Genomic DNA, 53,924 nt, shown 5'->3' with positions numbered 1-53,924 from the left:
CCATCCTGCTGACCCCGCCGTCGGGCGACTTCTTCCTGCCGCAGGCGCAAGAGCGGCCGGTGGTCCTGCTGTCGGGCGGGGTGGGGCTGACGCCGATGGTCAGCATGCTGGAGACCATCGCCGACAAGCATCCAGAGCTGGAGACCGCCTTCGTGCACGGCGCGCTGGACGGCGCCAGCCACGCCATGGACGGCCGCGTCCGGGCCCTGGCCAAGGCGCATGGCAAGACCACGGTGGCGACCTTCTACGCCCAGCCGGCGGCCAATGACGAAGCCGGCCGCACCCATGACCACGACGGCCTGATCACCGTCGACTGGCTGAAGGCCAACACCCCGTTCGAGGCGGCGGACTTCTTCCTGTGCGGACCGCGTCCCTTCCTGAAGGCCTTCGTCGGCGGGCTGTCGCGGGCCGGGGTGGCGTCCGAGCGGATCCATTTCGAGTTCTTCGGCCCGGCCGACGAGGCCCTGGCCGTCTGAGTGCGCGTGCTCGTCCTCCCCTGAACCCGGCCGCAGAGCGGCCGAAGGAGCCTGTCATGGACTATGTCTCCACCACCACGCCGCTGACCTACGCCTTCTATGAAGGCCCGTCCTGGGAACCGCCCGCGCCTCGCGAGTGGACGGCCCCGGCGGTGGTCGAACCGGTGCTCGATGCGCCCCAGGCGCCCGAGCCTTCGACGCCCGACCTGCCCAAGGCGGTGGGCTGGATGATCGTCGGCGCCTATGGTGCGATCCTCGGGACGTTCGCATTGTCCTTCCTGGGCGACGCCGAGGTCGGCCTGATGCTGGGGGTCTGCGCGGTCTACCTGGCGGTCTATCTCGGCGTGCCCGCGGTGATCCTGCGCATGGAGCCGAAGGTCGAAACGCGACCCGACCTCGCCGATTTCCTGCGCGAGGGCTTGTCGACCTGGACGGGCCGGGTGAGCGCCGGCTCGGCCCTGGCCCAGATCCTGACCATCCCGGTCGCCCTGGCGGTCGCGGCCGCGGGGCTGGGCGTCATCGTCAGGCTCAGCGCCTGAGGTCTTGGCGACGATTGGACGGAACGGCGGAGCTTTTCGTCCAATCGTCGTCGCGCCGGGCCGCCTAGGCTGGCCGGATCCTGAACGTGAGTGACGTCCAATGGCCGCCTGGCTTCCCAGCCTGATCACCGCCACGCCCGAGGAGGGCTATGACCTCGCCATCAAGCTCTCTCGGATGGCGGTCAAGAAGACCCAACCCTCCGACGAGGTGCGCGCGCGGTTGCGGGCGATCTACGAGAACGACGCCCAGGCCCTGACGGCCGTCTCGCACGTGGTGGCGGTGAACTTCGCCACCGTGGCGGCGGCCAACGGCTACTGGCGCTAGGCGGACAGACGCCCCACCACTGCCCCCAAACCCGTTCTTCCCCGCGAAGGTGTTGTGTCCCGATTGCTATGCCTCGATCACAAGGCTCCCGCCGAACTCCTCGCCAAGCTCTCGGGACACAACACCTTCGCGGGGAACCTCGGTAGAAAATTGTCGGAATTTCTGAAGGTCGGTCCGACTTAGACCGTCTCGCCGACGATCCTGCGCACCAGGTCGAGGTCGGCGGGCTTGTCGACGTCCACTGCCGCCAGGCCGTCCTGGGCGCGCACCGCCGCCGCCTTGACGCCCGCCAGCAGGCCCAGGCGCGCGATGGCTTCGTCCAGGGTCAGAAGGCCCAGCAGGTAGCGGACCAGCAGGCCCGGGCCGAGCATGGCGGCGATCTTCCAGGGCTGCTTGCGGTTCTGCTCGACCCGCCGCCACAGGGCGATGACCGGCAGGGCGGCCGCGCTACGGAACAGGAAGAGGTTGCAGCCCGAGAAACGGCCGTCGCGGAATTTCAGATAGGTGCGCTTGGTGTCGGGAGCGGCGGCGCGCACACGCGCCTCCGGGGCCAGCATCAGGCAGACGTCGGCGTCGGCCGGCGCGTCGGCCAGGAACTGGGTGATCCACTCGGGTTTCAGCAGCGCATGGTCGACGGTGGTAATCAGCAGCGGAAAGCCCAGGGCCTGTGCGCCCTCGCGTACGCTCTGGCTGGGGCCTTCGGTCGAGGCGGCGATGGCCGCGACGCCTTCCGGCAAGGCCGAGACGATGGCCGCGTCGGAGGTAGAGACCCCGATCCCTTCCGCGCCCGCCGTCTGCACGGCGTCGAGCACGCGGTCGAGCAGCGTGCGGCCTTCCAGCGTGATCAGGCCCTTGTGCGAGACGCCGGCATAGGCCGCGGCGCTGTCGATCTCGCCCGGCCGCGAGCCGGCCAGGACCAGGGCCTTGAAGCTCTGGGTCACAGCGCCTTCTCGTAGATCCGGTAGGTCTTGTAGATCTGCGCGCCAAGGGACTCGGCGATGCGGCGCATGGGCATGTTCTCTTCCAGCACCCACGAGATCTCGAACCGCTCGTAGCCGAGCGCGATGGCCGAGGTGCGGCCGGCGTGCATCATCTGGAAAGGCAGCATGCGGCCGCGGATGCTCTCGGAGAACTTGCGCTTGACCCCCATCAGCGGGATGCGGGCCGACTTCACGCGCTTAACCTTCAGTCGCCACAGGAGCTTGGCCCAGCCGAACGGCAGCAGCTTGCCGCCAAGATCGCGGATCGCCTCGTTGACGTTGGGCAGGAACACCAGGAAGCCGGCCGCCTCGCCGTCGATCTCGGCGAACCAGGTCAGGCGCTTGTCGATCACGGCCTTGAGGGCCTTGGCTAGCTGGGCGGTCTCGGCCTCGGTGGTGGGGGTGAAGCCCCAGTTGTCCTTCCAGGCGTCGTTGAGGATCTCGGTCAGGGTGACCACTTCCTCGTCGTAGCGGCTCATGTCGAGCTGGCGCAGCACCACGCCCTCGGCCGGCGGACGCTCGGCGCGGCGGCGCACGGCGGGCGGCAGGTCGGCCTGCATGGGGGCGTAGTAGGCGTAGATGTCCTTGGCCTTGTCGTAGCCCTGCGCCTCGATGCGGCCGCCGGCATAAGCCGGATCGTGGCCCATCATCACCATCGGCGGGGTGTCGAAGCCGTCGACCAGCAGGCCGACCTCCTCGTTGATCGACAGGTTGAACGGACCCATCACGTGGGTGCGGCCGCGTTCGCGCAGCCAGGCCTCGGCCGCACGCAGCAGGGCGGCGAAGACCTCGGCGTCGTCCTCGGCGGCGATCAGGCCGAAGTGGCCGTCCAGGCGACCTGGGGTCTTCTGCGGGGTGAGCTCGTCGATCTGGGCGCTGATCCGGCCGACGTCGCGGCCGCCGCGCACGGCCAGGAACAGCTGCACCTCGGCGTGCTGGAAGAACGGGTTGGTCTTGTGCGACAGAGCCTCGGTCCGTTCCAGGAACAGCGGGGTGATCCAGCTTCGATCCTTGGCGTTCAGGCGCGCGGGCAGGGCGATGAAGCGCTTGAGCTCTTCAGGCGTGCGGACGGGCAGGACCGAGATGGCCTCGGCCGCGGAATCGAAAGGCATCATCCCTCCAGGGATACGAAGGCGCGCACGGCAAGGGCGGCGAAGACGACGGGGGCGGCCCAGGCGGCCAGGATCGGCGACAGGGCGCCGGATTCGCCCAGGGCCGACAGCAGGCCGTCGGCGACCAGGAAGACGAGCCCGGCGGCCAGGCCCGAGGTCAGCAGCACCGCGCCCTGGCCGCTGCGGAAGTTGGCCCAGGCCACGGGGGCGCTGAGCAGCAGCATGACCAGCGCCGCGATCGGCCCCGAGAAGGCCGTCTGCAGGCGGGTGGCGTAGAAGCTCTGCGGACGGTCCGAGCCGCCGTTCTCCAGCGCCCGGCGGGCCGAGGCGGCGGACGGGGCCGGGGCGTCGGCGAACAGGGCCTGCACGTCGGCGGGACGCAAGGCGGTGGGCCAGGTGGCCGAGGCGGCGGTCATCGGCTCGACGCGGTCGCCCAGATAGCGGGTGGTCACCGGCGATTGCAGGCGCCAGGCGCCGGCCTGGAACTGCGCCGACGGGGCGACGACGCGCTCGGTCAGGGCGCCGGATTTGTCGCGGCGATAAATGGTCAGCTCGGTCAGGCGCGCGCCGTTGGCGCTGGCTTCCTTGGCGGTGACCAGGTCCTCCCCCGCCCGGAAGGTGCGCGAGGCGGGGGCCTTGCGATCGGCGGCCGGCGTGGTTGCGGCCCACCAGGCGCTGAGCGTCGGGTCGGTGCGCGGCGACACGACCTGGGCGCACAGGGCGTCGAGCGCCAGCACGGCGATCGCCACGGGCACGGCCATGGCGACGATGCGGTAGCCCGAGATGCCGGCGGCGCGCATGGCCACGACCGCGTTCTCGCGGGCCAGCTGCGAGAAGGCGAACAGGCCGCCGGCCAGCACGGCCAGCGGGGCGACCTGCTGGAACAGGGCCGGGGCGCGCAGGGCGGCGTAGTAGAACACCCCGCCGACGCCGAGGCCCCGGTCGAGGATGTCGGTGGTGACTTCCAGCAGGTCGAGGATCTGCAGGATGGCCATCAGGATCAGGACGGCGCCGAGCACGCGCGTGGCGACCGTGCGCAGGACGTAGAGCTGCAGCTTCATGCGGCGCGCTCCTTGCGCTGGAACGGCTTGAGGGCGCGGCGGAACTGGGCGCTCATGGCCAGGACGAGGCGCGAGATCGGGGTGTCGCCGGGCCGCGTGCGGCTGCCGACGAACAGCCAGACCGCCAGGCCCGTGAAGATCAGGAACGGCAGGCCGACGGCCGGCAGCGAAGCGATGCGGCCGGATTCGGCCAGGCTCTGGCCCAGCAGCAGGCTGTGCTGGAAGGCCAGCAGCAGCACCCCGGCCAGCAGCAGGCCGGGCGCGCGGTTGCCGCGCTTGGCGGCCAGACCCAGCGGGAAGGCCAGCAGCGGCAGGAACGGCAGGAAGGCCGCGCGGGCGATGCGCCCGTAGAACTCGGCCATCAGGGTGGCCTTGGGCACGACCGGGTTGGGCGACCTGGCCTGGCGCAGCAGCTCGCCCAGGGTCAGCTCGCGCTCGTCGCCGCCGCGGGCGCGCAGCAGGCTGGCGGCGGCCTTGAGCGGCGCCTCGGTGGTCAGGTCGTCGAAGGCCAGGCTGCGATAGTTGCCCCGCGCATCGCTGCCGATGCGGCGGCCCGACTTCAGGCGCATCGTCACCGTCTTGCCGTCGGCCGAGACCTGCAAGGTGGCGCTGGCGGCGGTGATCAGCTCTTCGTGGCCGGCGGCGTCGGGACGGCGGATGAAGACGCGGGTCAGGCTCTGGCCCGCCAGGTCTGCGGCGTCGGCGGTCATCAGCGAGCCGTCGTCGTCGATGAACGCCCCGCCGGACAGGCGGCCGTTCCAGCCGGCGTTGACCGCCGCGTGCATCACGGCGCGATAGGCGTAGCGGCTGTAGGGCTGGACATAGCCGAACACCGCGATGCTGAAGATGCTGAGCGCCAGGCCCACGCAGACGAAGGGCGCGGCGATCCGTTCCAGCGACTGGCCGCCGGCCAGCAGGGCGTCGATCTCCGAGCCGTCCGACAGTTTGCTGATGACGATGAACAGGGCGACGAAGAACGCCACCGGCAGGGCCAGGCCCAGGTAGTGGGGCAGGAGGTTCAGCGCCAGCTGGGTGACGTAGTCGAAGCGCGCGGCGCTCTGCGACAGCAAGTCGAGCAGGCGCAGCACCCGCTCGAGCAGCAGGGCGACGACGGTCAGGCCCAGGCATCCGGCCAGCGGCCAGCCGAGCAGGCGCAGCAGGTAGCGGTCGATCAGGCCCATGGCCGTGATGCGCCGCACGTCGAACTTCTTCTTCAGCCTGCTCACGCGGCGGCCCACGCGGCTGCGAAGTCCTGGGCCAGGCGCTCGACCGCGGCGTCGTCCAGCGCCACGGTCGAACCGAGGGCCGGGGCGGCGGGCCAACCGGTGTCAGGGAAGCTGGTTCCCTCGTGTTCGCGTGCGCCCTCGTAGCGGGGCAGGACGTGGAAATGCACGTCGCGATCGACCATCATCAGCATCAGGTAGTTGATCTTTTCGTAGGCGACCTTGGCCTTCAGGACACGCTCGATCCCGGCCACGGCGACCTGCATGTCGGCGAAGGCGGCGGGGCTCAGATCGGAGAATGCCTGCACGGGTTCCTTGCATACCAGGACGAGAGACCCGAAAGTCGGCTGCTTGGGACGTACAAGCACCAACCAGTGGTCGGTCTCGGCCACTTTCGAGCGTGGGAAGCCGAATGCGAGGGCTGTGGGATTGGGCATGCGGCAACCGATACTTCAGGCGAGTCTGCGGGCGCTGATCGCGTCGGGGCGACAATAGGGACACGGCCTTTTACATGGAAGCACGAACCGTTCTTCCAGGCCTTGCGGCGCTAGGGACGCTGCTGGGCCTGCTGGGGATGGCGACGCCGGCGGCGGCCAGGCAGGATTGCGTGGGTCGCGACACCGGCGTGCGGCTGACCGTCGAGGTCGGCCGCCTGAAGTCGGAGACCGGCGAGGTGACGGTCACGATCTATCCGTCTGATCCCAGTCGTTTCCTGGCGCCGCGCGGCAAGCTGCTGCGCCTGCGGGTGCCGGCCAGCGCGCCGACCACTGAGGCCTGCTTCAACCTGCCCAAGGCCGACATCTACGCCGTGGCGGTCTATCACGACGCCAACGGCAACCACGACTTCGACCGCAACGCCGTGGGCCTGCCGACGGAGGGCTATGGCTTCTCCAACGACGCGCCGTCGCGGTTCGGCGTGCCGTCCTTCGATTCGGCGCGGATCAGCGTGAAGTCGGGGGAGAACACGATCCGGGTGCGGATGCGCTACGGGAAGTAGGGGGGAGGGTCTAGATCAGCGAATAGCGGCCCAGCTCCCTGATCCCGCCCGTGGCCGGATCGAGCCCGCGCGCGATGACCCGCAGCGAAAAGCCGCCATTCTCACGCTGCTCGATCTCCAGCGCGTGCCAGCGGGCCGGCGAATGGCCGCCGACCCAGGCCGAGGCCGAGGGCACGCCCAGCACGGGGATCGACCGGCCGCCCGGGCCGGGAATGGTCGCGGTCAGCGATTCGTGGGCGTGCCCGTGCAGCACCAGGTCGGCGCCGCGGCGGGCGAGGACGTCGCGCAGGGGGGCCTGATCGTCCAGCGACTTGCGGCCCGAGACCGCGCCGGCGATCGGCGGATGGTGCAGCATCACGACCTTGAACCTGTCGGCGAAGGCGGGGTCGGCCAGCAGGGCGTCGAGCTTGTCGAGCTGCTCGACGCCGAGGCGTCCGGTGGCCAGATGCAGGGCGGTGGGCAAGGCCGAACACAGGTTGAAGAGCGCCACGGGGCCGCGCAACCGCACCTGCGGGAAGGCGGCCTGCTCGTCGTCGCCCAGCCAGGCGGTCCAGGGGGCGAAGCGGGCCTGGGCGGTCTCGCCGACCAGGGCGTCGTGGTTGCCGGGGCTGACGGTGATCGTCTCGGCGGGGCCCAAGCTTTGCAACCAGCGCGTGGCCGCCGCGATCTCGACGGGCGAGGCGAAGTTGGTGAGATCGCCGGTGATCGCCACATGGTCTGGAGCGTGGGCCTTCAGGTCGGCGACCAGGGCGTCGAGGACTTCGGGACGGTGGATCTTGTGCTTTCGACGCCAGGCGATGCGGCTCAGCAGCCGCTTGGACGCGAGGTCACGCCAGCCGAACGCGCCCGGCGGCGGCGGCAGGTGAGGGTCCGACAGATGGGCGAGGCGGAATATCGACAAGAGGGACCGGCGCGATTGTGGCGAATTTCGGCGAAGCTGCTTATCAATCGCCTCGGCTTTCAAGGGGTTTAAGTACCGGTGACCGGCGAAATCAATCCAGTCGCTTCGCGCGCCGTGACGGTGGGCGACAGCGAGGCGCGGATCTGGGGCATGACCTCGGGCGAGCGGCTGTCGCGCATCTATCGCCGGATCGGCGTCTCTGAAGGCGCTGGGCTGGGCGGCGACGCGATCGCCGTGCACGCCGGCTGGGTGTTCGACGAGTCGCTGATCAAGGCCCTGGTTGGCCGCCCGTGGGCGGTTCTGGTCGACGACGCCGGCGCCCCGACAGCGGTGAACGCCCCGGCCGAGGTCGCCGAAGCCGCGATCGCGGCCCTGGCGGCGGGACAGGATCCTTCGGCCGTCGATGCGCGCTTTGTGCGCCTGACAGCGCTGGAGCTGGGCTCGGCCTACAACAGCGCCCTGCGCAAGCGCGAGCCGCCGGTTCTGGAGCGCCTGACCAAGGACAGCGTGCGGGCCGTCGAGAAGCGCCTGTTCCAGGGCTCGTACAAGGGCGTCACCGACCTCGTCACCAAGTACGTCTGGCCGACCCCGGCGCGGATCGTCACCCGCTGGTGCGCTCTCGCGAAGATGACGCCCAACCAGGTGACCTTCATCGGCTTCCTGCTGACCATCGCCGCCTTCGTGCTGTTCTGGCGCGGCCAGTTCGGCTGGGGCCTGGCCTGCGCCTGGATCATGACCTTCCTCGACACCGTCGACGGCAAGCTGGCTCGGGTGACCCTGACCTCGTCCAAGTGGGGCAATGTCTTCGACCACGGCATCGACCTGGTGCACCCGCCGTTCTGGTGGTGGGCCTGGTATGTCGGCGTGTTCGCCGTCGGCCTGTCGATGCCCTATGCGCCGTGGCTGCTGGCCATCGTGGTCGGCGGCTATGTGGCCCAGCGGGTCGAGGAGGGCATATTCCTGGCCCTCTTCAAGCTTGAGATGCACGCCTGGCGGCCGTTCGACAGCTTCTTCCGGCTGATCACGGCCCGTCGCAACCCGAACCTGATCCTGCTGACCGGCAGCGTGCTGGTCGGCCGCCCGGACATCGGCTTCGTGCTGGTGGCGGTCTGGACGGCGATCTGCTTCCTCGTCCACGCCCTTCAGATCGTGCAGGGCGCCCTGGCCCCCAAGGGCTCGATCCAGTCCTGGCTGTCGCGGTGATGCGCGTCGGCGTCGTCCGTAACCCGCGCAGTCACGCCAACCAGGGCCGGGTGCATGCGCCGACCCCCGAGGGCGTGCGCGTGGTCGAGCCGGCGACGCGCGAGGCGCTGGGCGAGGAACTGGCCCGCTTTGCAGAGGACAGGATCGACCTGCTGGTCATCGACGGCGGCGACGGCACGGTGCGCGACGTGCTGGGCCTGACGCCGTCGACCTTCGGCGACGACATGCCGATGCTGGCGATCCTGCCGTCGGGCAAGACCAACGTGCTGGCCATCGACCTGGGCGCGCCGCGCGACTGGCGGCTGGAGGAGGCCCTGGCCGCCGCGGCCCAGGCCGAACCGCGCATCAAGATCCGAGCCCCGCTGGAGGTGCGTTTCGCCGACGGCCGTCCGCCGCTGCGGGGCTTCTTCTTCGGCCTGGGGGCCTTGGTGCGGGCCACGGCGCTGTCCAAGCGCGTCAACCGCATGGGCGTGTTCCAGAGCCTGTCGGTGGCCGTGACCCTGGCCGGCGCCACGCTGGGCGCGCTGTTCGGCGGCGCGCGCGACCAGTGGCGCCAGGGCGTAGCCGTGAAGGTGGCCATGGACGGCGAGGTCCAGCCCGAAGGCGAGCGCTTCGTGCTGCTGGCTACCGCCCTCAAGCGCCTGCCGTTCAATCTCAAGCCGTTCGGTCCGCCGCGCGAGGGGCTGAAGGTGCTCGACGTCGACGCCCCGCCCAAGCGGCTGCTGCGCATGGTGCCCACGGTGCTGTCGGGCAAGGACAAGCCGATCCTCGAGGCGCGCGGCTATCGCCGACGCGACCCGGCGGCGCTCTACGCCTCCGGCCAGTTCGATTTCGTGCTCGACGGCGAGGTGTTCGAGGGCGGCAAGCTGGCCCTGGCCCTGGGCGCGCCGTTGCGGTTCGTGGTCGGATGAGCGCGGTCCGGCCGCTGGTCGAGGCCGAGCTGGCGCAGTCGATCCCGGCGCCGATCTGCGCCTTCGCCGAACACCTGACGGGCCTGTTTCCGACCGCCCAGGCGGTGCTGTTCTACGGCTCGATCCTGCGCACCGGCGACCTGTCGGGCGTGCTGGACTTCTACGTGCTCACCGAGCGGCCGCCGCGCGGCCTGCGCGGCGTGGCCACCCGCATCCTGTGGCCCGACGTCAGCTATCACGAACTGGAGCACGAGGGGGGGACCCTGCGGGCCAAGGTCGCCTCCATGACCCTGTCGCGCTTCTCACAGGCGGTGAAGGGCAGGGGGATCGACACCACCCTGTGGACCCGTTTCGTACAGCCCTCGGGCCTGGTCTGGGCCGCCGACGAGGTCGCGCGCGAGGCGGTGGTCGAGGCCGTGCGCCGCGCCGCCCGCACCGCCGCCCGTTTCGCCACCGCCCTGGGGCCCGAGGACGGGCCGCCCGAGGCCTATTGGACGGCGCTGTTCCAGGAGACCTACGCCGCCGAGTTCCGGGTCGAGAAGGCTGGGCGCGAGGCCTCGATCCTGGCCTTTGATCCCGCGCACTACCAGCGCCTGCTGCCGGCCTGCTGGGCCGACGACGGCCGCTTAGACGGCGAGGGGCGGCCTGCGCCGCAGATGTCGGCGATCGAGCGCAAGCGCCTGAAAGCCGCCTGGCGGCTGCGGCGCAACCTCGGCAAGTCGCTGAACGTGGCCCGCCTGATCAAGGCCGCCTTCACCTTCCAGGGCGCGGCCCGCTACGCCGCCTGGAAGATCGAGCGCCACACCGGCTTCAAGGTCGAACTGACCCCCTGGCGCGAGCGCCATCCGGTCCTGGCCGCGCCGGGCATCCTGCTGGGCCTGTGGAAATGGCGCAGGGCGAGAGAGCGCTGAGCAAAGAAAAAGCCCCGGACCTTACGGCCGGGGCTTTGTTCTTCCAGCGGTGCGCCTGCCTTTAAGCGAAGGCGCGCTGCTGGCCGTCGATGACGCCAAGCGCCGTGCCGACCTCGGCGAACATCTTGAGGACCTGGTCGATCTGCTCGTGGGTGTGGGCGGCGCTGATGCTGGCGCGCAGCAGCGGGCGGCTGTCGGGCGTGGCCGGCGGCAGGGCGAGGTTCAGGTAGACGCCCGATTGCAGCAGGCCGTTCCACATGGCGATGGCGCGCTCGACGTCGGGCATGGTGGCCGCGACGATCGGGCTGGCGGCCGGGCCGGTGACGAAGCCAAGCGCGGTCAGGCCGTCGTACAGGCGGCAGGCGTTGCTGTTGAGCTGTTCGCGCAGCTGCGGCTTGGCGATCATCTGCTCCAGCGCCACCAAGGTCGAGGCGACCACGGCCGGCGGCAGCGAGGCGGTGAACATGTACGGACGGCAGATCACGCGCATGACGTCGAAGTCGTCGAGGTTCGACACGCAGAAGCCGCCGATGGCGCCCAGGCTCTTGGAGAAGGTGCCGACGATGAAGTCGACGTCGTCTTCCACGCCCGCGGCTTCGGCCAGGCCGCGGCCGGTGGCGCCGAGCACGCCCATCGAGTGGGCTTCGTCGACCAGCAGGTAGCCGCCCATCTCGCGCTTTACGGCGGCGATTTCCTTGAGCGGCGCGGTATCGCCGATCATCGAATAGATGCCTTCGACGACGATCAGGCGCTCGCCCGGGACGTCCTTGAGGCGACGCAGGCGCTTGGCCAGGTCTTCAGGGTCGTTGTGGCGGAAGCGGATGACCTCGGCGTGGCCCAGGCGCGAGCCGTCGTAGATCGAGGCGTGGCTGTCGGCGTCGAGGATCAGGTGGTCGCCGCGGCCGACCAGGGTCGACAGCACGCCGAGATTGGCCTGGTAGCCGGTGGTGAACACCATGGCGTGCTTGCGGCCGTAGAACTCGGCCAGCGCTGTCTCCAGGGCCACGTGGGCCTCGAAGCTGCCGTTAGCGATGCGGGAACCGGTGGTGCCGGTGCCACGTTCCTGGACGGCCTTGACCGAGGCGGCGATCGCCTTCTCGTCAAAGGTCAGGCCCAGATAGTTGTTGGTGCCCAGCAGGATCGTGGGACGCCCCTCGACAACGCCCTCGGTCGGCGAGACCACGGCGTCGAAACGGACGGTGAACGGGTCGGCGCCCGCTTGCTGGATGGCCTTGTACGCGTCGCGATAGGCCAGGTGCTTGTCGAACAGACCCATCGGTCAAGCCTTGGTTCGGAGATCGTTGATCAGTTTGGAGAGGTCGCCGGCGGTTTCCACCGCGGCGAGGCGATCGAGCGGGATGGAGATGTCGAAGGAATCTTCGAGCTCCATCACGATGTTCATCAGGGCGAGGGAATCCACTGCCAGGTCGCGGCCGATGTGGGTGTCGTTCGTCACCTCGACCGTGCGGCCGAGCACCTTGCTCGTCGCCAGCCCGATCTCACGCAAACTTAGATCTGTCACTGTATCCATGCCAAACGCCAGACGCCCCCGTCAAAGCACTGTGACCGCACCGTAACAGTGTCTCTGTCAGATATCTGCCACAATTGAACTAGTCGCTGTATTTTTTCGACAACCACCCGGCCGACCGATACCAGTCGACGGTTTCGCCGAAGCCGCGGGCAACATCGTGACGACTCGGCGACGACGCAAGGGACCGATCAGCCAAAAACGCCCAATCTGCATGCGACAGTTCGCGCGCTTTGCCCGATCCGAACACCGATGGTTGTCCTGAGATTTTACTCGCCACTTCGGCGACGCCTCCGGCCAGTCGGATCAGGCCTTCGGGCACGCGCAGCAGGCGAGGCGGCGGCGCGCCGACAGCCGTCGCGGCGGCGGTCATGATCTCGCTCCAGGCATAGCCGTCGGGTCGGGCGTCGCAGATCGAGGCCAGGCCCGCGCGGCCGCTCGCGACCAGGTCGAGGATCTGGGCGGCGGCGTCGCGCACCTCGATCATCGCCACGCGTGAGGCGGGCGACAGCACCGGCAGGACGCGGCTGGCCTGGGCGGCGGAAAACAGGCCGACGGTCTCGCGGTCGCCAGGGCCGTAGATGGCCGGCGGGCGGATGACCAGCGCCTCGGGCGCGATCGCCAGTACGGCTTCCTCGCCGGCGCGCTTGCTGGCGGCGTAGTCGGAAAGCTGGGGTTCGCGGGCGGCGAGGCTGGAGACCAGCACGAAGCGGGCGCCGGCTTTGGCCGCGGCCTGCGCCACGGCTCGCGCGCCGTCGACGTTGACCTTGTCGAAGGCGGCGCGGTCGGCGGCCTTGATCAGGCCGGCCAGGTGGATGACGACGTCGGCGCCGTCGCACAGGCGGGCCAGCGCCTCGGGGCGGGCGAGGTCGCCCAGCACCACCTGCGGCTCGATCCCGCGCCAGAACGGCGAGACCGGATCGCGGCGCGACAGGATGCGGGGGACAAGGCCCCGTTCGGCGATGGCGCGGACGAGGTGCTGGCCCAGGAAGCCGGTCGCGCCGGTGACGGCGACGACGCTGGGTCCCGGACCTTCCACGTCCGTCCTGGCCACCTCAGGCGCGCTCGTAGGCGCCGGCCAGATAGGCGGCCTTGGCCTTGGAGCGGCTGAGCTTGCCCGACGAGGTCTGGGGCAGGGCGTGGGCGCCGACCAGCTTGACCTGGGTCTCGACGCCGTGGCGCGAACGCAGCACGCCGGCCACCGTGTCGACCAAAGCCGCGCGGCTGTCGGCGTCGCCGCCGCGGGCCTGGACCAGGATGGTGACGATCTCTTCTTCCGCCGCGTCTCCGGGAACGGAGAAGGCGGCCACGTCGCCGCTGCGCAGGCCGGGGACCTCGCGCTCGGCGGTCCATTCCAGGTCCTGCGGCCAGATGTTGCGGCCGTTGAGGATGATCAGGTCCTTGGCGCGGCCGGTGATGACGATCTCGCCCTCGACTAGGAAGCCGAGGTCGCCGGTGTCGAGCCAGCCGTCGGCGTCGAGCACGCGGGCGGTCTCCTCCGGCTGCTCGAAATAGCCGCCCATCAGGCTGGGGCCCTTGGCGAAGATGCGGCCGACATGGCGCTCGGCCACCGGCTTGCCGCCGGCGTCGCGCACTTCGAGCTGGTGGTGGGGCAGGGCCGGACCGCAGCGGGCGAAGGCCCGGGCGCGGGGCGCGTCGGCGCCGACCGTGACGGCCAGGTCGTCGCGCTCCAGGCGTTCGATGTCGAGGATCTCGACGCGCAGGCCCTTGCCCAGCGGGGCCATGGAGAGGGCCAGGGTCGCCTCGGCCATGCCGTAGCTGGCCACATAGGCCTTTTCCGAGAAGCCGACGGCGGCGAACCGTTCCGCAAAGGCCTCGACGGGCGCGGTGCGGATCATGTCGCCGCCAAGGCCCGCGCTGCGCCAGCGCGACAGGTCCAGGTGGTCGATCGAAGCGGCCTCGGCGCGGCGGGCGCACAGCTCGTAGCCGAAGGTCGGGCTGTAGGCGATCGTGCCGCCGTTGCGGCTGATCAGGTCGAGCCACAGCAGCGGCCGGCGCACGAAGGCGCCGGTGGGCAGCAGGTCAACGCTCATCTGGCTGGTCAGCGGGCTCAGCAGGAAGCCGATCAGGCCCATGTCGTGATAGAGCGGCAGCCACGAGACCGCGCGGTCTTCCGGCTTCACCTGCAGGCCGTCGCGGGTGATGGCCACGGCGTTGGCCATCAGGGCCTTGTGCGTCACCAGCACGCCGGTCGGGAAGCGGGTGCTGCCCGACGAGAACTGAAGATAGCAGGGATGCTCGGGCGTGATTTCGGGCAGGGCCGCGCCGGCGTCTTCCGGCAGCTCAGACAGCGGGGCGGCGAAGTCGAGGCCGGCGGCGTCGCCGATCTGCTTCAGCCACTCGGCCATGCCGGACGGGCCGATCAGGATCCTGGCGTGAGCCGAGGCGCACATGCGGCCGATCTGCTCGATATAGGCCTCGCGACCGCCCAGCGGGGCGGGCAGGGGCAGGGGGGCGGGCACCAGGCCGGCGTACTGGCAGGCGAAGAAGGCGCGCACGAAGTCGCCGTCGGTCTCGGCGATCAGGGCGACGCTGTCGCCCACCTTGGAGCCGGCGGCCAGCAGGCGGCGGGCCAGGCCCTGGGCCTGCTCGCGCAGGGCGGCGTAGCTGAGGGCCTCGACCAGTTCGCCGCGCAGCGAATGCAGGTTGATCCCGGTCTCGCCGGTCGCGGCGAAGTCCAGGGCGGCGGTCAGGGTCGGGAAGTCGGCGAGACGGACGGTCCTGCCGGAAGCGGTGGGCGTATTCATTGCGGATCGCCTTTGCGCTCGTTCAGGGGTTCCGCGCAAGTCTGTTCAAGCATGACGGCGCTTTTGTCCTCGCGCTCGGCGGCGGCTTCCGCGGCGAGACGCGACCGGAGGGTGATGAACATGCCGATCGCCATGCAGGTCGAGGCCAGGACCAGGGCCGCGCCGGCGCCGGTCAGGTCGAAGATCTGCAGCAGCGGCACGAGGGCGGCGAAGTAGATGGCGATGACGACGATGCGCACGCGCAGGGCGGCGCCCGCCGCATGCATCGAGACCAGCATAGGCTCGATCGGAAGGGCCATGATGCTGATCGCGGCGGCGGCGACCTGCCAGCTCATGATGCCGGCGGCCGAGGCGTATTCCGCGCCCATGATCACGGTCAGCAGCCAGGGACCGGCCAGCAGGCAGACCAGCAGCAGCACGCCGGCGACGCCGCCGCCGATCAGGGCGATCTGGCGGGCCAGGCGCAGCATGGCCGCGTCGTCCTTCTGGGCGCGCAGGCGGGCGAACTCGGGATGCAGGGCGGGCAGCATCAGGCGCGCGGGCTTGGCCATGCCGTCGGCCACCTGCCGGCCGACCCGCCACATGGCGGCGGGCGCCGGGCCGACCAGCGCGCCGATGGCCAGGGTCAGGACGTGGGTGAAGCCGACCTCGATGGTGCTGCTGAAATTGGTCGCCCAGGCGAAGCGCCAGACGCCCGGCAGGCCGACGCCGAGCGGGCCAAAGAGGCTGAAGCCGTCCAGCAGGCCGCGCTGCAGCAGGCTCCAGACGGCGATGATGGCGACATAGAGGAACGAGGCCACCGTGCCGGCCGCCCAGGCCAGCAGGAACATCTCGATCGGCGCTTCCGTCGCCGCGGCGATCGCGCAGCCGATCAGGCGCACGATGGACGAGACCACCTGCTCGGCGGCCAGCATGCGGAAACGGTCGAACAGGCGCAGCAGGCCCACGCCCGTGGCCGAGGTCATGACGCCGATCGACAGGCAGTAGAGCGCCGCCTCCGGCGCGAGCTCGTCGGGCCAGCCCATGTAGTGGCTGAACAGCAGGCTGCCGGCCACGCCGATGGCGACGCCGGCCACAGCGCCGATGCCGTCGAGCACCAGGGCAAAGCGCATCACCTGCTGGAAGGTCTTGCGGTCGCCGTCCATCAAGGGCTTGGCGCCGTATTGCACGACGGTCTGCCAGGACTGGAACTTGGCCATCTCGCCAAGCGCCTGTGCGAAGGCGTTGATAAGGGTGAGGAAGCCGAAGACCTCGATGCCGAGGCTGCGGGTCGTGACCGCGATATAGGCCAAGCCGACAATGGCGTTCAGTCCGCGCCCGCTCAGCAGGGCGCCGACATTGGCCAGCATCCTGGCCAGGGGATTGACCTTCGTCGCGTCTTTAGAGGCCGCGTCCTTGGGGGACGCATCTTTCGTGGGCGCGTCGCTCATCGGTCGAGGACGGCCAGGCGGTCGACGATGGCGCGCGCGGCGCGCTGCGACGAGGGGACGGAGGTGAGGTCGAAGGTCTGGGCCACGCCCGTCTTCTGCACCTCCAGGAAGTCGCCGTGCCCGGCGATGGCGGCGCTGACCGCGTCGCAGATCCCGTTGGCCGTCTCGCGCACCGGGCCGTACAGCCAGTGATGGAAGCTCTCGTCGCCCGTCCAGTCGGCGTGGCTGGGGTTGAGGAACAGGCAGGGCTTTGGCGTGCGCAGGAACTCGTAGACCTGGCTGGAGACGTCGCCGAGATAGAGGTGGGCTTGGCGGGTGTAGGTCATGTCGAAGGCGGCCGGGCCGCCGAGGTCGAGATGGATGCGCGGGTGGCCCTCGAAGCTCGCGACCGCGCGGCGGTCGGCCTCCGAGGCGGTCTCGAACAGTCGCACGTGCGGGGCGAAGATAAGGTTGAACCGCTCGTCGGCAGCGAACTGCTCGAGGATCGACAGGCCAAAGGCGCTCCACGAGCCCAGGGTCTCATGGAAGTGCGGGTTGTAGACCACGGTCGGCAGGGCCTTGGCGAAGGCCGGGGTGGCGCTGGGCGGCAGGGCGTCGACCAGGTCGAACTTCGGGTAGCCCACCATGGCGCAGGCCTCGGGGCGGACCCAGCCCTCGTCGATCATCCGGTCGCGCTGCTTGGGACCGGCGGCCATCACCAGGTCGAAGACCCGCAGGCGGGGCTCGAACGGACCGCCGCGATCGCCGGCGCCGTGCTGGGTGTAGACGAGGGCGGTGCGACGCACGCCCAGCTTGCGCAGCAGGGCGGTGGTGCGTTCGGGCGTGACGACGGCGTCGTATGCCGCCAGCCTGCCCGCGTTCAGCGCCAGCATCAGGGCCTTGGGCGGCGGAGCATTCTTGGACAGCCGACGCAGCCAGGCCGGCGGCAGCAGGCGCAGGGTGATCGGCGCCCCGCCCAGGCCATCGAGCATGCCCTGGATGTAGTCGAGGTGGCCGGCCGAGGTGGCGGCGATCTCGACCCGGATCTCCGGCCAGGCGCGGGCCATGGCCACGGCGATCGACAGGCTGTGCCAGACCTGGTGCGGCTGGGCGATATAGAGGAAGCACACGCGCGTCGCGCGGCTGCGCTGCTGGTCCAGGAGGCCGAGGCCGGTCATCGGTCGAGGGGCCTAGTTGGTGGGCTGGACGCGGGTGCGGACGCGGCCCTTGAAGATCACGCGATCGCCTTTGTCGCTGACGCTGTAGCTGTCGGCGCTGACATTGCCGCGCGGGCCGGCGCCGGCCACCGGCGCGCCGCCGACGACCTCGCCGGTCTTGGTGTCGATGCGGGCTTCCTGCGAGGCGAACTGGTAGCCCTGGCCGTTGTCGATCTTCACGTCCTGAGTCAGCACCAGGATATTCTGGGCTTCCTGGTAGATCCCGTCCTTGGAGGTCACCTTGCTGGCGTCGGGCGCGCCGTATCCGCGGACCAGGGTCGGCTCGACCAGCTTGACCTTGTTGGGATCGGCCGCGTCGCGCTCGGCGCGGCGGGCGGTGATCAGGAAGGCGCGGCCGTCGCGCATCGCGCCGGTGAAGCGCGGATTGTCCATGGCCAGCGGCGCGGCGGCGGCGACCTTGGAGGCGTTGTGGGTGTCGAGCATGCGCAAGGTCGTCTGGCCGATCACCACGCCGGAGACGCCGACCGCCAGCACCAGCAGGCCCGCGCGCGCCCAGCGCGCCGAGCGCCGACGCCGGTTGCGGCGGGGCTTCTTGGCGGGAGCGACGGAGAGGGCGGCGGTGGTCATGCGGGCGGACGATCCAGAACGGACGCCATGGATAGTCTTCAACGCGCCCGACGCCAAAGCGGTTTTTCTGAAGGCCAGGGTGGACTGTTACCGCGACCGCCCGCGCGCCGTGACCGGCCAGATGGCCACCAGCGTGTCGCCCTCGACCACGTGATAGGCGTCGTAGAGGTTGACGGTCGGGTCGCAGTGCGGCGCGGCCAGGGTCACGCGGGCGCCCAGGGGCGGGGGCGAGCCGGACGACGGAACCAGCGCCCCGTGCTCGTCGCCCATGAAGAAGTAGCGCGAGCCTTCCGGGGCGCCGGCCACGACCTGGGGCGGATCGGCGTCGGTGGACATGGCCTTGAAGCCGGCGTCGACCGTGACCATGCCGGGGCTGTTGGCGCTGACCACGCGGGCGTCGATGAACAGCGAGCGCTGGTAGGGACTGGCGTTCGTGCCTTCGCCAGCCAGGTCGCAGGCCAGGTACTGGTCGTCCATGAAGACGTAGGAACCGACCTGAAACTCGGTGAACAGGCCAAGTTCGGCGTCGATGCGGTGCGAACCGGTGCCCGAGCCGCTGATTATGGCCGGCGCGCCGCCGGCGGCGGTCAGGGCGTCGATCACCTCGCGGATGTAGGCCCCGCGGTCCTCCAGGGCCGTCTTGCGGACGTCGAAGGCCTCGATGTGCTGCTGGACGCCGCAATAGCATTGCAGGCCGGCATAACTGAGTCCGGCCTGGCCCCTGATCGCCTCGAGCAGGGCGACGGCGGCCTGCGGCGAGGCCACGCCCGTACGGTGGATGCCGGGATCCAGGTCGATCAGCACCTCCAGCGGCTTGCCGCTCGCGCTCGCCGCCGCGCCCAGGGCGGCGACGTTGTCGGGGTGGTCGACGACGACCTTGAGGCCTTCGGTCGTCAGGTTCAGCGCGACCAGCCGGGCGATGGCGGGGGCGGACACGACGGGCGAGGTGATCAGAAGACCGATGGAGACGCCTTGCGCCGCCAGGGCCTCGGCCTCGCCGATCTTGGCGCAGCACAGGCCCACGGCGCCGGCCGCCAGCTGTAGGCGGGCGATGTTGGCGCTCTTGTGGGTCTTTGCGTGCGGTCGAAGCTTCAGGCCCTTGGCGGCGGCGAAGGCGGCCATGGTCGCGATGTTGGCCTCAAGGACCGCCCGGTCGACCACCAGGACCGGGGTGTTCAGCTGTTCACGGGAACCGGGCTGGCCGACGAGGCCGGCATGCAGGGCGATGTCGCTCATGGATCAGATCCCCAGCAGCTGGGTCAGGTGGGCGTTGGCGAACTTGCCGGCGGGGTCCCACGCCTTTCTCACCCGCAGGAAGTCTCCGGCGCGGGGATAGAGGCGGTGGACGTCGGCGGGGGTGAGGGTATGGCGCTTGGCCCAGTGCGGTCGACCGCCGCTGTCGGCCAGCACGGCCTCCATCTCGGCGAAGGCCGGCCGCCAGGGCATCTTGGCGTACTGGTGGAACGAGATCGAGGCGCCCGCGCCGATGTTGAACGGGCTCATCCAGATGTCGTCGCCGGCCACCAGGCGGAACTCGAACGGGAAGGTGATCGGCAGGCGGCGCTTGCGGATGTGGGCCATGGCCGCCTTCAGGGTGGGCAGGCCGGCGGCGCGCGGCATCTCATACTCCATCTCCTCGAAGCGGACGTTCCGCTCGGAGGGGAAGACCTCATGGGCCGGTCCGGCGCGACGGGCGGGCCTGCCGGCGACCTTCATCATCAGCTTTTGCAACGGCGCGGTCAGGACGGGCAGGGCGGCGCACAGGTCGCAGATCGTGCGGAAGGTGTCCTCGTCGCCTTCGCCGCTCTTGCCCAGGGTCTCGTCGGCGGCTTCGGGCGCGACGGGGTGCAGGGTCTTGAAGATGACGTCGTCGCTATAGGGAAAAACCCAGAACTCCATGTGCCGGGTCGCGGTCGCCAGTTCATCGAGGCGCTCGGCGACCTCGGCGAGCGGCATCCGGCTGACACGCTCTTCCAGGCAGTAGGCCGGGATGACGTTGATGCGGATGGCGACGGCCACGCCCAGTAGGCCGAGCGAGACGCGCTGGGCCTTGTAGAGCTCGGGCTCCAGCTCGGGGCCGCACTCGACGAGGCGGCCGTCGGCGGTCATCAGCCTGAAGCCGCAGGCCTGGGTCGAAAGGCTGCCGAGCTCAGCCCCGGTGCCGTGGGTGCCGGTGGCCGTCGCCCCGGCCAGCGACTGGGGATTGATGTCGCCCTGGTTGATCAGCGACAGGCCCTCGGCCCAGAGCGCGGCGGTCAGGCGCTTGAGGCTCCAGCCGGCGGGGGCCCAGACGGTCTTGCGGTCGGGCGCGATCTCGACGGCGCCTTCCAGGTCAGACAGGTTCAGCAGCAGGCCGTCGGTCTCGCACAGCGGCATGAACGAGTGGCCGGCGCCCACGACGCGCACCTTGTCGGCCTCGCGCACCAGGCCTGACAGCTCCTCGACCGTGCGTGGCCGGGCTATCCTGCTCGGCGTCGCTGTGACGCTGCCCGACCAGTTCTTCCAGCCCTCCATCGGCGTTCCCCCGCTGCGATGGACTGACGATAGTAAAAACTATCGTTATTGCAAGTCGGTGTTATCGGAGTGGCGTTTTCAGCACCCTCTCCCTGTGGGAGAGGTGTCGGCGAAGCCGACGGAGAGGGGAGTGGCTGCGAAGTCGGCGGAAGCTGAGAACGGCCCCCCTCCGGCCCTCCGGGCCACCTCCCCCAGAGGGGGAGGATCTCAGAGCACCGCGTCGAACGTCTCGAAATAGCAGTCGAACAGCCGCCCGATCTCTTCGGCCAGGGCGCGGGCGTCCTGCCCGGGCTCCTCCACCGCCATCTCGGTGGCGGCGTAGGTCAGTTCGACCATCATGCGGGTGGCTGTGCGTATCCTGAGCGGCGAGACCGAGGGGAAGCGGGCGGTCAGCACCTCGCCGAACTGGCCGGCGACCATGTCGCGCGAGGCGAAGCGGAGCTGCTGGAGCATGGGCACGGCGCGCAGGGCCCGGCCGATGGCCGCGCCGCCGGGAAAGCGGCGGGTCATGTCGATGACGTCGGTCAGCAGGGCGGCGGTCTTGGCCACGCGTTCGCTGGCGGTCTCGCCCTCCAGGCCGCCGGCCTCCATCCATGCGAACACGGCCTCGTCCTGCAGCCGCATCAGCCGGTCGCCCAGCTCCTTCAGGATCGCGTACTTGTTGGGAAAGTAGCGATAGAGCGCCGGCGGGGTCAGGCCGGCGCGCTTGCAGATGGCGTTGGTGGTCAGTTGCTCGAAGCCGGACTCGATCAGCAGTTCGCCGGCGGTGGCCAGCACCACCTCGTAGGTGTCCTGGGCGCGGGCCTGGGTCGGCCGCAGCTTGGCGTCGAGCGGGATGTCGGCGGCCGGTTCGACCGTCGGCTTGGGCATCGGGGTCTCCTGAAGTCCCCACCAGACCTAGAGCGCTTCTGGTCGAATGCCAATGTTCGCTCATTGCCAAAGCTTAACGGGACTTGGGCGTCGCGCTGCGCCAGGGTCGCCGCCATCGCTGGGGGCGGCGGTGTGTGGGGAGTTTTACGATGATCGATCGTCGCGGCCTGTTCGCCGCCGCCGGGGCGCTGTGCGCCGCGCCGGGCCTGTCCCTGGCCGCCCCGGCCAGGCTGGGCGCCGACAACCCGGTGGTCGACGCCTTCGTCGCCGAGCAGAAGTTCCAGGGCGTGGTGATGATCGGCCGCAAGGGCAGGGCGTCCTATGTCCGCGCCTTCGGCATGGCTGACATCGAGGCGGGAAAGCCCGCCGTCCGCGACACGGTCTATTGCGTGGCGTCGATCTCGAAGTGGCTGACGACCATCGCGGTGCTGCGTCTGGTGGAGCAGGGCAAGCTGTCCCTCGACGCGCCGATCATCACCTGGCTGCCGGAGCAGCGGCCCGACACCGGCAAGACGGTGACCCTGGCTCACTTGCTGTCCAACACCAGCGGCATTCCCAATGGTTTCATGCCTGCCCTGAAGGCCGATCCGGAGCTTCTGAAGAAGAACCTGTCGGCGGCCGAGTCCGTGAAGGCCTTCGCCCAGGGCGACCCGCTGTTTCCGCCGGGGACGAGGTTTGACTACCATCCCGTCAACTGGTTCGTGGTCAGCGCCATCGTCGAGGCCGTGACCGGCAAGCCGTTCCTGGCGTTGGTGAAGGAACTGACGACCGATCCGCTGAAGATGGGTCATACCCGCGCGGGCCTCGGCGTCGACGCCGAGCCGGGCGTCGCCGTCTCCTACTATGCCGGCCCGCCACTGGCGCGGCGCGCCAATCCACGCATGGACGTCATGGCCGCCAGCGGCGGCTACTTCAGCACGGTCGACGACCTGCTGGTCGCCGCACATATCGTCTTCGACACGCCGTTCCTGTCCGAGGCCTCCCGCAAGGCCCTGACCACGATCCTCGTGCCCGAGCAGGACTATGCGCTGGGCGGCCGGGTGCGGAGCCTGACCATCGACGGCCAGGTCAAGCTGGCGGGGTGGGAGACCGGGCGCACGGCCGGCTACCGTTCGGTGCTGGGCCACAGGCTCGACACCGGCGACACCGTCGTGATCCTCAACAACACCGACCTGTCGCAGAAGGCGCTGGATCTGTTCGCCGACAAGCTGTTCGGCGCGGCGCCTCGTCCCTGACCGGGCGATTTTCGCCCTGGCTGACGGCTGCTGACAAAAGTGGGCGCAGGGCGGGGTTCTCCACCGGGAGAGCAGTGCTATGACAGCTGCCTCTTAGGGGAGAATCCTGCTCATGTTCCGCAGCCTGCTGACCGCCGTCGCCGCTTCCGCCCTGCTCGCAGGCGTCGCACACGCCCAGGACGTCAAGACCGCCGAGGCGCTGCGCGACAAGGCCCTGAACGATCGCCTGGCCTGGGACATCACCGAGGACCTGACCACCAACATCGGCCCGCGCCTCGTCGGCTCGCCGGGCATGGAGCGCGCCAAGGACTGGGGCGTGGCCAAGTTCAAGGCCCTGGGCTTCACCAACATCAAGGTCGACCAGTTCGCCAAGCCGTCCTGGACGCGCGGTGAAGAAAGCGCCGAGCTGGTTGCGCCCTATCCGATGAAGCTGTCGATCGTGGGCCTGGGCCGCACGATCCCGACGCTGGCCGAAGGCATCGAGGCCGAGGTGGCGCTGTTCTCCACCTATGCCGAAATGGTCGCCGCGCCGGCCAGCGCCATCAAGGGCAAGATCGTCGTCATCACCCAGCCGATGGTCCGCGCCCAGGACGGCGCCGGCTATGGGATCGCCGGCATCTCGCGTCGCGCCGGTCCGGTCGAGGCCGCCAAGCGCGGGGCCGTGGCCCTGCTGATCCGCTCGGTCTCGACCTCCAGCTCGACCGTGCCGCACACCGGCGTGACCACCAACGGCGCCGACGTCGTCACCATTCCCGCCGCCGCCCTGGGCGTGCCGGAGGCCGAGCAGCTCGAGCGCCTGGCCAAGAAGGGCCCGCTGCGCATCAAGCTGAAGCTGGCCTCGACCCTCGACGCCGGCGACGTGGCCTGGAACATCTCGGCCGACATCAAGGGCTCGGAAAAGCCCGACGAGGTGATCGTCATCGGCGGCCACCTCGACAGCTGGGACGTCGGCACCGGCGCTTTCGACGACGCGGCCGGCATCGCCATCACCACGGCCGCGGCCAAGCTGATTGGCGAGCTGCCCAAGCATCCCAAGCGCACCATCCGGGTGGTGATGTGGGGCTCGGAAGAAAGCGGCGGCTCGTCCGACGCCTTCCTCGCGGCCAACAAGTCCAACCTGGAAAAGCTGGTCCTGGCCGGCGAGAGCGACACGGGCGCCGACCGCATCTACAGCCTGCAACTGCCCAAGGGCTCGGAAGGTCATCCGGCCATGAAGGCGGCGATCCAGACGCTCAGCCCGCTGAAGATCTATTTCGACAAGAACCCGGCCGCGCACGGCGGCGCCGACATCGGCGGCATCGAGGGCGCGGGCGTGCCGGTGGTGAACCTGAACCAGGACGCCAGCCGCTACTTCGACTACCACCACACCGCCGACGACACCCTGGACAAGGTGGACCCGATCCAGCTGGCCCAGAATGTTGCCGCCTGGACGAGCTTCATCTACCTCGTGGCCGACAGCGACATCGACTTCCGCGCCCTGGGCGCGGCCGCGCCTGCGCAGGCGCGGCACTGAGACCTTCGAGAACCTCGCCATTCGACAGGCTCAGGGTGAGGTTCTCTACTGCACGGCCCGCAATTTGGTCCTCATCCTGAGCCTGTCGAAGGACGAGGACCACGCGCTGACATTCAAGGCGCTTCAGGCAACGCGCTTTCAGGAAACACTCCCCGCGCGTGCGGCGCGTCGCCGCGACCCTTGGGTGAGTCAAAACGCCGCAAAGCGCGGCCGTTCATACTTTATGTGCTCATCCACAGATTTGCGGCGCCGCATCATCGGGCCCAAAAGCCCCGCCCAGGCAGGGAAAACGCGCCGTAAACCCTGATGGCGCAAGGCGGCGAGGCGTTAACGTCTGTCCCAGAATGGTGCGCGTCTTGGTTGCCGAGCCGTAACGCGGCGGGCTCTTCGTTATCCCGGCATTAACGACCTTCGGGCCTTTCTACGCCTCCGTAGGCGCTTTGCCCGGACTCGCCCCGTCGTCGAACGACGGTCGGGATCGGAGAGGCGCTCAAGGGTTCCGTTTTTCTAGTGTCTGATGGTGGAGGACGCTTATGCCCGCGGCAGTGCGGGGGGGACCGCGCAAGCCAGCGCGCCCCCGGGCCGAAGCGCCCGCAAGTCCGAACAAGGCTCGCCCGGCTCAGCAACAGCCGGCGGGGAAGCTGCATGCCGCGCGCGGCGGGGTCGGGGTGTCGCCGAGCCTGGCCCTGGGCGTGGCGGGCGGCGCGCTGGCGCTCGCCCTGGTCGTCACCCTGGCCACCGGCCACCGCGCCGAGCGCCTGGGCCAGGCCATGGTCCACGGCGTCGACGGCGAGTTCGCCAACCTGGGCTTCAAGCTGAAGGCCGTGCACGTGACCGGCGCCTCGGCCACGGCCCAGGCCGACATCCTGAAGGCCAGCGGCCTCTATCAGGACCAGCCGACGCTCGGCATGGACCTGGTCGACCTGAAGTCCCGCGTCGAAGGCGTGGGCTGGGTGAAGTCGGCCAAGGTCGTGCGCCTGTTGCCCGACACCGTGATGATCGCCGTCGAAGAACGCCCGGCCCTGGCCGTGTGGCAGCACTCGGGCCGTTTGAAGGTGATCGACGCCGAGGGGCGCATCATCCGCGAGGCCGACGCCGCGCGCTTCCCGCACCTGCCGCTGGTGGTGGGGCAGGGCGCCGACCAGGCTGCGGGGAACATCCTGCCGGCGGTCAACGCGCGGCCGCGCCTGCGCGATCGTCTGGAAGCGCTGGTGCGCGTCGACGACCGCCGCTGGGACCTGCGATTGAAAGATGGCTCGCTGATCCAGCTGCCGGCCATTGACGAAGAATCCGCGTTGATTCAATTGGATCAACTGGACCAGCGGCAACGCATCCTCGATCTCGGTTTTGCGCGCATCGACCTGCGCGATCCCGAGATGGTGGCGATCCGGCCCCGAGACTCCGTGCTGCCCGGGCAGCCGGTGGCCAACGGGGCGTAAGAACAGAAATGATGGACTGAGGTGACCCTGACCATGTCGCGACTTGAGGACCGGAGACAGGCCCGTGATGGCCTGAAGGCGACGCTCGTGCGTCAGCCCGCGGTCGCGGCCGTGGACCTGGGGGCGTCGAAAGTCACGTGCTTCATCATGAAGGCGGATGGCGTCCACCGCGACAACCGCACCCTGACGACCGCCGGGGTCGGCTACGTGCAGTCGCGCGGCGTGCGCGGCGGGGCGATCGTCAATCTGGACGAGGCCGCCCAGGCTATCGCCCAAGCTGTTGAGCGCGCCGAGACGGTCGCCGGCGTCAGCGTCCAGGGCGTATCGGTCTGCACGGCCGGCGGCCAGCTGGCCAGCCACCGCGTCCAGACCCAGGTTTCGCTGGGCGCCCGTCCGATCGCGGACGGCGACCTGTCGCGCGCCATTTCCTCGGCCCTTGCCCAGGTGCGCCTGCCGGGCCGCAAGCCGGTGCACCTGCTGCCGATCGCCTGGTCGGTCGACGGCCAGAAGGGCATCCGCGACCCGCGCGCCATGTTCGGCCGGTCGCTCGGCCTTGAGCTGCTGGTCGTCTCGGTCAACGAGAACATCTTCCACACCCTGGCCCACTGCGTGGAACGCGCCCACCTGTCGTTCGAAGGCATCGTCGCCGCGCCCTTCGCCTCGGCCCTGGCGGCCCTGGAAGAGGACGAGATGGACCTCGGCGCCGTCTGCATCGACATGGGCGGCGGCTCGACCTCTGTGGCGGTGTTCAACAACGGCGCCCTGTGCCACGTCGACAGCCTGGCCGTCGGCGGCGGGCACGTCACGCAAGACATCGCCCGCGGCCTGCAGACCTCGGTCGCCGGCGCCGAGCGCATCAAGACCCTGCACGGCAGCGCCATCGCCTCGGCCAACGAGGATCGCGAGATGATCGAGGCTCCGCCGCGGGGCGACGATCCGGGCGCGGGTCCGGTGATCGCGCCGCGCTCCCTGCTCAAGGGCATTATCCAGCCGCGCGTCGAAGAGACGCTGGAGCTGCTGCGCGAGCGCCTGAAGGCCTCGGGCGCGCCGGTGGAGCCGGGGGCGGGCATCGTCCTGACCGGCGGCGCCAGCCAACTGGCCGGCGTGCGGGAAGTGGCCGTGCGGGTGTTCGACCGTCCGGTGCGTCTGGGTCGTCCGCGGCGGGTGCCGCATCTGGCCGACGCCGCCTCGGGTCCGGCCTTCTGCGCCGCCGCCGGCGTGCTGCATCGCACGGCTTTTGGCCCGCGCGAGGTGGTCTCGCCCAAGACCCTCAGCGGCGGCCAGGTGCGCAAGCGCCCGATGGACCCCAACGCCTCGCCGGTGGCCAAGGCCGCCGCCTGGCTGCGCGACAACCTCTAGGTCGACGCCTCAACGCGAGAATTGATCAGCGCCTCGCCCGAAAGGGCGGGGCGTTCTCGTGCGTCCGGACCAAATCACCCGGCTCGCCCGATGGGTGAATTAACCCTGTCGTTTAACTTTCTAAGTGCCTGAATGGCCAAACAGTGTAGTTTCGCTCCCCCGAATCCGAGGGGCTGGACGCAAAAAACAGGCCAGCGGCGTTCCGCCGCACAAGGGTTCCGGCCCCGCTTGTAAACCAAGGAGTTCCGAGCAATTCCTTTGGATAACTCGCTTTTTTCGGGTTAAGCGGGATCGACCTGCAGCCGACTCAGATTATGGCTTTAACCGCCAGTTAACGATGGTGGTTGTTCTGTTAACCCGATCGTCGAGGCGTTACCGACTTGCGGTCGGTTGATTTGGCGAATTCGGCGTAAGGACGCGAGGGTCCCCATGGCTATTTCTCTTTCGGCGCCGCGCACCACCGAGCTGAAGCCGCGCATCGTGGTCTTCGGCGTTGGCGGCGCGGGCGGCAACGCCGTGAACAACATGATCGAGGCGGGCCTCGAGGGTGTTGAGTTCGTCGTCGCCAACACGGACGCCCAACAGCTCCAGTTCGCCAAGACCGACCGTCGCATCCAGCTCGGCGTGCAGATCACGCAGGGCCTGGGCGCCGGCGCGCACCCCGAAGTGGGCATGAGCGCCGCCGAGGAAAGCTTCCCCGAGATCGGCGAGCACCTGGAAGGCGCTCACATGGTGTTCATCACCGCCGGCATGGGCGGCGGCACCGGCACCGGCGCGGCCCCGATCATCGCCAAGTGCGCCCGTGAGCGCGGCATCCTGACCGTTGGCGTGGTGACCAAGCCCTTCCACTTCGAAGGCCGTCACCGCATGCGCCTGGCCGACGCCGGCATCCAGGAGCTGCAACGCTACGTCGACACCCTGATCGTCATCCCGAACCAGAACCTGTTCCGCGTCGCCAACGAGCGCACGACCTTCGCCGAAGCCTTCGGCATGGCCGACCAGGTTCTGCACTCGGGCGTTCGTTCGATCACCGACCTGATGGTCCTGCCGGGCCTGATCAACCTCGACTTCGCCGACGTCCGCACGGTCATGACCGAGATGGGCAAGGCGATGATGGGCACCGGCGAGGGCACCGGCGAAGACCGCGCCCTGATGGCCGCTCAGAACGCCATCGCCAACCCGCTGCTCGACGAAGTCTCGCTGAAGGGCGCCAAGGCCGTGCTGGTCAACGTGACCGGCGGCATGGACATGACCCTGCTCGAAGTGGACGAGGCCGCCAACGCGATCTCGGACCAGGTCGATGCGGAAGCCAACATCATCTTCGGCGCGGCCTTCGACCCGTCGCTGGACGGCGTGATCCGCGTGTCGGTGGTCGCCACCGGCATGGACGGCGCCTCGATCCAGCAGATCGAGCCCAAGCCGGCCGCCCGCAACACCCATGCCCCGCCGTTGCTGGCCGAGACCTCGCGTCCCGCCCCGCAACCGGCGCCGCAACCCGCCCCGGCCCCGCAGCCGGTCGCCCAGGCTCCGGCCCAGCCGGAAATCCGCCCGGGTTCGCGCTACGAGGCCCGTCCGATCGAGCGCCCGACCGCCACGGCCTATCCGGAACCGGCCTACGAGCCGGCCCCGCAGCCGCACGCCCAGGCCGACCTCTACGCCCAGCCGGAAGCCGCCTATGAGCCGGAACCGGTCTATGAGCCGGCCCCCGCGCCGCGCGTCACCCGCATCGTCGACCCGATGGTCGCCGAAGCCGATGACGAGCCGCTATACAGCGATCACTACGAGGATCGCCGTCAGCAGAAGAGCGGCGGCTGGATGAGCCTGTTCGGCGGCGGTCGCCAGCAACGCTACGAGCCGGCCCCGCAGCCGCAGGCCCGCCAGACCGGTTCGGCCCGCCCGCAGCTTCAGCCGATCGATCCGCCCCAGGCCGACGACGGCGAGGATCTTGAGATCCCGTCGTTCCTGCGTCGCCTGGCCAACTGAACACCGAGTTAGTACCAGTAAGCGTAACAGTAAGCGTACCGCGTAAGTCGAAGCGCCCGGGTCCCTCTGGTCCCGGGCGTTTTGCTTTTTATCCTCCCCCGCTTGCGGGGGAGGGGGCGAGTTCAAGCCCGGAGCTCTGTCACGCGCCCCCTCCGTCACGCTGCGTATTCGCAGCGCGCCACCTCCCCGTTTCTCGGGGGAGGAGCAAGGCCGCCTCCCCCTTCTGGGGGAGGATTGCAGAGCCAAGTCGTCATATACTGCCGGCAAATCACCCGATCCGGTCACGATGAAGCTCACTCGCACCGACAAGAAGATCCTCGACGTCCTGCAACGCGACAGCGGGGTCACCAATGTGGAGCTGGCCGATAGGGTGGGGCTGTCGCCCAGCCCGTGCCTGCGCCGCGTCAAGCAGCTGGAGGCCGCGGGCCTGATCAGCGGCTATGTGGCGCTGCTGGACCGGCGAAAGGCGAAACTCGACCTGCTGGCCTATGTCGAGGTCGCCGTCGACCGTCACAACGAAGCCGCCGCCGAGGCCTTCAAGGAGGCGATCCTGCGTGAGCCCCTGGTGGTGGGCTGCCACGCCATGACCGGCAGCTACGACTACCTGCTGCGGGTGGTGGCGCCCAACCTCGACGCCTATGCCGAGTTCACGATGAAGCGCCTGCTGAAGATGCCGGCGGTCAAGGACATCCAGTCGAGCTTCGTGCTGGAGACGATCAAGGACTCCACGGCCCTGCCGCTGGACTATCTGGAGTAGGGGGTAAGGAGCCTCCCCCTGTGGGGGGAGGCGATCGCGTAGCGATCGGTGGGGGGCGTGACTGCGAGCCTTCCAGCATCGCGGAAACTGAAAATCTCCTCCCGCCGGCCTTCGGCCTCCCCCCCCACACAGAGGGAGGTTTCCTAACGGCGGGCCGTCTGTCGGATTGGCGGGATTTGGGTCATAAAATGACCCGTAGAGCGTTAAGGTCGGTCATCATCGCCACAACGCGTCTCTGCACCCGACCTATCCTGACGTCCGTATCCCCGACTCCCGGAGCGGCCGTCATGCTGGTTCTCGATCGCAAGCCTCAAGCCGCCGCGCCGATGCGCGCCGCCCTCGACGGCGTCGTGGCGTACAAGGCCGGCATGACCCTAGCCGAGGCCGGTCGCCGCACGGGCCTGTCGGACTTCGCCAAGCTGGCCAGCAACGAGAACCTGCTGGGCGCCAGCCCCAGGGTCGCCGACGCGGTGATGGCCGCCGTGGCCGAGCCGCAGATCTATCCCGACCCCTATTGCGAGACCCTGCGCGCCGCCATCGGCCAGCGCCTGGGCGTGCCCGCGGGCCGTCTGGTGGTGTCGCCGGGCTCCGAAGCCCTGATCGACTACGTGTTCCGCGCCGTGCTGGCGCCGGGCGATACGATCCTGCTCTCCTCGCCGACCTTCCCGGCCTACGACATCTTCGCCCGCTGCGCCGAGGCGGCGATCGTCGATGTGCCGCGCCTGGCCAATTTCGACCTCGACGTCCCCGCCGTGGCCGCCGCGGCGGCCAAGGGGCCCAAGCTGCTGATCCTCTGCACCCCCAACAACCCGACCGGCAACGCCCTGTCGAAGGAAGCCGTCGAGATGGTGCTGGCCGCGACCCCGAAGACCACCCTGGTGTTCGTCGACGAGGCCTATCGCGAATACTACGAGGCCTACGACATGCTGGCCGTGCTGGAGGCCTGGGGCGGCCCGTGGATCGCCGCGCGCACTTTCTCCAAGGCCTATGGCCTGGCCGGCATGCGGGTGGGCTACGGCATCGCCTCCTCGGAAGAGCTGATCGCCTATCTCGACCGCCTGCGCCCGCCGTTCAACGTCACCGCCGTCAGCCAGGCCGCCGCCCTGGCCGCCTGGGAGGACCGCGAGCACCTGGCCTCGACCGTCGCCCTGACCCTGTCCGAGCGCGCCCGCGTCGAGGCGGCGCTGGACGAGATGGGCGTCGAATACACCCGCTCGGAAGCCAATTTCGTCTTCCTGCGCACGCCGGCTGGCCCCGAAGCCACCGCCATGCGTTTGTTGCACGAAGGGCTCATCGTGCGCCCGACGCCCGTGAAGGGCGGCTGGGTGCGCATCACCATCGGCCGACCGGCCGACAACGACCGCCTGATCGCCGGCCTGCCGGCCGCGCTGGTTCCGTAAGAGAACATCACGAGCCTTAGGGAGGCCCGCATGCCCGTCACGTCCGACAACCCCCTCGGCCTGAATGGCTTCGAGTTCGTCGAATTCACCAGCCCTGATCCGGCGGCGATGAAGGCGATCATCGAGCAACTGGGCTTCGTGCCCGCCAGCACCCATCCGACCAAGGCCGTGACCCGCTACAAGCAGGGCCGCATCAACCTGCTGGTCAACGAAGAAGCCGCCGGCCAGGTCGCCGACTTCCGCGCCGCCCATGGCCCGTCGGCCAACGGCATGGCCTTCCGCGTCGACAACGCAGACCAGGCTTTCGAAGAGGCGCTGGCGCGCGGGGCGACGGCCGCTGACGCCTCGCGCTCGGTGCTGGGCGCGGACGCAAAGGTGCTGGAAGGCATCGGCGGCAGCTTGCTCTATCTCGTCGAAGGCGAGGGCAGCATCTACGACGCCTGGACCGCCGTTCCCGGCGCGGCCGAGGCCGAAGCCGCCAATTCGGTGGGCCTCGATTTGCTCGACCACCTGACCCACAACGTCAAGCGCGGCCAGATGCGCACCTGGTCGACCTTCTACAACCAGGTCTTTGGCTTCGAGGAGCAGAAGTACTTCGACATCAAGGGCCAAGCCACGGGCCTGTTCAGCCAGGCGATGATCGCGCCCGACAAGGCCATCCGCATCCCGCTGAACGAAAGCCAGGACGACAAGAGCCAGATCGAGGAGTTCATTCGCCAGTACAACGGCGAGGGGATCCAGCACCTGGCCCTGACGACGGAGAATATCTACGACACCGTCGAGCGCCTGCGCGCCCGTGGCGTCAAACTTCAGGACACCATCGAGACCTATTACGAGCTGGTCGACAAGCGCGTGCCCGGCCACGGCGAGGACCTGGAGCGCCTGCGTAAGAACCGCATCCTCATCGACGGCAATGTCGGCGACGAGGGCCTGCTGCTGCAGATCTTCACCGAGAACCTGTTCGGTCCGATCTTCTTCGAGATCATCCAGCGCAAGGGCAACGAGGGCTTCGGCAACGGCAACTTCCAGGCCCTGTTCGAGAGCATCGAGCTGGACCAGATCCGCCGCGGCGTGATCACCGTCGACGCCTGAGGGCCCACACCTCTCCTTCGACAAGCTCAGGATGAGGTGTTTACTGCGAGACCTGCATTCGTCCTCACCCTGAGCCTGTCGAAGGGCGAGGACGATCGCTCCGCGCTGAACGATCCAAGGACCCAACCATGGACCTCCGCTACCAGACCGGCTTCGGCGCCCACTTCGCCACCGAGGCCGTGACCGGCGCCTTGCCGGTGGGACAGAACTCGCCGCAGCACGTGCCGTTCGGCCTCTATGCCGAGCAACTGTCGGGTACGGCCTTCACCGCGCCCCGGCACGAGAATCGCAGGAGCTGGCTTTACCGCCTGCGGCCCAGCGCCGGGCACGGGCCTTACGTGCTGTATGAGCAACCGCGCCTGAGCAGCGTTTTCGACGGGCCGGTCACGCCCAACCGCCTGCGCTGGAGCCCGATCGAAATTCCCGCAGAGCCGACCGACTTCGTCGACGGCCTGATGACGCTGGCCGGCAATGGCGACGTGGCGGCACAGGCCGGCATGGGCGTGCACCTGTATCTGGCCAACGCCTCGATGAAGGATCGGGTGTTCTACGACGCCGATGGCGAGCTCCTGATCGTGCCGCAGCAGGGCGTGCTGACCCTGGTGACCGAGATGGGCCGCCTGAAGGCTGGTCCCGGCCACATCGCGGTGATCCCGCGCGGCGTGCGCTTCCGCGTCGAAGTCGACGGGCCCTCGCGCGGCTATGTCTGCGAGAACTACGGGGCGGCCTTGCGCCTGCCGGAACTGGGGCCAATCGGCTCCAACGGCCTGGCCAATCCGCGCGATTTCGAGACCCCCGTCGCGGCCTTCGAGGATGTCGATGCGCCGACGCAGGTAATCCAGAAGTTCCAGGGCAAGCTGTGGAGCGCGCAGTGGGATCACAGCCCGCTGGACGTGGTGGCCTGGCACGGCAACCTCGCGCCGTACCGCTATGACCTGGCGCGGTTCAACACCATCAACACGGTCAGCTACGACCATCCCGATCCGTCGATCTTCACGGTGCTGACCTCGCCCAGCGACACGCCGGGGACGGCGAACGTGGACTTCGTGATCTTCCCGCCACGCTGGATGGTGGCCGAGCACACTTTCCGTCCGCCCTGGTTCCACCGCAATGTGATGAGCGAGTTCATGGGGCTGGTGCACGGCGCCTACGACGCCAAGGAGGGCGGCTTCGCCCCCGGCGGCGCGTCCTTGCACAACTGCATGAGCGATCACGGGCCGGACGTGGCCAGCCATCGCAAGGCCACTGAGGCCGAGCTTGGCCCGCACAAGATCGACAACACCCTGGCCTTCATGTTCGAGAGCCGCTGGGTGATCGCCCCTACGAAGTTCGCGCTGGAGCATCGCGCGCTTCAGGCCGACTATGATGCGTGCTGGGACGGGTTCCCCAAGGCCCGCCTGCCGTAACCAGAACAAGAAGAGGAAGCGCCGAATGAAGCTCGCGTCTCTGAAGGGCGGCCGCGACGGCCGGCTGGTCGTGGTGTCGAACGACGTGGCCTGGTGCACCGACGCCGGGACGATCGCGCCGACACTGCAGGCCGCGCTCGACGACTGGGAGCGCTGTGAGCCCTTGCTGCGCGGGCTGGCCGAGAGCCTCGAGCACGGCGGCGTGCCCAAGGAGCGCTTTCACGAGCATGATGCGCTGAGCCCGCTGCCGCGCGCCTATCAGTGGGTGGACGGCAGCGCCTACGTCAATCACGTGCAGCTGGTGCGCAAGGCGCGCGGCGCCGAGATGCCCGACAGTTTCTGGACCGATCCCTTGATGTACCAGGGCGCGTCGGACGGTTTCCTGGCTCCCCGCGACACCATTCCCCTGGCCGACGCGGCCTGGGGCTGCGACCTGGAGGGCGAGGTGGCGGTGATCGTCGGCGACGTGCCGCTGGGCGCCAGCCGCGAGGAGGCCCTGGAGGCCATCCGTCTGGTCATGCTGTGCAACGACGTCTCCCTGCGCAACCTGATCCCGGGCGAATTGGCCAAGGGCTTCGGCTTCGTGCAGTCCAAGCCGGCCAGCGCCTTTTCGCCGGTGGCGGTGTCGCCCGAGGCCCTAGCGGGCTGGAAAGACGGCAAGTTGCACGGCGCGCTGCTGATCGAACTCAACGGCAAGGACTTCGGCCGCGCTGACGCCGGGGTCGACATGACCTTCGACTTCGGGACCCTGGTGGCCCACGCGGCCAAGACCCGGGCCTTGTCGGCCGGCACCATCGTCGGCTCGGGCACGGTTTCGAACCGCGACGCCGACGGCGGTCCGGGCAAGCCGATCGCGCAGGGCGGGCTGGGCTACTCGTGCCTGGCCGAGGTGCGCACCGTCGAGACCATCCTGCACGGCGCGCCCCAGACGCCGTTCCTGCTGGGCGACGACACGGTCCGCATCGAGATGAAGGACGCCAAGGGCCACACCATCTTCGGCGCCATCGAGCAGACGGTCGAGCGGGTTTGACGGACGAGGTCGCAGCGGTTGGACGCGTCTGGTCGACGCGGGCCGGGATCAATCTCGGCCCGCTTGACCTGATCGCCGACGGTGCGGCGCGCAACTACGTGCTGCAGATCGGCGAGAACCGCTTCCACGGCTTCGTGGTGCGGCGGGGCGAGGCGGTGTTCGGCTATGTCGACCGCTGCCCGCACGCGGGCCTGCCGCTGGCGCAGCAGCTGGACCAGTACCTGACGCCGGACGGCGGCATGATCGCCTGCTCGTGGCATGGGGCGGTGTTCGCCGTGGAAGACGGCGCCTGCCTGGGCGGGCCGTGCGCGGGCGGGCGGCTGACGCTCTGGCCGGTGATCGTCGAGGACGGCAAGGTCCGGACGGCCTGATCGCGGGCAAAAGAAAAGCCGCCCTCCAGGAGAAGAAGGCGGCCCAGTGAATTGGGAGGAAACGCCCAGGAAGGGCAGGACCTGTATAGCGGCTTCCGTCGCTCGTGACAACGTTGTCATCACTTCTTCCCGAAAAAAGTTCTCGGGCGGCCGCGCGGCTATTTACGCCGACGCGCGGCGGCGACCTCGGCTGGGGTGACGGCCTTGCCCTTGTTGCCCCACGCGGTGCGCACATAGGTTAGCAGGTCGGCGAGGTCGGCGTCGGAAAGGTCGTCCCTGAAGCCGGGCATCTCGTTCTTGCCGTTCAGCACGATGCTCAGCAGGGGCTTGGCGTCGCCCTGGACCAGGGGCGCGCCGGCCAGGGTCGGATAGGCGCCCTTGACGCCCTTGCCGCTCACCTGGTGGCAGGCGGCGCAGTTGTCGGCGTAGAGCGTCTGGCCAGGCGGCGCGGCCAGGGCCGAGGCGGCCGGCAGGAAGGCCCCGGCCAGGACCAGGGCGGTGAAAGCGGTGTTGCGAAACATCAGGTCTTCTCGGCGACTCGACGGCGTCGGCTCCGTCGAGAGCAGGTTAGCCGAGGCCGCCCGCCAGGAGATAGCGCTCGCGGGGGAAGGACGGTCTTGCGCCCATGCGCCAGGGGGCTATGTCGGTCACATGAGCGATCTGACCCTGCGTCTGGCCAAGCCGGAAGACATCCCCGTCCTGACGGCGTTGATGAACGCGGCGATCGCCGAGCTGCTGACGCCGTTCCTGCCGCCGGAGGGCGTGGAGGCCTCGTTCGAGGTCATGGGCCTGGACAGCCAGTTGATCGCCGACGGCACCTATTTCGTGGTCGAGGATTTTTCGAACGAAGACGGGGGCGAGATCGCCGGCTGCGGCGGCTGGAGCCGGCGCGCCACCCTGTTCGGCGGCGATCATTCGGCCGGCCGCGACGCAGCCATGCTGGACCCGGCGCGCGACGCCGCCCGGGTGCGGGCGATGTACACCCACCCCGACCACGTGCGCAAAGGCGTGGGCCGGATGATCCTGGCGGCCTGCGAGCAGGCGGCGGCCGGCGAGGGCTTCACCCGCGCCGAGATGGCCGCGACCATGGGCGGCGTGCCGCTGTACGAGGCCTGCGGCTACACGCTGATCGAGCCTTTCACCGCGCCGACCTCCAAGGGCTATGACGTGCCGCTGGCGCGGATGGGCAAGACGCTGGGACCGGCCCCGGCGCGCTAGGCGCCGGAGCCGGCCGCTCGCTTACCGGACGAAGAGCTTCTGGTTGCTGGCGATCATCAGGTCGAGCAGGCCTTCGGGGTCGCTGACGAAATCCAGAGGCAGGGTTCCATAGCGACCGACGCCAGCCTGCACGATGTACTGGAAGATCCGGGCGTTGATGTTCTTGAACCCCGTCGCATAGCCGCGCGGGGTCTCGGGGCCGGCCAGGCTCAGGAAGTTGATGAACCAGGTGCCGCTATATTCCGTCCGGGCGACGTCGGAATACTGTTGAACATAGGCGGTCTTGGCGTCCTGGGTCTGTTTCTCGTAGTTGTCCTGGATCGCGTAGGCCTGAAGATAAGGATCGCTGGGCTTGTAGTGGTCGAGCTGGTAGTTGACGCCGGTTTCGCCCTTCAGCTTGAGTTCCGCGAAGGTGTCGGAGTTCTGGGGCCAGGGGTAACGGTTCGTGCCGCCCTTGTCGGTGAACCGTATCATCTGGATGCCGCTTAGCGGCGCGTATATCGGGTTGCCGCCGCTCTGGAGCGGGTAGCGGCGCAGAAGGACGATCTTGCCTCTCAGCTCTTTCAGGGGAAGCTGGATCTGGCCGGCTTCCAGGCGCCGGAGGCCGGCGCCGGGCGTCTGGAAGGTGTCGCTCAGCGACCGCTCCAGAAGCCCGATCAGGTTGTCGTGAAAGTTCTCGAGAGGATTGTCGTCGACCTCCGAATTGACGCAGAGCACGATCGTTTCTTCCGGACCGCGATCACGCAGGAACTCGGCCATTGGCGCGGCGCAGTCCTTTTCGAAGAACTTCCCGGTGCGCGACAGTCCGTGGCAGATCTGGAGCGGGTAGTAGGGCGTCAGGCGGATGTCGAAGTAGCGGACGCCCGCGTCCAGTTGCTCGGCGATGGTCAGGTCCTGGCAGCGGCTCAGGTCGATGATGTCGGCGGCGGTGCCCGCGTCATGGGCCCCCGGCAGGGTGAGGTCGCGGAGCATCGTTTCGTCCGGCAGCCTGGACATCCAGGTCTTGGCGTCGATGCGCGGGATGATGGCAATGGCCAGGTGGCGGTCGTTCTCGTCCTCTCCGGTGCCGTATTCCACCTCGAGCACCCGGAAGTCGCCTGCGGCCGAGCCGAATGTCGGCAGGTAGCCCTTACGTTCACCGGCGTCTAAGAACTTCTTGGTCTGCTCGCCGACCCCTTTGATCGGCGCCCAGCCGTCGCCGATCGTGCCGACCTGTCCGTAGCCGATCGCGAAGTTCAGTCGAAACTCCGCCGTCTTGGTGTCGTCGGCGATGTGCAGCGGAAGGAGTTCGGTGGAGCTGAACGGGGCGACGCGGGCGCCCTGAAACTGCATGGGCGTGCGATCGTAGGGCGGTTCCCAGTTATGGCGCTCCATCAGGCTGAGGCTGAGATCGGCGTCATACGGCGTCATGTTGAAGATCTGGAGGCTACAGAACTGGGTCATCGGCTTTCCATCGTCGGCGCTGTGGCGGTCGACGCAATGTCGACTTCCCGACGTGAATGCCGCGTGCGCCTTCTGGCCGCAGTGCGCAAAAATACACTTATTGAGGGTTTTTCGGGCGAGCGGTGCTCGAGCCCGTCGCGCCTCGGCGCGAAGAGTGGGGCGGGCCAAGGCGGCCCGCCCCGGTAGTCTTGATCGTCGGGTCCGCTTAGCGGAACAGGCTCAGGATCGAGCTCGACGACTGGTTGGCGATCGAGAGCGCCTGGATGCCCAGCTGCTGCTTGGTTTGCAGGGCTTGGAGCTTGGCGCTTTCCTTGGCCAAGTCGGCGTCGATCAGGTTGCCCACGCCGGCGTCGAGGCTGTCTTGCAGCTTGCCGACGAAGTTCAGGTGGGTGTCCAGGCCCGTCGAGCTGGTGCCCAGCGAGGCCAGCTTGTTGGTCGCCGTTTGCAGGGCCGTGTCGATGGTGGTGATCATCGTCTTGGCCGCGGCGGCGGTCGTGAAGGTGGTCGTGGTGCTCAGACCGATGCCGGCCAGCGACAGGGTCTTGGAGTTCACGGTGATGCCCGAGCCGTCCGAGTTGGCCAGGTAGGTCAGCTTGGTGGTCTTGCCGTCGATGATGCTGGCGCCGTTGAACTTGGCGTTCGAGACGGCCTTGGTGATCTGGTCGCGCAGCGAGTTGAAGTCAGCCTTCAGCGCGTTGAACGACGCGGTGTTCAGCGAGGTGTCGGAAGCGGCCAGGGCCTTTTCCTTCATCTTGCCGAGCAGGTCGGTCACCGTGTCGCCGGCGGCCAGGGCGACGTCGATGGTGGACTGACCGCGTTGCAGCGAGTCCTTCACGGCGTTGATCGAGGACGAGGTGGCCGACTGGTTCTTGGCGGTGGCCCAGATGGCGCCGTTGTCCTTGGCGGAGCCGATCTTCTTGCCGGTGTTGATCCGCTGTTGGGTGACACCGAGCTCGCTGTTGGTCGAGTTCAGGTTCTGCAGGGCGATCATCGCCCCCGAGTTCGTGTTGATGCTGTTCAGCGCCATTACGAAGACTCCTTCTTGAGGTGTCCGACGTCATTTTGACGGTCGGAGGGCTTTTTGCCCCACTGCAATGTTTCGCAATCTTCTTGACATTGAGTGAAAATGTCGCGGTTACCGCTGCGTTTACTGTAATCGGTTGTTAACCGAGATTGATGCAGCCCGTCCGGCTGAATCGAGCTGGGCGGCGGTGTGTCGCCCTTGGATTCCCGGCTGTTCGCCTAGTCTCTGGAACCCTTGCCGGAAACGATGAAAGCCGGACTGACGGCCCGGCTTTCACATTCGAAGATTCAATTTATCCTGGGCGCGCGGCGCCGGAATGGTCACGCGCAGAGACGGGCCGGTTCGGGTTCGTGGTCTTCGGCGTCGAAGAGGTCGAAGGCCTCTTCCCAGGCCGCCAGGCGGGTTTCGCGCAGGGCCGCGTCGTCGATCACCCGCACCAGCTGGTCCTCGCGGTCGTTCCACACCAGCCCGACATCGGTGGCCCGCTCGGCGTCGCCGCCCAGGAGCAGGATCACGTCTGCCTTGGTCGCGCGCTCGGGGCTCAGGCGCATCAGGGTGCGGCCGCCACCCATGTCGCGGTGGATGTCGGCGAAGGCCAGCACGGCCGAGATCATCGCGGCGCTGACCGGACGAACGTGCCAGGGCTGGCAGGCGAGGCGGCTCATGTCGGTTTCTCCGAACGATTGCGATGCTCCCTTTTCCACGTGCGTTGCGTCAAAAACGGTCGTAATGATCCGGAATGAGACATGAGAAGGCGACGAAGCTGCTCGACCTGGCCCGCCGGCTGGCCAGTTCCTCCGAGGGGCTGACTTTGGACGAGATGGCCGAGGCGATGGAGGTGGGACGGCGGACCGCCGAGCGCATGCGCGACGCGGTGTGGTCGGCCTTCCCGCAGATGGAAGCGATCGAGGATCCGCCCACCCGTCGTTTCCGCATTCCGTCAGGCCTGGACAGCCTGTTCCAGACCCCGACCGCCGAGGAGCTGGCGGCGCTGCGCACGGCGGCCGACTCCAACGCCGCCGCAGGCGCCGAAGCGCGGGCCTCCGCCCTCTATGCGCTGGAAGGCAAGCTGCTGTCGGCGCTGAAAGGCTCGGCCCGTCGGCGTGTGGCCCCCGATGTCGAGGCGCTGGTCCAGGCCGAGACCATCGCAGTCCACGCCGGTCCGCGCCCGTTCGAGGACCAGGGCGTGCTGGCCGAGATCCGCTCGGCGGTGAAGGGGCTGACGGCGCTGTCGTTCCGCTATGAGGGCGGCAGCCAGCCGGGGCGCACGCGCACGGTGACGCCGCTGGGCATTCTGTTCGGGCGCAGCAATTATCTGGTGTCGCTGGAGGGGCAGAGCCCGCGCCCGCGCACTTTCCGCCTGGACCGAATGAGCGAGGTGGCGGCGCTGGACAAGCCGGCGTCGCCGCCGGCCGATTTCTCGTTGCAGGCCTTCGCCGACGAGAGCTTCGGCATCTATCACGGCGAGATCGAGGACGTGGTCCTGCGCATCAGGGCCGAACGGGCCGAGGACGCCCTGCGCTGGCGTTTCCATTCGAACCAGGTCGTGACGCAAGGGCCGGACGGGGTGGTCACCGTGGCTTTCCGGGCCAGCGGCATGCTGGAACTGGCCTGGCACCTGTTCACCTGGGGCGACGCGTTGGAGATCGTCTCGCCCGAGAGCCTGAAGCACAGGATGATCGAGGAACTGGAAAAGGCGCTGGCGGCGCATCGGCGGAGCTAGGCGGCCACTAGCCTCAGCAGGGCCAGTTCCCGCGCCCTTGCCGACCTCGCTCGACGTCTGGTCAGGGCGCTGGCCTCGAAGGCCTCGAGCACGCGGGGATGGATGTAGGCGGCGCGGCAGACGGCGGGCGTGTTGCCCAGCAGGCCGGCCACCGCCTTGATGCAGAGGTTCAGCGCCTTCTTCGCCTCGGTCTTCGTCGCTGGGGCGGGCTGCTGGCTCAACGCCTCGAGGGCCGCCAGCGAGCCGTACCAGGTGCGGAAGTCCTTGGCCGAGAAGTCCTCGCCGGCGACGGCGCGGATGTAGTCGTTGACGTCATGGCTCTCGATCGTGCGACGCTGGCCGTCCTCGCCGAGATACTGGAACAGGCGCTGGCCGCGCAGGTCCTGGCAGGCGCGCACGATGCGCGCCAGGCGTTGGTCGCGAAACCCTGTCCGATGGACCTTGCCGCTCTTGCCCCTGAACTCGAACACCGCCCCGCCGCCGGCCAGCTTCAGGTGGCGCTTCTGCATGGTGGTGAGGCCAAAGCTCTTGTTGGTCCTGGCGTATTCGTCGTTGCCGACCCGGATCAGGGTCAGTTCCAAGAGGCGCACCACGGCGGCCAGCACCTTCTCGCGCGGCAGGCCGCGACGGGAGAGGTCGGCCTCGACGCGCTTGCGAAGGCGGGGCAGGGCGCGGCCGAAGGCGGCCATGCGTTCGTACTTGCGCGCGTCGCGGTCGGCCCGCCAGTCGGGGTGATAACGATACTGCTTGCGGCCCTTCTGGTCGCGGCCGACCGCCTGGATATGGCCGTTGGGATCTGGGCAGATCCACACGCTCGTCCACGCCGGCGGGATGGCCAGGGCGCGGATCCGCTCCAGCGTCGCGGCGTCCTTGATCGGCCGGCCATCGGCGTCGGCATAGGCGAACCGGCCGGGCTTGCCGAGACGGGTCAGGCCCTGTTCCTGGTCGTTGACATAGGCCAGCAGGACTTTTTCGGCGGCCTGGGCCTCGTTGGTGTCGCGGGCCACGGCGCTCACCGCGCGCCGAAGGCGGAAAAATGCCGGGTCATGCGTTCGCTCCCAACCCAATCCCGGCCAACGTGGTAGAGGGTTCGTCCGTTCCAGGGAGCTTCGATGAACTACCGCCACGCCTTTCACGCCGGCAACTTCGCCGACCTGCAGAAGCACGCGATCCTGCTGGCCCTGCTCGAGGCCCTGACTGTCGACGAGTCGCCGCTGGCGGTGATCGACACCCATGCGGGCGCCGGCGCCTATGACCTGCGCGGCGACATGGCCCAGAAATCCAAGGAAGCGGCCGCCGGCATCGGCCGGCTGCTGGCCGAGGGCGATGCGCCCGCGCCGTTCGGGCCGCTGCTGAAGGCGGTGGAGGAACTGAACGTCGGCGCGGCCGACGCGCCGCTCTATCCCGGCTCGCCGCTGCTGATCGCCCGCGCCCTGCGGCGCAGTGACCGCTACACCGCCTGCGAACTGCGCGACGACGACTTCGACCAGCTGCGCAAGGTGCTTGGGCCCTACGCCTTCACCCAGGCCCTGAAGGCCGACGGCTACGCCACGGCCGAGGCGCGCGCCGGACGCGGCGGGCGCACCTTCGTGCTGATCGATCCACCGTTCGAGCGTCCCGACGACTACGCCCAGTGCGTGGCCACGGTGCGGGCGGTGCGCAAGGTCGATCCGGACGCGGTTCTGGCGATCTGGACGCCGCTGAAGGACCTGGAAACCTTCGACGCCTTCATCCGCGCGCTAGAAAACGTCACCGATGACGCGCTAGTGGCCGAGCTTCGCCTGCGGCCCCTGCGAGACCCGATGAAGATGAACGGCAGCGCCATGGTGCTGGTCGGCGCCCCGGCCTCGATCGAGCCGAAGGTCAGCGAGATAACCACCTTCCTGGCCGAGCGCCTGGGCGAGCCCGGCGCGGCGGCCCGCGTCTGGCGCGCCTGATCACGTGAGCGGCGCGCCCAGCTTCAGGCAGGCCTGCGCCGTATGGCTGAAGGTCGGCTGCCTGGGCTTTGGCGGACCGGCCGGGCAGATCGCCCTTCTGCATCGGGAAGTGGTCGAACGGCGCGGGTGGGTCGACGAGGACCGCTTCGCCCATGCCTTGAGCTTCTGCATGTTGTTGCCGGGACCCGAGGCCCAGCAACTGGCCACCTGGCTGGGCTGGCGGCTGCACGGCGTGCGCGGCGGCCTGGCGGCGGGGCTGCTGTTCGTGCTGCCGGGCCTCTTGGCCATGCTGGGCCTGTCGGCGCTGTATGTCGTCCACGGCCAGGCGCGCTGGGCCGCGCCGGTGCTGCTGGGGCTGAAGGCGGCCGTGGTGGCGCTGGTGTTGCAGGCCCTGCTGCGCATGGCGGGACGCGCGGCGCGTGGACGGGCCGGCGCCGTCGCGGCGATCCTCGCCTTCCTGGCCCTGACCTGCACCATCGCGCCGTTTCCACTGGTGATCCTGGTCGCCGGCCTGGGCGGCTGGCTGTGGGGCGCGCGAGGCGGGCCGATCGCGGCCGATGTCGAGGCCCCGCCGTTGAACGGCGCGGGGAGGGCGGCGCTGGTCTGCCTGGCCGTCTGGCTGGGTCCCGTGGCCCTGGCCTTCCTGCTCGCGCCGGGCTCGGCCCTGGCCCAGATCGGCGCGGCCTTCAGCGGCCTGGCGGTGGTCAGCTTCGGCGGCGCCTACGCCGCCTTGGCCTATGTGGGCCAGGTGTCGGGCGAGCTTGGCTGGCTGACGCCGGGCCAGATGCTGGACGGCCTGGGCCTGGCCGAGACCACGCCGGGGCCGCTGGTGCTGGTGTTCGTCTTCGTCGGCTTCGTCGCCGCCTGGCGCGACGCCGATCCGGCCCTGGCCTGGCCTATGGCCGTGCTGGGCGGACTCATGGCGGCCTGGGCGACCTTCGCGCCGTCGTTCCTGTGGATCTTCGCCGGCGGGCCATTCGTCGAGCGCCTGCGCGGCCACGCTCGGGCGGCGGCGGCGCTGTCGTGGGTCGGCGCGGCGGTGGTCGGGGTGATCGCGAGCCTGGCCTTGTGGTTCGCCGTTCACTTGCTGTTTCGGACCGGGAACGAGGCGGCCTGGGGGCCGTTTCGGGCGACGTTGCCCGACCTCGTCAGCCTCGATCCTACGGCCCTAGGCTTGGTGGCGCTCGCCTGCGGCCTGACCTTCGCCATGCGGCTGCCGATCCTGGCCCTGGTTGCGGTCATGACCTTGGCGGGCGCGGCCTGCTCGATGCTTCTGGGAGGCTGACGCAAGGGTAGCATTTTTGCGCTTGCGAAACGGCGTTCCATGCTATGCTGCGCCGCACAATCTCGATCGACGGAGTGAACGGCCATGGTTTCCTCGTCCTTCCCGCCCTCGTCTTCCGAAAATTCCCAGACCCCTTCGACAAACGTGCTGCTGGGCGCGGCATCGCCCCTGTGGGCGGTGTTCGGCGGCGCGGCCGCGGCAGGGGCCGCCTGGTGGTGGTGGTCCAACCGCTGGCGCGAGGCGGTGAACCTCGAAGCCCTGATCGCCATCGCGCCCGAGCCGGTGTCGCGCGGCGTTGTCGACGAGCCCGCGCCGGCTCTTGTCGAAGCGCCGGTGAAGGCGATTGAGGCCGTCGTGGCCGAGGCCGAGCCGGTGATCGAGACCGTGACTAAGGCGACCGCCGAGGTTGTCGAGGCCGCCGCCGAAGTTCCGCCGGCCATCGTCGAAGCTTCTGCCGAGGTGGTCGAAGCCGTCGTCGAGACCAATCCCGAGCCCGTCGTCGAGGCCGTCGCCGCGCCGGTCGAGACCGTCGAGAAGGCCGCAGCCCCGCTGGTCGAGACCGCCAAGGCCGCGGCCGACGACCTGACCCTGTTGGTCGGCATCGGTCCCAAGCTCGCCGCCTCGCTGGCCGACCTCGGCGTCACCCGCTTCAGCCAGATCGCCGCCTGGAGCGCTGACGAGCTCGACAGCTTCGACAAGCTCCTGAGCCTCAAGGGCCGCGCCGAGCGCGACGCCTGGGTGGCCCAGGCCAAGCGGCTGGCGGACGGGGCGTAACGCCCCGCTCTAGGCCGGACCGCCCATCGTCCAGATCTTCTTGATCACGCCGGAAAAGGTCAGCATCGGCTGGCCGCCGGTGGACAGCAGGCCGCGCACGAAGATCATCGAGCCGCCGGCGCGGACCACCTCGCCGGTCGCCTCCACCAGGTCTCCGGCCTTGGCCGGGCCCACGAAGTCGCCGTTCAGCGAGACGGTGACGGCCTTGGCGTTGTCGAGCTCGCGCCAGGCGATGGCGAACAGCGAGAAGTCGGCGAAGGTCAGCATGCAGCCGCCATGCATGAAGCCGCCGCCGTTCATGTGGCGCGGCTCGGCGCGGAAGGCGCAGCGCACCTTGCCGTCGTCCTCGCGGAAGTAGAACGGCCCGGTCTGGTCCTCGAACGGATCGAGCCCGGCCCAGGTGCGCCAGCCGGCCCACTCGCCGTCCTCGATCAGCCTTGGCCCGCTGACGATCTCGTTGCCGCCGTCCATGCCCTGCGCTCCCGTACTTTCTCGTTGTTATTGCGGTTCAGCTAAGCCTCCGCGGCGCGTCGAGGCAAGCCGCCCGCTTACGTCGAAGCCCGAACCGTGGCATGGCTTTCCCATGACCACCCCGATCCAAGACACCATCCTCTCGCAACTGGCCGGCCTGCCCGCCGGCAAGTCCATCGACCCGATGTCGGTGGCCAAGGCGATCCAGCCCGAGCGCTGGCAGCGCCTGCTGGGCCATATCCGCACCGACGCCGTCGAATTGGCCAAGGAAGGCAAGATCGTCATCCTGCGCCACAACAAGCCGGCCAATCCCGAGAAGTTCCGGGGCGTCTATCGCCTGCGCCTGCCGATGGAAGGCGATCCGACCAGCTTCCCGGACGACGTGGAAGATGGGGCTGACGACGTGGCCGACGCCGCCGAGGATTGATCGCATCAAGACCCGTCGAAAGGTGGGTCTTGAAAAGAAACCTGTTCGGTGAACTATGAGCCTCCCAAATATGTCAGGGGAGGTTCGCTCATGATCGTCTTCGGTTCGTCCCTGTCGCCCTATGTGCGCAAGACCCTGGCCTTCGGCGCCGAGAAGGGGCTGAAGCTGGAGAACCGGGTGTCGCCGCCCGGAGCCCTCGACCCCGAATTCGCCGAGTGCAGTCCGTTCCGGAAGATCCCGGGCTTCCAGGACGGCGATTTCCGCATCTCGGACTCCACGGCGATCATCACCTATCTGGAAGCCCTGCATCCTGAGCCGAACCTGATCCCGGCGGAGCCGCGCGCCCGCGCCCGGGCGGTCTGGTACGAGGAATATGCCGACACCATCCTGGTGGCGGCGGGCGGCAAGATCTTCTTCAACCGCATCGTCGCGCCGCGCTTCATGCGCCGGCCCGGCGACGAGGCCGTGGCCGCCAAGGCCGAGGCCGAGGACCTGCCGCCGGCCCTCGACTATCTGGAGCGCATCGTGCCGGACGCCGGCGGCTTCCTGCTCGAGGACCGCCTGACCCTGGCCGACATCGCCGTGGCCAGCCCGTTCGCCAACCTGCGCCACCTCAAGCTCGACCTGTCGCGCTGGCCGCGCACCAAGACCTTTACCGACGCCATCCTGGCCCGGCCGGCCTATGCCGCCCTGATCGCCGGCGAGGAAGCGTTGCTGGCGGCCTTTGCGCCGCCCGAGGCCGCCTGAAGCCTTGCCAAGTCCGGCTTGGCTATCGGAGGTTGCGACGTCGAGTATGGAGTAGCTTCGATGTCGCAACTGAAGACCCCGGGCGTGTACGTCCAGGAGATCGCCCCGGTGCAGCCGATCTTGGGCCTGCCCACGGCGGTGACGGCCTTCGTCGGTCGGACCGGCCATGGTCCGGCGGGCGTCGCCGCGCCCGTCGATCGCCAGGCGGCCTTCGAAGCCGCCTATGGCCCGGCTGATCGGGCCTATCCCCTGACCCTGGCCGTGGCCGACTTCTTCGCGAACGGCGGCGAGGCCGCGGTGATCGTTCGCCTGCCAGGGGACGCCACCACCCAGGCCGCCCTGGACAGCGCCCTGGCCGTACTGAAGAAGACGCCGTTCAACATCCTCTACCTGTCGCCCGACCAGATCGAGGGCGATGTCCCGGTCTTCGCCCGCGAGACCGCCGCGGCCTTCGTGCTCGAGCGCGAAGCGATGATGATCCTCGAGGCCCCGGCCGTCTGGGCGACCGCCAAGATCGACGAGATGACGGTCGACGCGCTCGGCTACTTCTCCGAACCGCAGCAGTCGCGCACGGCCTGCTATGTCTCGCGCCTGCTCGACGAGGGCGGCCCGCGTCCCTCCGGCGGAGCTGTCGCCGGCATCTGGGCGCGCACCGACCGCAAGGACGGCGTCTGGACCGCGCCGGCCGGCATCCGCGCCGACTTCGCCAGCGGCGTTCCGCAGCGCTTCCTGACCGACGGCGACAACGCGGCGCTGTCGGCGCGAGGGCTCAATGCGCTCCGAAGCTTCCCGGGCCATGACGCCGTCATCTGGGGCGTGCGGACCCTCTCGTGGGGCAGCGACACGTTCCGCTACGTGCCCGCGCGGCGACTGGTCGATCATATCGAGGACAGCGTCGAGGCAGGCCTCGCCTGGGCGGCGATCGAAGCCCCGTCGCCGGCGCTGTTCGTGACGGTGCAGGCGCAGGTGTCGGCTTTCCTGACCGACATCTGGAAGGCCGGCGGCCTGATCGGCGCCAAGGCTGCGGAGTCGTTCTATGTCGTCTGCGACATGAGCAACAACGGGCCCTACATGGGGCAAGGCAAGCTGCGGGTCGACATGGGCCTGGCCGTGCAGCACACGGCCGAGTTCGTCCCGGTGTCGGTCCTCGTCGAGGTCGCTGCGACCTGACCCCTTGGCGCGCGGCCGGCGGCGTCTTAACTGCCGGCCATGTCGCTCGACGCCCTGCTTTCCGAGATCCGCGCCTGCCGGGCCTGTGTCGGCGAGATCCCCGAGCCGCGTCCGGTGGTGCGGGTGGGCGAGGGGACGCGCCTCTTGATCTGCGGCCAGGCGCCGGGACGGCTGGTGCACGAGACCGGCCTGCCGTTCAACGATCCCTCGGGCAACCGCCTGCGCCAGTGGATGGGCGTCGATCGCGACACCTTCTACGACCGGCCCGAGATCGGCGTGGCGGCCATGGCCTTCTGCTTTCCGGGGACCAATCCCAAGGGCGGAGACTATCCACCTCCGCCCCGCTGCGCCGCCTTGTGGCGCAAGGATCTTTTGGACCAACTGCCGAATGTCGAGCTGACGCTGCTAGTCGGCGGCTACGCCCAGGCCTGGGCGCTGGGCGATGCGATGAAGCCCTCCATGACCGAGACCGTGGCCGCCTGGAGCGAATACGCCGCCCAAGGCGTTCTGCCCCTGCCGCACCCCTCGTGGCGCAACACCGCCTGGCTCAAGCGCAATCCATGGTTCGAGGACGAGGTCACGCCCTATCTTCGCCGCCGTGTCGCGGGCATTCTGGGGACATGAACCGCCGGAGCCTCCTCCTCACCGTCGGGGCTTCGGGCCTCGCCGCCGCCTGCGCCCCCATCACCCAGCGCCCCGCCCTCGCGCCGCTCGGCCTGCGCGGCGCGCGGCTGCAGGACGACTGGATGGTCGCCTTCGACGGCGCCAAGCTGGGCCTCAAGCGCTGGCTGCCGCAGGACGGGCAGGTCACCCATGTGGTGGTCGGCCTGCACGGCATGAACGACTACTCCAACGCCTATCATCTGGCCGCCGACTGGTGGGCGGGGCAGGGCATCGCCACCTATGCGCTGGACCTGCGCGGCTTTGGCCGCTCGCCGCGTCGTGGCGTCTGGGCTTCGACCGACCTGATGATCGAGGACGTCCGCACCCTGGTTTCGCTGGCGCGCGAGGCGCATCCCGGGGCCAAGGTCTCGCTGGCCGGAGTCAGCATGGGCGGTGGTCTCGCCATCGCCGCCATGGCCACCGACAATCCGCCGGCCGCCGACAGTCTCCTCCTTTTCGCCCCGGCCGTCTGGGGCTGGTCGGCCCAGCCTCTGCCCTACAAGACCAGCCTGTGGATCAGCGCCCACACCGCCCGCAGCTGGGTGGTCAAGCCGCCCGAATGGCTGGTGCAGAAGGTGCTGCCGACCGACAACATGGAAGAGCTGCGGCGCATGGGCCGCGACCCGCTGATGATCTGGGGCGCGCGGTCTGACACCCTCTATGGCCTTGTCGGCCTGATGGAGCGGGCCTGGGCGTCGCTGGGCAAGGTGCGGGTCCCGGTCGCCTACTTCTACGGCGCGCGTGACGAGATCATCCCCGAGGAGCCGACGAAGCAGGCCGCCCGCCGCCTGAAGCCCGACGATCGTTCGGCCTTCTACGCCAACGGCTACCACCTGCTGCTGGTCGACAAGCAGGCTGAAGTCGTCTGGCGCGACGCGGCCGCGTTCCTGAAGGACCCGCAGGCCGACCTGCCGTCGGGCGCGCCGCCGATCCCGGGTGCGCCGACCGCGCCGAATGTCGTCAAAGTTCAGGGTGTTCCGGCCGGACGCTAGTCGAACGTCTGGTATATTGCAGTGCGATATGAACGATCATCGGCTGATGTGACAAAAGGCCGATAAAGTGATCCTTGCGGCGGCGCTCGGGGCGGCGTACACCCCGGCGCACTGTTTTCCAGGCTGAGGCGAGGCCCACGGCAATGACCTTGTTCGATCTGCCCGATTTCGAAGGGCATGAAGGCGTCCACTCGTTCTACGACGAAAAGACGGGCCTCAAGTCGATCATCGCCATCCACTCCACCGCCCGCGGCCCGGCCGCCGGCGGCTGCCGCATGTGGGACTACGCCAGCAGCGAGGCGGCCCTGACCGACGCCCTGCGCCTGTCGCGCGGCATGTCGTACAAGAACGCCATGGCCGACCTCGACTTCGGCGGCGGCAAGGCCGTGATTATCGGCGACAGCCGCCGGCAAAAGACGCCGGAACTGTTCGAGGCCTTCGGCCGCGCGGTCGACAGCCTGGGCGGTTCGTACTGGACGGCCGAGGACGTCGGCGTCTCGCCGGCCGACCTGGAAAGCACCCGCAAGACCACCCGATACGTCGCCGGCCTGGAAGGCCACGCGGCCGCCTCGGGCGATCCCTCGCCGGTCACCGCCGAGGGCGTGTTCCGCGGCGTGCGCCTGTGCGTCGAGCGCGCCCTGGGCCGCGACCTGACGGGCGTGAAGGTCGCCATCCAGGGCGTCGGCCATGTCGGCGCCTATCTGGCAGAAAAGCTTCACGCCGCCGGCGCCCAGCTGATCATCGCCGACGTCAACCAGGTGGCCCTGAACGAAGTGGCCGCCAAGACGGGCGCGCAGATCGTACCGACCGACGCCATCTTCGACGTCGAAGCCGATGTCTTTGCCCCCTGCGCCCTGGGCGGCGCGATCTCGGCTGCGACCCTGCCGCGCCTGAAGGTCAAGGTCATCGCCGGCGGCGCCAACAACCAACTGGCCGACGCCATGATCGGCCAGACCGTGTTCGATCGCGGCATCCTCTACGCCCCGGACTACGTCATCAACGGCGGCGGCATCATCAACGTAGCCGCCGAGATCCGCGCCCTGGAAGCGGGCGGCAGCTTTGATCCGGAGTGGGTGGCGACCAAGCTCGACCGCCTGGCCCTGACCCTGGGCGAGGTGCTCGACCAGTCGCTGGCCGAAAAGCGCCCGGCCAACCTGGTCGCCGACGAGATCGCCCGGGCCCGGATCGCGGCGGCGCGTTCCTGATCGTCACGGAACCTCCCCCTGTGGGGGAGGTGATCGCGAAGCGATCGGTGGGGGGAGTTGTTGCTGCGTCAGCCAACACGGCAGCAGCTGAGAATGGCCCTCCACCGGCCTTCGGCCGCCTCCCCCACGGGGGAGGTTCTCTATCTTCCGCTCAAACTGGCCCCCGCGTCCTTGTCGAGCCGCAGGTAGACCGGCAGGGCCAGCAGCGTGACCACGCCGATGGCCACGAACGGCCAGACGAAGCTCTGCGGCGTCAGGGCGTGGTCGCCCGCGCCGCGCGTCAGGTGCAGCATCAGGCCGCCGAAGCTGACCCCCAGGGCCAAGCCCACCTGCTGGCTGACCGCCGCCAGGGTCGAGGCGGCCGCCACGCGCGGCTGGGGCACGTCGGCATAGGCAATGGTGTTGGCGGCGATGAACTGGCTCGACCGTGCAAAGCCGCCGACCAGCAGCAGGGCGATCATCAGCCACATCGGCGTGGAGGCCGTAAAGAAGCCCGGCACGGCGGTCATCAGGGCGGTTGCGGCCACGAACACCGCCAGCGCCGTGCGGAAGCCGTAGCGCTTGAGCAGGGCGCCTGCGAAGGGGCGGGCGACCAGCACGCCCAGGCCCGTGGCGATGGTCACGCCGCTGGCCTTCAGCGGGCTCCAGCCCAAGGCGACCTGCAGCAGCAACGGCATCAGGAACGGGCTGGCGCCGATGCCTAAGCGAACGAAGGTTCCGCCTACCAGGCTGGCCCGGAAGGTCGGATAGCGCAGCAAGGTCAGGTCCAGGATCGGCTTGGCCTGGGCTCGGCAGTGCTTCAGGTACAGCCAGCCCGCGCCCAGCGACACGGCCAGCAGCAGCGCCTGCACCAGCGGCGGCAGCAGGGAAAGGCCCGCTGTCTCGGCCAGGCCGATCAGGCCCGACAGGGCGATGGCGCTCATCACGAAGCCCTGTGTGTCGAAGCGCCCGGCCTCAGGGTCTGGCGCGCCCTTGGGCACGAAGCGGCGCACGGCGATCGCCCCGATCACGCCGATCGGCAGGTTCAGGTAGAAGATCCACGGCCAGTCGGCCACCGACAGTACGAAGCCGGCGATCGGCGGGCCGATCAGCGGTCCGACCATGGCCGGCATGGTGAACCAGCCCATGGCGCTGATCAGCTTGTCCTTGGGCGTCGAGCCCACGACGATCAACCGCGCCACCGGCGTCATCATCGCCCCGCCTATGCCTTGCACGATGCGGGCGGCGACCAGCTGGCCGAGGTTCTGCGACAGGCCGCACAGCGCCGAGCCGGCCAGGAAGACCAGCATGGCGATCAGGAACACTCGCCGCGCGCCATAGCGCTGGGCCGCCCAGCCGCTGGCCGGGGTGAAGACCGCCAGGGCCAGGATGTAGGAGGTCAGGGCCAGCTTCAGGTGGATGGGGTCGGCCGAGAAGGCCTGGGCGAGGCGCGGCAGGGCGGTCGACAGGGCCGTGGAGTCGATGAACTCCATCAGGAGCGCGCTGGCGACGGCCAGCGAGACGAGGCGGGTAGTCCAGGGCGAGATCGGCGCCTCTCCCGTCTCGGTTTCGGAGAGGGGCGGCTGGCGGGGATCTGAAGCAAGGTCGGACACGGACGAGGGGGTTACGCCCCTCCTGGCCAGGCTTCAACCACATGCCGTTCACGAGCGCGGGAGCGGCCGCCGTTGCGTCGGAGGGCGGAAGGCTTCATCTTGCCAAACAGACGTTCGAGATCCCTGCAATGTTCCTTCGTTTCTTCTCCGAGCTGCGCCAGGCCAAGGTGCCGGTGTCCCTGCGCGAGTACCTCCTCTTGATGGAGGCGCTGGACAAGGGCGTGATCGATCGCTCGATCGACGACTTCTACTTCCTGTCGCGCGCCAGCCTGGTGAAGGACGAGAAGAATCTCGACAAGTTCGACCGCGTGTTCGGCCACGTCTTCAAGGGGCTGGAGACGGTGGGCGAGGGGGTCACGGCCGACATCCCGGAAGAGTGGCTGAAAGCCCTGACTGAGAAGTTCCTCACCGACGAGGAGAAGGCCCAGATCGAGGCCCTGGGCGGCTTCGAGAAGCTGATGGAGACCCTGCGCGAGCGCCTGGCCGAGCAGAAGGAGCGCCACCAGGGCGGCAACAAGTGGATCGGCTCGGGCGGCACCAGTCCCTTCGGCAACAACGGCTACAACCCCGAAGGCGTGCGCATCGGCCAGGACAAGGGTCGCCACGGCCGGGCCGTGAAGGTCTGGGACAAGCGCGAGTACAAGAACCTCGACGACAGCGTCGAACTGGGCACGCGCAACATCAAGGTGGCGCTGCGCCGCCTGCGCAAGTTCGCCCGCACGGGCGCGGCCGAGGAACTGGACCTGAACGGCACGATCCGCGGCACGGCCGAGAAGGGCTATCTCGACATCCAGCTGCGCCCCGAGCGCCGCAACGCCATCAAGGTGCTGATCTTCTTCGACATCGGCGGCTCGATGGACGGCCATATCAAGCTCTGCGAGGAGCTGTTCTCGGCGGCCAAGACCGAATTCAAGAACCTGGAGTTCTACTACTTCCACAACTGCCTCTACGAAGGCGTGTGGAAGGACAACAAGCGCCGGCACACCGAGAAGGTCCCCACCTGGGATGTGCTTCACAAGTTCCCGGCCGACTACAAGGTGATCTTCGTCGGCGACGCCACGATGAGCCCCTACGAGATCACCTATCCGGGCGGCAGCGTCGAGCACTGGAACGAAGAGCCCGGCGCGATCTGGATGAGCCGGGTCACCGACATCTACCAGAGCTGCGTCTGGCTTAATCCCACGCCCGAGCGCCACTGGGACTACACCCAGTCGATCGGGGTCATGAAGCAACTGATGAACGACCGCATGTTCCCCCTGACCATCGACGGGCTGGACAAGGCGATGCGGGAACTGGTGCGGGGGTAGATTGAAGATCCTCCCCCTGTGGGGGAGGTGTCGGCGAAGCCGACGGAGGGGGGAGTGGTTGCTGACTTTTCGGCGCCTCGGTCGCTGAAAACGTCCCCCCACCGGCCTTCGGCCGCCTCCCCCAGAGGGGGAGGAGTTTGGCTAAAGCCCCGACAGATACCCCGCGATCGCGCTCCGCCGCGCGTCCAGCGCCTCCAGCTGCGCCCGCAGCCGCGCCTTCAGCCGATCAGGGCAGGCGCCGTCCGGGCCCAGCAGGTCGACGATCTCCGAGATCGGCAGACCCAGCGCCTTGAGATCGGCGATGGCCGCCAGCCGGGCCCGCGCCGACTGGCCCAGGGTGCGGACGTTCTTGGGGCCGCGCCCGCAGGCGATCAGCCCCATCTCCTCGTAGTGACGAATGGCCCGCAAGGTGAGGCCCAGCTGTTCGGCCACCACGCCGATCGGCAGCTCGGAGGAGCGCAGCGAAAAACGCGGGGCGGCCGTGGCGGCGCTGGTCTTCGATGGGGCGGTGTGGACGGCTTGCATCTGAACTCCCTTGCGAATGGTCGTCTGGGCCCGGCGGCGGCGTTCGGCCAGCGCAAGCGCCGCCTTTGTCCGTGGACCGGGGATGGCGAGGTCGGGAAGGCTCACTGGAACTCCACGAGCACCTGGTCGGCGGCCACCGGATCTCCGGCCTTGGCGTTGACGGCCTTGACGACGGCGTCGCGCTCGGCGCGCAGGATGTTCTGCATCTTCATGGCCTCGAGGACGCAGACGACCTCGCCCTCGCGGACCTGGCGGCCGACCTCGACGTCCATGGAGACGACCAGGCCCGGCATCGGCGAGAGG

General features: G+C 69.1%; 55 protein-coding genes and 2 pseudogenes (1 of these 57 running past the window's edge). 30 read left to right on the top strand and 27 right to left on the bottom strand.

The window, feature by feature from the left end; translation table 11 throughout:
- The 3 genes from hmpA to SGCZBJ_RS16290 form a co-directional block, all read left to right on the top strand.
- A protein-coding gene (gene hmpA, locus SGCZBJ_RS16300; protein ID WP_101719039.1) for an NO-inducible flavohemoprotein crosses the window boundary here: on the top strand, positions 1–476 show its 3' portion. 736 nt of this gene lie to the left of the window's left edge; only the last 476 of its 1,212 coding nucleotides appear in the window; its start codon lies off the left edge, out of view; the stop codon is at positions 474–476.
- Positions 477–532: 56 nt separating this feature from the next.
- Complete coding sequence (locus SGCZBJ_RS16295) at positions 533–1,015, top strand: hypothetical protein (protein ID WP_101719038.1); 483 nt, start codon at positions 533–535, stop codon at positions 1,013–1,015.
- Between the two features lie 100 nt (positions 1,016–1,115).
- Entirely contained in the window at positions 1,116–1,340 is a 225-nt protein-coding gene (locus SGCZBJ_RS16290; protein WP_101719037.1) for a hexameric tyrosine-coordinated heme protein, read from the top strand.
- A 179-nt stretch (positions 1,341–1,519) separates the two neighbouring features.
- Here the strand turns inward: SGCZBJ_RS16290 and SGCZBJ_RS16285 are convergent, their stop codons facing one another.
- From SGCZBJ_RS16285 to SGCZBJ_RS16265, 5 genes are read right to left on the bottom strand one after another with little or no spacing between them, the layout of a single operon-like run.
- The gene (locus tag SGCZBJ_RS16285) at positions 1,520–2,281 is read right to left on the bottom strand and encodes a nucleotidyltransferase family protein (protein WP_240621540.1); all 762 of its coding nucleotides are present in this window, start codon (positions 2,279–2,281) and stop codon (positions 1,520–1,522) included.
- Positions 2,278–3,432, bottom strand: coding sequence for a ceramide synthase (gene bcerS / locus SGCZBJ_RS16280; RefSeq protein ID WP_101719035.1), 1,155 nt, complete (start codon positions 3,430–3,432; stop codon positions 2,278–2,280). The genes SGCZBJ_RS16285 and bcerS overlap by 4 nt, the downstream gene beginning before the upstream one ends.
- Positions 3,432–4,493, bottom strand: coding sequence for an LptF/LptG family permease (locus tag SGCZBJ_RS16275; protein WP_101719034.1), 1,062 nt, complete (start codon positions 4,491–4,493; stop codon positions 3,432–3,434). Before SGCZBJ_RS16275 ends, bcerS begins: the two co-directional genes overlap by 1 nt.
- Complete coding sequence (locus SGCZBJ_RS16270) at positions 4,490–5,674, bottom strand: LptF/LptG family permease (RefSeq protein WP_101719077.1); 1,185 nt, start codon at positions 5,672–5,674, stop codon at positions 4,490–4,492. Before SGCZBJ_RS16270 ends, SGCZBJ_RS16275 begins: the two co-directional genes overlap by 4 nt.
- Positions 5,675–5,715: 41 nt before the next feature.
- Positions 5,716–6,153: an HIT family protein gene (locus tag SGCZBJ_RS16265; protein WP_101719033.1), complete on the bottom strand. Its 438-nt coding sequence runs from the start codon at positions 6,151–6,153 to the stop codon at positions 5,716–5,718.
- A 74-nt stretch (positions 6,154–6,227) separates the two neighbouring features.
- Between SGCZBJ_RS16265 and SGCZBJ_RS16260 the strand changes: the two genes are divergently transcribed.
- Complete coding sequence (locus SGCZBJ_RS16260) at positions 6,228–6,713, top strand: DUF2141 domain-containing protein (protein ID WP_101719032.1); 486 nt, start codon at positions 6,228–6,230, stop codon at positions 6,711–6,713.
- Between the two features lie 10 nt (positions 6,714–6,723).
- Here SGCZBJ_RS16260 and SGCZBJ_RS16255 read toward each other — a convergent pair whose 3' ends face one another.
- Positions 6,724–7,614, bottom strand: coding sequence for a metallophosphoesterase family protein (locus SGCZBJ_RS16255; protein ID WP_101719031.1), 891 nt, complete (start codon positions 7,612–7,614; stop codon positions 6,724–6,726).
- Positions 7,615–7,764: 150 nt separating this feature from the next.
- On the opposite strand from SGCZBJ_RS16255, the gene SGCZBJ_RS16250 reads away from it, so the two are divergent.
- From SGCZBJ_RS16250 to SGCZBJ_RS16240, 3 genes are read left to right on the top strand one after another with little or no spacing between them, the layout of a single operon-like run.
- A complete protein-coding gene (locus tag SGCZBJ_RS16250) occupies positions 7,765–8,817 on the top strand; it encodes a CDP-alcohol phosphatidyltransferase family protein (protein WP_101719076.1) in 1,053 nt (350 codons plus the stop codon).
- Positions 8,817–9,728 carry a diacylglycerol/lipid kinase family protein gene (locus SGCZBJ_RS16245; RefSeq protein WP_101719030.1) on the top strand — a complete coding sequence of 304 codons (912 nt, stop codon included), beginning with the start codon at positions 8,817–8,819 and terminating at the stop codon, positions 9,726–9,728. The genes SGCZBJ_RS16250 and SGCZBJ_RS16245 overlap by 1 nt, the downstream gene beginning before the upstream one ends.
- Positions 9,725–10,639, top strand: a complete 915-nt coding sequence (locus SGCZBJ_RS16240; protein ID WP_101719029.1) for a hypothetical protein — start codon at positions 9,725–9,727, stop codon at positions 10,637–10,639. Before SGCZBJ_RS16245 ends, SGCZBJ_RS16240 begins: the two co-directional genes overlap by 4 nt.
- Before the next feature lie 61 nt (positions 10,640–10,700).
- Here SGCZBJ_RS16240 and spt read toward each other — a convergent pair whose 3' ends face one another.
- The 10 genes from spt to SGCZBJ_RS16190 form a co-directional block, all read right to left on the bottom strand.
- The gene (gene spt / locus SGCZBJ_RS16235) at positions 10,701–11,915 is read right to left on the bottom strand and encodes a serine palmitoyltransferase (RefSeq protein ID WP_101719028.1); all 1,215 of its coding nucleotides are present in this window, start codon (positions 11,913–11,915) and stop codon (positions 10,701–10,703) included.
- A gap of 3 nt (positions 11,916–11,918) precedes the next feature.
- Positions 11,919–12,170 carry an acyl carrier protein gene (locus SGCZBJ_RS16230; RefSeq protein WP_101719027.1) on the bottom strand — a complete coding sequence of 84 codons (252 nt, stop codon included), beginning with the start codon at positions 12,168–12,170 and terminating at the stop codon, positions 11,919–11,921.
- Between the two features lie 79 nt (positions 12,171–12,249).
- On the bottom strand, positions 12,250–13,221 hold the full coding sequence (locus tag SGCZBJ_RS16225; protein WP_240621539.1) for an NAD-dependent epimerase/dehydratase family protein: 972 nt from the start codon (positions 13,219–13,221) through the stop codon (positions 12,250–12,252).
- Between the two features lies 1 nt (position 13,222).
- Complete coding sequence (locus tag SGCZBJ_RS16220; protein ID WP_101719026.1) at positions 13,223–14,935, bottom strand: fatty acyl-AMP ligase; 1,713 nt, start codon at positions 14,933–14,935, stop codon at positions 13,223–13,225.
- Positions 14,932–16,284: a lipopolysaccharide biosynthesis protein gene (locus SGCZBJ_RS16215; RefSeq protein WP_420808166.1), complete on the bottom strand. Its 1,353-nt coding sequence runs from the start codon at positions 16,282–16,284 to the stop codon at positions 14,932–14,934. Before SGCZBJ_RS16215 ends, SGCZBJ_RS16220 begins: the two co-directional genes overlap by 4 nt.
- A gap of 77 nt (positions 16,285–16,361) precedes the next feature.
- Positions 16,362–17,522, bottom strand: coding sequence for a glycerophosphotransferase (locus tag SGCZBJ_RS16210; protein ID WP_101719024.1), 1,161 nt, complete (start codon positions 17,520–17,522; stop codon positions 16,362–16,364).
- A gap of 12 nt (positions 17,523–17,534) precedes the next feature.
- Entirely contained in the window at positions 17,535–18,149 is a 615-nt protein-coding gene (lptC, locus tag SGCZBJ_RS16205) for an LPS export ABC transporter periplasmic protein LptC (protein WP_101719023.1), read from the bottom strand.
- 87 nt (positions 18,150–18,236) lie between these two features.
- On the bottom strand, positions 18,237–19,385 hold the full coding sequence (locus SGCZBJ_RS16200; protein WP_101719022.1) for a DSD1 family PLP-dependent enzyme: 1,149 nt from the start codon (positions 19,383–19,385) through the stop codon (positions 18,237–18,239).
- A gap of 3 nt (positions 19,386–19,388) precedes the next feature.
- Positions 19,389–20,663, bottom strand: a complete 1,275-nt coding sequence (locus SGCZBJ_RS16195) for a D-arabinono-1,4-lactone oxidase (protein ID WP_101719021.1) — start codon at positions 20,661–20,663, stop codon at positions 19,389–19,391.
- Between the two features lie 207 nt (positions 20,664–20,870).
- Positions 20,871–21,533 carry a TetR/AcrR family transcriptional regulator gene (locus SGCZBJ_RS16190; protein WP_101719020.1) on the bottom strand — a complete coding sequence of 221 codons (663 nt, stop codon included), beginning with the start codon at positions 21,531–21,533 and terminating at the stop codon, positions 20,871–20,873.
- 149 nt (positions 21,534–21,682) lie between these two features.
- On the opposite strand from SGCZBJ_RS16190, the gene SGCZBJ_RS16185 reads away from it, so the two are divergent.
- The 8 genes from SGCZBJ_RS16185 to hppD all read left to right on the top strand — a co-directional run bounded on the left by SGCZBJ_RS16185 (position 21,683) and on the right by hppD (position 32,311).
- A complete protein-coding gene (locus SGCZBJ_RS16185; RefSeq protein ID WP_101719019.1) occupies positions 21,683–22,768 on the top strand; it encodes a serine hydrolase domain-containing protein in 1,086 nt (361 codons plus the stop codon).
- 112 nt (positions 22,769–22,880) lie between these two features.
- Positions 22,881–24,281: a M20/M25/M40 family metallo-hydrolase gene (locus tag SGCZBJ_RS16180; RefSeq protein ID WP_420808165.1), complete on the top strand. Its 1,401-nt coding sequence runs from the start codon at positions 22,881–22,883 to the stop codon at positions 24,279–24,281.
- Between the two features lie 533 nt (positions 24,282–24,814).
- Positions 24,815–25,720: a cell division protein FtsQ gene (ftsQ, locus tag SGCZBJ_RS16175; protein WP_101719017.1), complete on the top strand. Its 906-nt coding sequence runs from the start codon at positions 24,815–24,817 to the stop codon at positions 25,718–25,720.
- A gap of 33 nt (positions 25,721–25,753) precedes the next feature.
- The gene (ftsA, locus tag SGCZBJ_RS16170) at positions 25,754–27,079 is read left to right on the top strand and encodes a cell division protein FtsA (protein WP_101719074.1); all 1,326 of its coding nucleotides are present in this window, start codon (positions 25,754–25,756) and stop codon (positions 27,077–27,079) included.
- A gap of 429 nt (positions 27,080–27,508) precedes the next feature.
- On the top strand, positions 27,509–29,062 hold the full coding sequence (gene ftsZ, locus SGCZBJ_RS16165; protein ID WP_101719016.1) for a cell division protein FtsZ: 1,554 nt from the start codon (positions 27,509–27,511) through the stop codon (positions 29,060–29,062).
- 286 nt (positions 29,063–29,348) lie between these two features.
- Positions 29,349–29,819, top strand: coding sequence for an Lrp/AsnC family transcriptional regulator (locus SGCZBJ_RS16160; RefSeq protein WP_101719015.1), 471 nt, complete (start codon positions 29,349–29,351; stop codon positions 29,817–29,819).
- A 287-nt stretch (positions 29,820–30,106) separates the two neighbouring features.
- Positions 30,107–31,219: a histidinol-phosphate transaminase gene (hisC, locus tag SGCZBJ_RS16155; protein ID WP_101719014.1), complete on the top strand. Its 1,113-nt coding sequence runs from the start codon at positions 30,107–30,109 to the stop codon at positions 31,217–31,219.
- 30 nt (positions 31,220–31,249) lie between these two features.
- Positions 31,250–32,311, top strand: a complete 1,062-nt coding sequence (gene hppD, locus SGCZBJ_RS16150) for a 4-hydroxyphenylpyruvate dioxygenase (RefSeq protein WP_101719013.1) — start codon at positions 31,250–31,252, stop codon at positions 32,309–32,311.
- Between the two features lie 13 nt (positions 32,312–32,324).
- Here hppD and SGCZBJ_RS26550 read toward each other — a convergent pair.
- Positions 32,325–32,437: pseudogene (locus SGCZBJ_RS26550) on the bottom strand (hypothetical protein); the annotation flags it as partial.
- Between the two features lie 2 nt (positions 32,438–32,439).
- Here SGCZBJ_RS26550 and hmgA point away from each other — a divergent pair.
- The 3 genes from hmgA to SGCZBJ_RS16135 are packed head-to-tail and all read left to right on the top strand — an operon-like array spanning position 32,440 to position 35,118.
- Positions 32,440–33,717 (top strand): homogentisate 1,2-dioxygenase, encoded by a 1,278-nt coding sequence (hmgA, locus tag SGCZBJ_RS16145; RefSeq protein WP_101719012.1) that lies wholly within the window; start codon positions 32,440–32,442, stop codon positions 33,715–33,717.
- A gap of 25 nt (positions 33,718–33,742) precedes the next feature.
- The gene (locus tag SGCZBJ_RS16140) at positions 33,743–34,747 is read left to right on the top strand and encodes a fumarylacetoacetate hydrolase family protein (RefSeq protein ID WP_101719011.1); all 1,005 of its coding nucleotides are present in this window, start codon (positions 33,743–33,745) and stop codon (positions 34,745–34,747) included.
- Positions 34,744–35,118 (top strand): Rieske (2Fe-2S) protein, encoded by a 375-nt coding sequence (locus SGCZBJ_RS16135; protein ID WP_101719010.1) that lies wholly within the window; start codon positions 34,744–34,746, stop codon positions 35,116–35,118. The genes SGCZBJ_RS16140 and SGCZBJ_RS16135 overlap by 4 nt, the downstream gene beginning before the upstream one ends.
- Before the next feature lie 158 nt (positions 35,119–35,276).
- Here the strand turns inward: SGCZBJ_RS16135 and SGCZBJ_RS16130 are convergent, their stop codons facing one another.
- Entirely contained in the window at positions 35,277–35,639 is a 363-nt protein-coding gene (locus tag SGCZBJ_RS16130; RefSeq protein WP_101719009.1) for a c-type cytochrome, read from the bottom strand.
- Positions 35,640–35,769: 130 nt separating this feature from the next.
- Here SGCZBJ_RS16130 and SGCZBJ_RS16125 point away from each other — a divergent pair, with 130 nt between their 5' ends.
- On the top strand, positions 35,770–36,336 hold the full coding sequence (locus SGCZBJ_RS16125; RefSeq protein WP_101719008.1) for a GNAT family N-acetyltransferase: 567 nt from the start codon (positions 35,770–35,772) through the stop codon (positions 36,334–36,336).
- Between the two features lie 21 nt (positions 36,337–36,357).
- On the opposite strand, the gene SGCZBJ_RS16120 is transcribed toward SGCZBJ_RS16125, so the two are convergent.
- From SGCZBJ_RS16120 to SGCZBJ_RS16110, 3 genes are all read right to left on the bottom strand, one after another.
- A complete protein-coding gene (locus SGCZBJ_RS16120) occupies positions 36,358–37,947 on the bottom strand; it encodes a PI-PLC domain-containing protein (protein WP_133149275.1) in 1,590 nt (529 codons plus the stop codon).
- A gap of 37 nt (positions 37,948–37,984) precedes the next feature.
- Positions 37,985–38,806, bottom strand: coding sequence for a flagellin (locus SGCZBJ_RS16115; protein WP_101719006.1), 822 nt, complete (start codon positions 38,804–38,806; stop codon positions 37,985–37,987).
- Between the two features lie 317 nt (positions 38,807–39,123).
- Positions 39,124–39,468: a hypothetical protein gene (locus SGCZBJ_RS16110; protein ID WP_101719005.1), complete on the bottom strand. Its 345-nt coding sequence runs from the start codon at positions 39,466–39,468 to the stop codon at positions 39,124–39,126.
- Between the two features lie 74 nt (positions 39,469–39,542).
- Here SGCZBJ_RS16110 and SGCZBJ_RS16105 point away from each other — a divergent pair, with 74 nt between their 5' ends.
- Positions 39,543–40,526 (top strand): helix-turn-helix transcriptional regulator, encoded by a 984-nt coding sequence (locus tag SGCZBJ_RS16105; RefSeq protein ID WP_101719004.1) that lies wholly within the window; start codon positions 39,543–39,545, stop codon positions 40,524–40,526.
- Here SGCZBJ_RS16105 and SGCZBJ_RS16100 read toward each other — a convergent pair.
- Positions 40,523–41,542, bottom strand: coding sequence for a DNA topoisomerase IB (locus tag SGCZBJ_RS16100; protein WP_240621538.1), 1,020 nt, complete (start codon positions 41,540–41,542; stop codon positions 40,523–40,525). The genes SGCZBJ_RS16105 and SGCZBJ_RS16100 overlap by 4 nt on opposite strands.
- A gap of 96 nt (positions 41,543–41,638) precedes the next feature.
- Here SGCZBJ_RS16100 and rlmJ point away from each other — a divergent pair, with 96 nt between their 5' ends.
- The 3 genes from rlmJ (at position 41,639) to phaH (ending at position 44,522) form a co-directional block, all read left to right on the top strand.
- On the top strand, positions 41,639–42,463 hold the full coding sequence (gene rlmJ, locus SGCZBJ_RS16095; protein WP_101719003.1) for a 23S rRNA (adenine(2030)-N(6))-methyltransferase RlmJ: 825 nt from the start codon (positions 41,639–41,641) through the stop codon (positions 42,461–42,463).
- Positions 42,464–42,467: 4 nt separating this feature from the next.
- Positions 42,468–43,748, top strand: coding sequence for a chromate efflux transporter (gene chrA / locus SGCZBJ_RS16090; protein ID WP_101719002.1), 1,281 nt, complete (start codon positions 42,468–42,470; stop codon positions 43,746–43,748).
- An 84-nt stretch (positions 43,749–43,832) separates the two neighbouring features.
- On the top strand, positions 43,833–44,522 hold the full coding sequence (phaH, locus tag SGCZBJ_RS16085; protein ID WP_101719001.1) for a phasin PhaH: 690 nt from the start codon (positions 43,833–43,835) through the stop codon (positions 44,520–44,522).
- A 9-nt stretch (positions 44,523–44,531) separates the two neighbouring features.
- On the opposite strand, the gene SGCZBJ_RS16080 is transcribed toward phaH, so the two are convergent.
- On the bottom strand, positions 44,532–44,993 hold the full coding sequence (locus SGCZBJ_RS16080; protein ID WP_101711268.1) for a PaaI family thioesterase: 462 nt from the start codon (positions 44,991–44,993) through the stop codon (positions 44,532–44,534).
- A 112-nt stretch (positions 44,994–45,105) separates the two neighbouring features.
- Here SGCZBJ_RS16080 and SGCZBJ_RS16075 point away from each other — a divergent pair, with 112 nt between their 5' ends.
- The 6 genes from SGCZBJ_RS16075 (at position 45,106) to SGCZBJ_RS16050 (ending at position 50,197) form a co-directional block, all read left to right on the top strand.
- Complete coding sequence (locus tag SGCZBJ_RS16075; RefSeq protein WP_101719000.1) at positions 45,106–45,420, top strand: DUF3253 domain-containing protein; 315 nt, start codon at positions 45,106–45,108, stop codon at positions 45,418–45,420.
- A gap of 90 nt (positions 45,421–45,510) precedes the next feature.
- Positions 45,511–46,167, top strand: coding sequence for a glutathione S-transferase family protein (locus tag SGCZBJ_RS16070; RefSeq protein WP_101718999.1), 657 nt, complete (start codon positions 45,511–45,513; stop codon positions 46,165–46,167).
- A 60-nt stretch (positions 46,168–46,227) separates the two neighbouring features.
- Positions 46,228–47,337 (top strand): phage tail sheath family protein, encoded by a 1,110-nt coding sequence (locus SGCZBJ_RS16065; RefSeq protein ID WP_101718998.1) that lies wholly within the window; start codon positions 46,228–46,230, stop codon positions 47,335–47,337.
- Positions 47,338–47,376: 39 nt separating this feature from the next.
- Positions 47,377–47,961, top strand: coding sequence for a uracil-DNA glycosylase family protein (locus SGCZBJ_RS16060; RefSeq protein WP_101718997.1), 585 nt, complete (start codon positions 47,377–47,379; stop codon positions 47,959–47,961).
- On the top strand, positions 47,958–48,992 hold the full coding sequence (locus SGCZBJ_RS16055) for an alpha/beta hydrolase (protein WP_101718996.1): 1,035 nt from the start codon (positions 47,958–47,960) through the stop codon (positions 48,990–48,992). Before SGCZBJ_RS16060 ends, SGCZBJ_RS16055 begins: the two co-directional genes overlap by 4 nt.
- Before the next feature lie 143 nt (positions 48,993–49,135).
- A complete protein-coding gene (locus tag SGCZBJ_RS16050) occupies positions 49,136–50,197 on the top strand; it encodes a Leu/Phe/Val dehydrogenase (protein WP_101718995.1) in 1,062 nt (353 codons plus the stop codon).
- Between the two features lie 140 nt (positions 50,198–50,337).
- On the opposite strand, the gene SGCZBJ_RS16045 is transcribed toward SGCZBJ_RS16050, so the two are convergent.
- Positions 50,338–51,789, bottom strand: a complete 1,452-nt coding sequence (locus tag SGCZBJ_RS16045; RefSeq protein WP_240621537.1) for an MFS transporter — start codon at positions 51,787–51,789, stop codon at positions 50,338–50,340.
- Positions 51,790–51,917: 128 nt separating this feature from the next.
- Here SGCZBJ_RS16045 and SGCZBJ_RS16040 point away from each other — a divergent pair, with 128 nt between their 5' ends.
- Positions 51,918–53,096: a vWA domain-containing protein gene (locus SGCZBJ_RS16040; protein WP_101718994.1), complete on the top strand. Its 1,179-nt coding sequence runs from the start codon at positions 51,918–51,920 to the stop codon at positions 53,094–53,096.
- On the opposite strand, the pseudogene SGCZBJ_RS26545 reads toward SGCZBJ_RS16040, so the two are convergent.
- The 3 genes and pseudogenes from SGCZBJ_RS26545 to SGCZBJ_RS16030 form a co-directional block, all read right to left on the bottom strand.
- A pseudogene (locus SGCZBJ_RS26545) lies at positions 53,088–53,226 on the bottom strand (hypothetical protein); the annotation flags it as partial. The gene SGCZBJ_RS16040 and the pseudogene SGCZBJ_RS26545 sit on opposite strands and share 9 nt — an antisense overlap.
- Positions 53,227–53,237: 11 nt before the next feature.
- Complete coding sequence (locus SGCZBJ_RS16035) at positions 53,238–53,621, bottom strand: MerR family transcriptional regulator (RefSeq protein WP_101718993.1); 384 nt, start codon at positions 53,619–53,621, stop codon at positions 53,238–53,240.
- 101 nt (positions 53,622–53,722) lie between these two features.
- A partial coding sequence (locus SGCZBJ_RS16030; RefSeq protein WP_133149274.1) for an acyl-CoA carboxylase biotin carboxyl carrier protein subunit occupies positions 53,723–53,924 on the bottom strand: 202 nt, incomplete at its 5' end.

Source organism: Caulobacter zeae, assembly GCF_002858925.1.
In the GTDB taxonomy this organism is placed as follows: Bacteria; Pseudomonadota; Alphaproteobacteria; order Caulobacterales; family Caulobacteraceae; genus Caulobacter; species Caulobacter zeae.
Note: the sequence above shows the minus strand (reverse complement) of the source record. Positions and strands in the feature narration are given on the sequence as shown.

What these genes read in the sequence shown, in the direction of transcription:
- hmgA (WP_101719012.1), top strand. Translation starts at nt 32,440, where the DNA reads ATGGACCTCCGCTACCAGACCGGCTTCGGCGCCCACTTCGCCACCGAG.
- SGCZBJ_RS16080 (WP_101711268.1), bottom strand. Translation starts at nt 44,993, where the DNA reads ATGGACGGCGGCAACGAGATCGTCAGCGGGCCAAGGCTGATCGAGGAC.
- SGCZBJ_RS16295 (WP_101719038.1), top strand. Translation starts at nt 533, where the DNA reads ATGGACTATGTCTCCACCACCACGCCGCTGACCTACGCCTTCTATGAA.
- SGCZBJ_RS16250 (WP_101719076.1), top strand. Translation starts at nt 7,765, where the DNA reads ATGACCTCGGGCGAGCGGCTGTCGCGCATCTATCGCCGGATCGGCGTC.
- SGCZBJ_RS16190 (WP_101719020.1), bottom strand. Translation starts at nt 21,533, where the DNA reads ATGCCCAAGCCGACGGTCGAACCGGCCGCCGACATCCCGCTCGACGCC.
- SGCZBJ_RS16200 (WP_101719022.1), bottom strand. Translation starts at nt 19,385, where the DNA reads ATGAGCGACATCGCCCTGCATGCCGGCCTCGTCGGCCAGCCCGGTTCC.
- SGCZBJ_RS16215 (WP_420808166.1), bottom strand. Translation starts at nt 16,284, where the DNA reads ATGCTGGCCAATGTCGGCGCCCTGCTGAGCGGGCGCGGACTGAACGCC.
- SGCZBJ_RS16230 (WP_101719027.1), bottom strand. Translation starts at nt 12,170, where the DNA reads ATGGATACAGTGACAGATCTAAGTTTGCGTGAGATCGGGCTGGCGACG.
- ftsA (WP_101719074.1), top strand. Translation starts at nt 25,754, where the DNA reads ATGTCGCGACTTGAGGACCGGAGACAGGCCCGTGATGGCCTGAAGGCG.
- hisC (WP_101719014.1), top strand. Translation starts at nt 30,107, where the DNA reads ATGCTGGTTCTCGATCGCAAGCCTCAAGCCGCCGCGCCGATGCGCGCC.
- SGCZBJ_RS16060 (WP_101718997.1), top strand. Translation starts at nt 47,377, where the DNA reads ATGTCGCTCGACGCCCTGCTTTCCGAGATCCGCGCCTGCCGGGCCTGT.
- SGCZBJ_RS16035 (WP_101718993.1), bottom strand. Translation starts at nt 53,621, where the DNA reads ATGCAAGCCGTCCACACCGCCCCATCGAAGACCAGCGCCGCCACGGCC.
- SGCZBJ_RS16265 (WP_101719033.1), bottom strand. Translation starts at nt 6,153, where the DNA reads ATGCCCAATCCCACAGCCCTCGCATTCGGCTTCCCACGCTCGAAAGTG.
- SGCZBJ_RS16275 (WP_101719034.1), bottom strand. Translation starts at nt 4,493, where the DNA reads ATGAAGCTGCAGCTCTACGTCCTGCGCACGGTCGCCACGCGCGTGCTC.
- SGCZBJ_RS16130 (WP_101719009.1), bottom strand. Translation starts at nt 35,639, where the DNA reads ATGTTTCGCAACACCGCTTTCACCGCCCTGGTCCTGGCCGGGGCCTTC.
- SGCZBJ_RS16105 (WP_101719004.1), top strand. Translation starts at nt 39,543, where the DNA reads ATGAGACATGAGAAGGCGACGAAGCTGCTCGACCTGGCCCGCCGGCTG.
- SGCZBJ_RS16220 (WP_101719026.1), bottom strand. Translation starts at nt 14,935, where the DNA reads ATGAATACGCCCACCGCTTCCGGCAGGACCGTCCGTCTCGCCGACTTC.
- SGCZBJ_RS16195 (WP_101719021.1), bottom strand. Translation starts at nt 20,663, where the DNA reads ATGGAGGGCTGGAAGAACTGGTCGGGCAGCGTCACAGCGACGCCGAGC.
- SGCZBJ_RS16185 (WP_101719019.1), top strand. Translation starts at nt 21,683, where the DNA reads ATGATCGATCGTCGCGGCCTGTTCGCCGCCGCCGGGGCGCTGTGCGCC.
- phaH (WP_101719001.1), top strand. Translation starts at nt 43,833, where the DNA reads ATGGTTTCCTCGTCCTTCCCGCCCTCGTCTTCCGAAAATTCCCAGACC.
- ftsZ (WP_101719016.1), top strand. Translation starts at nt 27,509, where the DNA reads ATGGCTATTTCTCTTTCGGCGCCGCGCACCACCGAGCTGAAGCCGCGC.
- SGCZBJ_RS16040 (WP_101718994.1), top strand. Translation starts at nt 51,918, where the DNA reads ATGTTCCTTCGTTTCTTCTCCGAGCTGCGCCAGGCCAAGGTGCCGGTG.
- SGCZBJ_RS16245 (WP_101719030.1), top strand. Translation starts at nt 8,817, where the DNA reads ATGCGCGTCGGCGTCGTCCGTAACCCGCGCAGTCACGCCAACCAGGGC.
- SGCZBJ_RS16270 (WP_101719077.1), bottom strand. Translation starts at nt 5,674, where the DNA reads ATGGGCCTGATCGACCGCTACCTGCTGCGCCTGCTCGGCTGGCCGCTG.
- rlmJ (WP_101719003.1), top strand. Translation starts at nt 41,639, where the DNA reads ATGAACTACCGCCACGCCTTTCACGCCGGCAACTTCGCCGACCTGCAG.
- SGCZBJ_RS16055 (WP_101718996.1), top strand. Translation starts at nt 47,958, where the DNA reads ATGAACCGCCGGAGCCTCCTCCTCACCGTCGGGGCTTCGGGCCTCGCC.
- bcerS (WP_101719035.1), bottom strand. Translation starts at nt 3,432, where the DNA reads ATGCCTTTCGATTCCGCGGCCGAGGCCATCTCGGTCCTGCCCGTCCGC.
- SGCZBJ_RS16050 (WP_101718995.1), top strand. Translation starts at nt 49,136, where the DNA reads ATGACCTTGTTCGATCTGCCCGATTTCGAAGGGCATGAAGGCGTCCAC.
- SGCZBJ_RS16125 (WP_101719008.1), top strand. Translation starts at nt 35,770, where the DNA reads ATGAGCGATCTGACCCTGCGTCTGGCCAAGCCGGAAGACATCCCCGTC.
- hppD (WP_101719013.1), top strand. Translation starts at nt 31,250, where the DNA reads ATGCCCGTCACGTCCGACAACCCCCTCGGCCTGAATGGCTTCGAGTTC.
- lptC (WP_101719023.1), bottom strand. Translation starts at nt 18,149, where the DNA reads ATGACCACCGCCGCCCTCTCCGTCGCTCCCGCCAAGAAGCCCCGCCGC.
- SGCZBJ_RS16260 (WP_101719032.1), top strand. Translation starts at nt 6,228, where the DNA reads ATGGAAGCACGAACCGTTCTTCCAGGCCTTGCGGCGCTAGGGACGCTG.
- SGCZBJ_RS16065 (WP_101718998.1), top strand. Translation starts at nt 46,228, where the DNA reads ATGTCGCAACTGAAGACCCCGGGCGTGTACGTCCAGGAGATCGCCCCG.
- SGCZBJ_RS16180 (WP_420808165.1), top strand. Translation starts at nt 22,881, where the DNA reads ATGTTCCGCAGCCTGCTGACCGCCGTCGCCGCTTCCGCCCTGCTCGCA.
- SGCZBJ_RS16290 (WP_101719037.1), top strand. Translation starts at nt 1,116, where the DNA reads ATGGCCGCCTGGCTTCCCAGCCTGATCACCGCCACGCCCGAGGAGGGC.
- SGCZBJ_RS16140 (WP_101719011.1), top strand. Translation starts at nt 33,743, where the DNA reads ATGAAGCTCGCGTCTCTGAAGGGCGGCCGCGACGGCCGGCTGGTCGTG.
- SGCZBJ_RS16115 (WP_101719006.1), bottom strand. Translation starts at nt 38,806, where the DNA reads ATGGCGCTGAACAGCATCAACACGAACTCGGGGGCGATGATCGCCCTG.
- SGCZBJ_RS16075 (WP_101719000.1), top strand. Translation starts at nt 45,106, where the DNA reads ATGACCACCCCGATCCAAGACACCATCCTCTCGCAACTGGCCGGCCTG.
- SGCZBJ_RS16210 (WP_101719024.1), bottom strand. Translation starts at nt 17,522, where the DNA reads ATGACCGGCCTCGGCCTCCTGGACCAGCAGCGCAGCCGCGCGACGCGC.
- spt (WP_101719028.1), bottom strand. Translation starts at nt 11,915, where the DNA reads ATGGGTCTGTTCGACAAGCACCTGGCCTATCGCGACGCGTACAAGGCC.
- SGCZBJ_RS16240 (WP_101719029.1), top strand. Translation starts at nt 9,725, where the DNA reads ATGAGCGCGGTCCGGCCGCTGGTCGAGGCCGAGCTGGCGCAGTCGATC.
- SGCZBJ_RS16110 (WP_101719005.1), bottom strand. Translation starts at nt 39,468, where the DNA reads ATGAGCCGCCTCGCCTGCCAGCCCTGGCACGTTCGTCCGGTCAGCGCC.
- ftsQ (WP_101719017.1), top strand. Translation starts at nt 24,815, where the DNA reads ATGCCCGCGGCAGTGCGGGGGGGACCGCGCAAGCCAGCGCGCCCCCGG.
- SGCZBJ_RS16160 (WP_101719015.1), top strand. Translation starts at nt 29,349, where the DNA reads ATGAAGCTCACTCGCACCGACAAGAAGATCCTCGACGTCCTGCAACGC.
- SGCZBJ_RS16070 (WP_101718999.1), top strand. Translation starts at nt 45,511, where the DNA reads ATGATCGTCTTCGGTTCGTCCCTGTCGCCCTATGTGCGCAAGACCCTG.